Here is a 57671-nt window from a genome sequence, read left to right as displayed (position 1 = left end):
TCAAAACGAGCCCATTTTACAAACTCTTGCAATTCTTGATAATCTTCTTCTGTTTCACCAGGAAAACCTACCAATAGCGTTGTACGTATTGTTATACCTGGAACGCGCTCACGAATAGCCTTTATCAGGTCTATTGTTTCTTGCTTCGTAACATGACGATGCATACGTGAAAGAACATTATCACTAATATGTTGAAGCGCTATATCAAGATATTTGCAAACATTATCACGTTCACGAATCACATCAAGCAGATCCATAGGGAACTGATTTGGATAAGCATAATGCAAACGAATCCATTTGACACCTGGAATATCAGCCATTTTAGAAATCAACTCAGTAATGTGATGCTTACCATCAATATCAATTCCATAATAAGTCAATTCCTGAGCAATCACCTGAAACTCTTTAACACCTTGCTCAACCAAATTCTTGACTTCATCCAAAATTTCCTGCATAGGACGGCTCACATGCTTTCCTGTCATAATAGGAATAGCACAATATGCACAATGGCGATCACAACCTTCTGCAATCTTCAGATATGCATAATGATGAGGAGTTGTCAGATGACGCTTACCATCACAAGTTATGATATCTGATTTACCTAAATCCTGAAGCAGTAATTTATAATTAAACTTGCCATAAAACTTATCTACCTCTGGCAATTCAGCTTCCAATTCTTTCTGATAACGCTGTGACAGGCAACCCATAACAAATAGTTTCTTAAGTTTACCTTCATTTTTGCGCTCCACAAATTCTAGTATCGTATTAATGCTTTCCTCCTTGGCTGTCTCGATAAAACCACAAGTATTAATCACTGCGATCTCGCCCTGAGGATTCTTACTATCAGCTACACATTTATAGCCATTGGTTTCAAACAGTTTCATCAAAGTTTCACTGTCTACCAAATTTTTAGAGCATCCTAATGATACTACATCTATTTGATTCTTTTTCATAATGTTGTTACCTTCAAAAATTTTTGCTACTGAATAACTACAAACTCATCAAAAAGTAACAGAAATTCAAGAAGAATGTATACTTAATCCTTTTTAAACAATGAATCTACAAATTCTGTCTTATTGAAAAGTTGCATATCTTCCATACCTTCGCCAAGACCTATATATTTCACTGGAACTTTAAGTTGATCGCTGATACCAATAACAACACCACCCTTTGCAGTACCATCAAGTTTAGTAATAGCTAAACTGGTAATTTCAGTTACTTTAGAGAATTGCTTAGCTTGCTCAAAAGCATTTTGTCCCGTACTTCCATCAAGTACAAGCATAATTTCATCTGGAGCATCAGGAAGTACTTTTTTCATAACTTCCTTAACTTTTTTCAACTCATTCATTAGACCGATTTTGTTATGCAAACGTCCTGCTGTATCGATTAATACGACATCAGCTCCATTTGCCTTGGCACTCTGAAGAGTGTCAAATGCGACAGAAGCAGGATCAGAGCCTTGCTGCTGCTTAATTACAGGCACACCAACTCGCTCTCCCCAAATACATATTTGCTCTACAGCAGCAGCTCTAAAAGTATCTGCGGCACCGAGATAAACCTTCTTGCCTGCATTTTTAAACTGGTAAGCCAATTTTCCTATAGTTGTAGTTTTACCTACACCATTAACACCAACTACCAGAATAACATAAGGTTTATGGTCAGAAGGAAGATCCCAATTCGAATTATCATCAGAATTATTTTCAGCAAGCAGAGATGCGATTTCCTCACGAAGAATTTGGTTTAATTCTGAAGTCGAAACATACTTATCACGCTCAACACGTTTCTCAATGCGCTCGATAATTTTCACAGTGGTTTCAACACCCACATCAGAAGTAATCAGAATCTCTTCAAGATCATCCAATACATCATCATCTACTTTTGACTTACCTGCTACAACACGAGCAAGTTTACCAAAAACACTCTCTTTGGTCTTTTCAAGACCTTTATCAAGAGTCTCTTTCTTTTTCTTATTAAATAATCCGAATAAGCCCATAATTATATAATTTAATGCAAAGATAATAAAAAAAAGAGACATGACAGTTGACTGCCATGCAAAAAACTTACAAAACAACAAAAAAAGTCGCATTCTCTTTAAGAGAACACGACTTTCGGTATGATAATTAAATAAATTGCTTATTTAAAAAAGTCCTTAACATCCTCGTTACGAACCATCTGCTCATCAAATACATAAGCACCGGTCTTAGGACTCTTTACCATCTTGATAACCTTTGAATAAGCGCGACCATCCGTAGAACCTTCATGGAGGGTAGCGACCGCTTTCTTTGCCATATCTTAGATATATTTAAAAGATTTATTACTTAATCTCCTTGTGAAGAGTCATCTTCTTGAGGATAGGATTGTACTTCATGAGCTCAAGACGCTCAGGAGTATTTTTACGGTTCTTAGTCGTTACATAACGGCTTGTACCTGGCATACCAGAGTTCTTCATCTCAGTACACTCAAGGATAACCTGTACTCTATTACCTTTAGCTTTCTTTGCCATGATTATTATTCTCCTATAACTTTAATGTCCTTCCAATCGCAATAACCTTTAGCTACAGCGTTCTGAAGAGCAGCGTCAAGACCTACTTTATTAATAAGACGAAGACCAGCTGCGCTAATCTTCAAGCTAATCCAGCAGCCTTCTTCTACATAGTAGAATTTCTTGCTGAAGAGGTTAACGTCAAAGCTTCTCTTTGTACGGTGCTTTGAGTGAGACACATTGCAACCTAACTGTGCCTTCTTACCTGTAATTTGACAAATCTTAGACATTTCTATCTTTAATTTTCTAATTCGTTAATTGATACTTATTCCAAACAGAATGCAAAATTACAATCTTTTTCCGATTAAACAAAATAATCCTTAAAAGAATGTACACTTTTAAGGATTTTTTTGATTTTAAAGAGGCATTTTCTATTAAATCACTGATTATCTGATAATAATTTAGTCTTTACTTTTTCAGTCCATTACCAGACAATCGATAGATTTTTATAAGTTCAAATCCTGCTCTTTCAAGAATTCAAGCATCAACTGAAGTGCCTGATTGGTAGCAACCGCCAAATTGATATCGCGACCAAAATCTTCAGTCAGCTGAAATGTACGAATATCATCTTTACTTCCATAAGCAATCCAAATCGTACCAACAGGGATTTCTTTTGTACCACCAGCCGGACCTGCAATACCAGTTGAAGATATAGCAAAATCTACATTCAAAGCCTTAATTACACCCAAAACCATTTGCTTGGCCACTTCCTCACAAACAGCAGTTTGCTCTTCTATTACTTCATGACTAACCCCAAGGAGATTTTCTTTTACTTCATTAGTATAAGAAATAATACCACCCTTGAAGAAATCAGAAGCACCTGGAGTCGCTATAATTGCTTCTGCAATTCTACCCCCAGTACAACTTTCAGCAGTTGCTAAAGTCTTACCTTGTCCGTAGATTAAATCCTGAATACGCTTACTTAATATTTTGCTTTTAAATTCCATATTTTACTTTAATGTTACTTTAGAGAAAGCAGGTTTGTCGATACTACAGAAGTCCTTATCTTTATACTTAAAAGTGCCAACACATGCTATCATCGCTGCATTATCTGTTGTATAACTAAATTTTGGAATATATATTGTCCAACCATACCTTGCTGCATAATCATGGAATGCATTTCGAAGCCCAGTATTAGCAGAAACACCACCTGCAACACCTACATGCTTAATACCCGTCTGCTTAACTGCCAACTTCAACTTTTTCATTAGGATATCAACGATGGTATATTCTAAACTAGCAGCAAGATCCTCTTTATGATGTTCTACAAAATCAGGATCATCTTGAACCCATTTTTGCAAACTATACAGAAAAGAGGTTTTCAAGCCAGAGAAGCTATAATTAAGTTCCGGAATATGAGGCTCTGAGAATGTGAATGCTTTAGGATTACCCTTACGCGCCAATTTATCAATAATTGGACCACCAGGATAACCGAGCCCCATAACCTTAGAACATTTATCTATAGCTTCACCTGCAGCATCATCGATGGTTTGACCAAGTATCTCCATATCGTTATAGGCATTAACCTTAACAATTTGAGAATTACCACCGGAAACTAAAAGACACAAGAAAGGGAATGGAGGCATACTATTATCATCCTCACTAGACTTTATAAAATGTGCCATTACATGTCCCTGAAGATGATTTACATCTATCAACGGTATCTCGAGCGAACGTGCAAACCCTTTAGCAAAACTTACACCCACAAGCAAAGAGCCCATCAAACCAGGACCACGGGTAAAAGCTACACCACTAAGTTGTTCTTTAGTAATACCAGCTCGCTTTAATGCCTGATCAACAACAGGTACAACATTTTGCTGATGAGCGCGCGATGCTAATTCTGGCACTACTCCACCATAAGCACGATGTACTTCCTGAGAAGCTGTTATATTACTAAGAAGTACACCATTTTTCATAACAGCTGCAGAAGTATCATCGCAACTACTTTCCAATCCTAATATATATATATCTTGATTACCTTCCATAATTTATTCTGCAAGAATCTCCACACCATTCTCTGTCATCAGGAGTGTATGTTCCCATTGAGCAGATGGCTTTTCATCACCTGTGATAATTTCCCATCCGTATGGATCATCAGCATCGAGATACACTTTCCATGTTCCCATATTAATCATAGGTTCTATGGTAAAGGTCATACCAGGTACAAGCAGCATACCCTCACCTCTATGACCAAAATGACATACTTCTGGTTCCTCATGCATAGCCAAACCTACACCATGCCCACAAAGATCACGTACCACACCATAATGATGTTTTTCTGCATATTTTTGAATAGCATGACCTATATCTCCCACAAAACCATAAGGCTTAGCAGCAGCCATACCAATTTCAAGACATTCCTTAGTAACACGTACTAATTCTTCCTTTTCTGGAGTAGTTTTACCACCGATAATAAACATACGACTGGCATCACCATAGAAGCCATCTTTATCAATCGTAATATCAACATTTACAATATCACCTGGCTCAAGTACATCCTCCTCTTTAGGAATACCATGACATACAACTTCATTGATACTTGTACAAACAGCTTTAGGGAAACCCTCATAGTTTAAGCAAGTTGGATTACAGTTATTGTCCTTACAGAATTTAACCACGATATCATCAATATCCTGTGTATTTTTGCACTCAGCTATCTTAGCTGCAACAGCATCAAGGCACTGCGTGGTAAGCTTACCTGCCATACGAATGCCTTCAATCTGTTCTGCAGTTCTAATCATATCACGAGTTGGAACCAGCTTACCTTTATTTTCCCAGTACATCACCTTTTTATCAAGTTCCGTAGGCTCTTGACCTGGAAGGCAATGCCATCTTTTCTTTTTTCCAAACATTATATTATCGTTTTAATTTAACATGCAAAGTTAACATAAACCAATATACCAACCAAATATATTCGTTTATAAATTGTTAATCACACGTATTATCAATTACTCCTTCAAATAATCATATATCTTTTCAGTCCAATCTTCACCATTTTTCGGGCAATAAGTAAAAATTCCCATTTCGCTTGCTGCAGCCACATTACGAGGCCCATCATCTAAAAACAGTGTTTCTGATGGTATAATCTTTTCTGTTCGAAGAACATGCATAAAAAAGACATCTGATGGCTTCATCATTTTGCATTCATAACTACGATACATAGCATCGAAGTAATCTGAAATAGAACCACCGTTCCCATCAAAATCAGTTTCAGCCCATTGCTGCATGAAGGCATTTGTATTAGATAGCAAAATGAGACGATACCCCTCTGCCTTAAGTTTCTTAAGCATATCTAGATTACGCTGTGGCACCTCTAAACGATAGCCTAACCATGCCCACTGACATTCTTCCCACGTTAAGGACTTACCTACTTCCTTGCTTAATATTTGCCTGAACTCCTCATCAGTGATCTTACCTTCTTCAAGATCACCGATATATCCACTCTGGGTATAAGAATTCAACATACGATTCGCATTTTTTAAGCCCAATGCCGTAAAACGCTTTACAGCTTCTTCTGGGTCTATCGGCATCACCACACCACCTAGATCAAATAAAATATTTTTTATCATAACCTCGTTATTCTGTACGATTCTATTTTTCTCCAAATAAATCTAACTTATTTTTGCGTGCATCATCAAGAGATACTAACTTCTCTTGCTCTACAAAATAACCTTCACGCAACTTCTCATACTGTTCATCTAATTGTTTATGATAATTAACTTTCTCACTATCATTCAATAATTTACTTGCAATAATTGGATTTTGAGAAGCATCTTTCATCCAAATAACAGGCCCTCCATAAACAGGAGCTATCTTTAAAGCTACATGAAGTTCACTGGTAGTAGCACCACCTATCATAATCGGAATTTCCAACCCTGCATCACGCATAGCCCTGGCCACATTAACCATTTCTTCAAGAGAAGGGGTAATCAAGCCACTAAGTCCAACGAGATCAACCTTTTCTTCGATAGCTTTCTTAACGATTTGTTCTGGCGGTACCATGACACCCATATCGATAACTTCATAATTATTACACCCCATTACAACAGCTACAATATTTTTTCCAATATCATGAACATCACCTTTAACTGTAGCTAGAATTATTTTACCAGCAGAAGTCTGCCCCTGTGACTTTTCTGCTTCTATAGCTGGTTGAAGTATAGATACAGCTTGTTTCATTGTACGAGCTGTTTTAACAACTTGGGGAAGAAACATTTTACCTTCACCAAAGAGTTCGCCGACCTTATTCATACCTGCCATTAGTGGACCTTCTATAATATTCACAGCATGCGGATATAGACTAAGCGCCTCTTTCAAATCTTCTTCCAGATAATCTCCTATACCTTTACGAAGTGCATAAGCCAATCTGTCGCTAAGCGATTCTTTTCGCCAAGCATCCTCTTTCTTCTGGACTACAGGAGCATTTCCATTCTTTGCAGCTTCCTTGGCAGCATCCATTTGGGCTTTAATCTTATCTGCCAATTCTATTAAATCCTCCGCAGCACCTTTTCTACGATTTAGCACTACATCTTCTATAACCTTTAAGTGTTCCTGAGGAATATCTTCGTAAGTTATTCTCGTAGAAGGATTTACAATTCCAAAATCCATACCCTGACGAATAGCATGATAAAGGAATACAGCATGCATTGCTTCACGAATATAATTGATACCACGAAAAGAAAAGCTCAAATTACTTACACCACCACTTATATGTGCACCTGGCAAATTTTTCTTTATCCATCCTGTGGCATTAATAAAATCTAAGGCATAATTATCATGCTCCTCCATACCAGTTGCAATGGAGAGCACGTTAGGGTCAAATATGATATCCAATGGATTCATACCTACCTTTTCTGTTAATAATTTATAAGCTCGCTCTGCTATTTCTATACGACGCTCATACGAAGTCGCTTGTCCTTTTTCATCAAAGCACATGACTACAACAGCTGCTCCATACCGTTTTATATCTCGTGCATGAGAAAGAAATTCCTCCTCTCCATTTTTCAAAGAAATAGAGTTAACTATGCTTTTACCCTGCACACACTTCAAACCAGCTAGAATAACATCCCATTTGCTGGAATCAATCATTACAGGAACTTTAGCAATTTCTGGTTCAGAAGCAATGAGATTTAAAAATTTCACCATTTCTTCTTTGGCATCAAGCAGAGCATCATCCATATTAACATCGATGACAAGAGCACCATCTTCTACTTGTTTACGTGCTATTGATGTGGCTTCTTCGTAATTTTTCTCTTTGATAAGTCTAAGAAATTTACGACTGCCAGCCACATTACAACGTTCACCCACATTAACAAACTGAACTTCCGGAGTAACATTCAAGAGTTCCAGACCTGATAACCACATGGTCCTTGGTGCGGCTACTGGCATGTGAGGTTTTTTATCTTGTACAAATGGCTGATAAGCCTCAATAAACTTTTCTGTAGTACCACAACAACCACCAATAATATTCACCAATCCTTCAGAGACCATCTCACCCATTTTCGGAGCCATACTTTCAGCACTTTCATCATAGAGCCCCATCGCATTTGGTAAACCTGCATTTGGATGACATGAAATATAATAAGGTGCTTTAGCAGCCAATTCTTGAATAAACGGTTTCATCTGATCGGCTCCAAAACCACAATTCAGTCCAACAGAAAATATGGGATAGTTATCAATACTGGCAAGGAATGCATCAAGCGTTTGTCCACTAAGCGTTCGACCTGCTAAATCACTCACAGTAGCACTTACCATTATCGGCAAAGAAACATTATAGCGTTGCATGGTCTGCACACAAGCATCAATAGCAACTTTAGCATTGAGAGAATCAAATATGGTTTCAACCAATAAGGCATCGACTCCACCATCTATCAAGCCTTCTATCTGTTCACTGTAGGCTTCAAACAATTGATCATAGGTAATTTCACGTGCAGAAGGATCACTTACATCAGGACTCATAGAACACGTCTTGTTGGTCGGACCTATATCACCACACACAAAACGCGGTTTATCTTCTGTACTAAAAGCATCGGCACATTTTCTTGCAATTTGAGCTCCACGTAAAGCCATTTCACGACCATATTTCTCCAAGCTGTAGTCAGCTTGAGAAATACACTGAGAAGAAAAAGTATTTGTAGATATTAAATCTGCACCTGCTTCTAAATAGCGATTATGAATATCTGCAATTACATCAGGACATGTCAAGTTAAGCATATCGTTGTTACCTTTCATCTGTCCTTTTATATCTTGGAAAAGGTGTCCTCTGAAATCTTCTTCAGTTAAGTGATAATTCTGAATCATGGTACCCATAGCGCCATCAAGCACTAACACCCTTTCCTTAACAACATCCTCTAATCGCTTCATCTTTATATTGTTAACCTATTGTATTGTTTTTGTGATTGCTTTTATTCGCTTAGAAATGCTTTATAGCACGATCCATCTCTCTTCTATCCTGCTTTTCACGTAAAGTCTGCCGTTTATCATATTCCTTCTTACCTCTTGCCAAAGCAATATCAAGTTTGGCACGACCATGATCATCTATAAAAAGTAAAGTAGGAACAATTGTATTACCAGGAGTTTTTACGGCTTCTTCTAATTTATGAATTTCACGTTTATTCAGTAAAAGCTTTCTATCTCTACGAGCAGAATGATTACTAAATGAACCATAAAAATAGGGAGCTATATATGAGTTCTTCACCCATATTTCACCTTGATAAATATCACAAAAAGTATCTACCAATGATGCTTTTCCGTCACGTATAGATTTGATTTCTGTACCAGTCAATACAATACCAGCTGTAAAAGTATCAACGAAAAAGTAATCAAACGATGCCTTTTTATTCTTAATTTGAATAGGACTCTTACGTCTTACTTCTTGATCTTCTTTCTTCATTGTCTATTTCTCTATTGTAGCGAAATTATCGATATGTTCATCTATATAATGAGCCACATCGTAAGTCCACTCTTCTTCATTTTCCACAAAGCAATCGTCATAATCATCAAACTCTGGAACATTTTCATAAAGAGCCATAAATTCTTCATCAGAATATTCTGCTTCAAGATATTTTTTATGCACATTATAACTTTTATGTGCCTTGCGGAGCAAACTACATAAATCTATTATTCCCCACTCTCGAAAAGCCTTGTCGGTTGGGTTTATGAAGATAAAGCCACCATAACCATTATGAATAAGTTGTACAAAACCACCATCCATAACTTCTTCATGCAAAATATCCCAAGCCAATAGGGTTATCTGGTCTGAATTAAGCAGAGCCATCGTTTCTGCTGTCAACTCTCCACCGATAGCATTTTTTATACCATCAATAAACACCTGGATAAATTCATCCATACCCAGCTCTGCTGCTTTCTGCAATACGGAATCTTTGACTTTAACTTCTACCATAATTGTATATTTTGAATGCAAAGATAATGATTTTTGTTGAATAATAGCTTATTCTTTTCACCGAATTATAAGCAAATAACGAACTTTTTATGTATCTTTGTCATGATTTTACCAAATCAGAATTGCATGAATCATACTTTATACAGCTTTCTTATTTTAACCTTAACGGCATCGCCTCTTTCTGTATTGGCTCAACGTCATAAAATTTACAGCCCTAATATTGCAACATTACAGGCTGTAGCTGATGACAAGTGGCAGAATATGCCACTTATACAACTGGGCACGAATCAAGTGATGAATTTTGCTTTCGATGATCTTACCCATGAATATCATCGTTACATGTATCGTATAGAACATTGCGAAGCCGATTGGACAACCTCAAATGAGATTTTTACAAGCGACTATATTGATGGCTTTACAGAAGATAACCTCATTAGTAACGCAGAAGAATCGCTCAATACAAATATCATGTATACCCATTATAGTTTTCAAATTCCAAATAGTTCTTGCCAAATCAAAATCAGCGGAAACTATAAAGTTACCGTTTACGATGAAAATGAAAACAAGACTCCTATACTATCCTTTTGCTTTATGGTCTACGAATCAAAAATGGGAGTAGATATGGATGTAACTTCTCGTACCGATCATGATATTAACGGATGCCATCAACAAGTTAACATAGAAGTAAACTTTAACAACTTGCGTGTTAACGATCCAACAACACAAATTAAGACTATAATTTTACAAAATGGCAGATGGGATAATGCTGTATATAATCCTATTCCTCAATATATTATGAATGATGGGTTAAAGTGGAGTCATAACAATGCACTAATATTTAATGGTGGCAACGAATATCGAAAATTTGAAATACTCGATGTTAACCATACTACAATGGGTATAGAAGATATCGGTTGGGATGGCAAAAACTACAATGCCTATCTTTGGACTGACGAAGCTCGTCCTAGTTACGTATATGACGAAACAGCTAATGGAGCTTTTTATATTCGCAATAGTGATAATAATAACAATGATATCCAAAGCGATTACATCTTAACGCATTTCAAACTAAAATCTCCCAAAATTAATGGAGAGGTATATCTCAATGGCACTTGGACACGAAATGAGTTTTCTCCTGAATACAAACTAGAATACAATGAGACCAACAAAATGTATGAAGGAAAAGTAATGCTTAAACAGGGGTATTATAGCTATCAATACCTTGTACTAAAACCTGATGGAACCACAGACATAGTACCTTCTGAAGGAAATTTCTACCAGACACGTAACAATTATCAGGCCTTAATATACTTTAAAGGTGTTTCAGACCGCACAGACCGACTCGTAGGACACCAAGAAGTACAAATTAAATGATATACTCAAAAAAGCCGAGGCATTATAAAATGCCCCGGCTTTAACAAATATTTAAAGTTTTTTTTAAAGCTCAAACTTATAACCTAAAGTAATCTGGAATACACTGTTTTTATTAGTTGCACCTTTCCAAACCTTGGTAAGACCAATGTTATAACGAGCATCTAATTGCCAGTTTGCATATTCATAAGAAGCACCAACAGGAATTGAAAAATCAAATTTTCTTACATCCATATCTTCATCAGAGAGCTTAAAACCAGGCTGTACACCAGTTTTTAGCGCAAATCCCTTTACAACATAGAAATTTGCCAAAATTGGAACATTCAAATAAGCTAAATTCCATTTTTTAGCCCCTTGACCAGAATACAATACTGCTGCAGATAATGATACAGGACTCCAAGCCTGATACTCTAATTCTACACCACCTACAAATCCGACTTTTGTATCAAATCCGCCCTTTGTAACTTTAGCTACATTGATACCAACTTTAGGTTGGATATTCCAAGTACCTTCTTCGTGCTGAGCACTTGCACTGAGACTAAGTGCTGCCATTACAATTGCTAAAAATAATTTTTTCATAATAGAAGAATTTTTGTTACGAATATATTTAACACTATCTTTCATAAAGAAATTAAATCTTTATCTTCTTAATGCTACAAACATATAAAAAATATAAATTACTCCCAATTATTTCCGCTTTTTTTGTCCTAAAATTAACAATTATTAAATAAATCTTAATAAAATACAAGCAAAAACTCACATTTATTATTCTAAACATTATTGATTACCCTTTGTTTTGTCAAATACTAAAGTCTACTATCAAAACTTATAGTTAAATTTGCATATCAAAACCAATAATTAAAAACATTAATTAATAACCTACACACAATGAGAAAGATTTTCCTATTTTTACCAATAGTCATGTTCTGTCTGTGTATGCAAGCTAATAATGGAATACACCAAGTCATTAATTTAAACTTTGGCTGGCAATTTCATCATGGCAAAGCAGACAGCAAACATCTAAATGCTATTTCTGACTGGCGCACCATTGATGTACCACACGATTTTCTTATCGAACAGCCTTGGGTTGCTCCCGATCAAAACGAAAAAGCCAACAACAACGATCCAGCAGCAAATCGTAAAAGTCGTCTTTCTTCACGAGGATTCAAAGAAATGGGGCAAGGTTGGTATCGCAAAACATATATTCCAGAAGTTTCACTGCGTGGCAAACGTATCGTCCTTGATTTTGAAGGCATCATGTATGTGGGTGATGTATTTTTAAACGGAGAGCGCATCGGTGGAACAGACTATGGATATTTAGGTTTTGATATCGATATTTCTAAAAAATTAAAATATGGACAGCCTAACGAAATTGCTGTTTGCGCAAGCACAATGGGACCTGACGATAGTAGATGGTACACAGGCGCAGGACTATTTCGTGATGTTCGTTTGCTCATTACGGACAACGATCTCTATTTTTCCCGTCATCCACTCTATATCACGACACAAAACAACAAACAAATCAATGTTCAGGCAGAAGTAGCCAACTTTACGAAACAGGACGATGTAAATCTTGAAATCGTTATCCTAGATGCAAAAGGACAAGTTGTTGCAAAATCACGTAAAGATTACAAATTTAATCGTCGTATGCGCACCAATGAACTTAAACTTGACTCTTTCCAAGTTGTTCAGCCTCATCTTTGGAGTTGCGAAGATCCTTATCTATATACCATGCAGGTCTCTTTATATAATAAAGAGGGACAGTTAAAAGATGTAGTGAAGCAGCGTTTTGGTATTCGTACTATCGAGATAGGTCCAGACTTTGGTCTTAGAGTCAATGGTAAAAAGGTCCTCCTCAAAGGTAATGCAAACCACCACACCTTAGGTGCCCTCGGTGCAGCAGCCTACCCTCGTGCCATCGAGAAACGTCTACAAATGCTCAAAAGTTTTGGATTTAACCATATTCGTACCTCACATAATCCATACAGTACTTCGTTCCTCGATAAATGTGACGAAATGGGTATACTCGTTGTCGATGAAATTTACGACAAATGGCTCAAACAATATACAGGTGGCCGCAAAGACTGGGAATCAACTTGGCCACACGACCTGCCTGAATGGATTAAACGCGATCGCAATCACCCTTCTGTTATCATGTGGAGCCTCGGCAACGAATTACAAACATACGCATCTCTGCCATTCGGAGATTGGGGAGTTACACCATATCGTATGATGTTACCAGTACTTAAACGGTATGATAATACCCGTAAAGTTACTGTTGCCATGCATCCAAGAGGCCGTAACTGGGATACAGACTCTCTACCTTGTGACCTGGCTATGATTACCGATGTGCAAGCCTATAATTATCGCTACATGTACTTTCCTGGCGATGGAAAACGATTCCCATGGATGACCTTCTATCAAAGTGAAGCAAACAATACGATGATGGGACCTAACTTCTTTGCAATGAACCTTGACAAAGTTATGGGACTGGCATATTGGGGTATGATAGACTACTTGGGCGAATCTATGGGATGGCCTGCTAAAGGATGGACACAAGGTGCCTTTGACTTGTCTTTACAGCCTAAACCAAAGGCATATCTGCTTAAAAGTATGTTCTTGCCAGATACACCTGTAGTACAGATTGGTATCGTTGATAAAGCTGCTAATAGCACTGAATGGAATGGCATTACATTCAAAAATGACGAAATGACTGACCACTGGAATAGAACACTCGGTGAAAAATATAATGTAAATGTATACACCAATGCAGAAAAAGTAGTTCTTATGGTTAATGGTAAGAAAGTTGGTGAACAGTTTAATACAAAGGATCCTAATGGTCGCAACCGATTGCTTTTCAAAGATGTAAACTATGAACCGGGCTATATTGAAGCTATTGCCTATATTAATAATAATGTGGTTGCTCGACAAAAGATTGAGACCACAGGTGAAGCTAAAAAACTTAAACTTATTGCTGATATTGAAAATTGGAAAGCTGATGGTCAAGATCTACAGCACATTCGCATACAGGCTGTAGACAGTAAAGGTCGCCGAGTGTATGCTGCTAATAATGATCTCATGTTTAAAGTTGAAGGAGATGCACGTATTATTGCTGTCGACAATGGTAACTTATACTCTAATGAATTGCATGTAGCAAATCACCGTCACCTCTATAATGGTAGTGCTCTTGTTATTCTTCGTGCCGGTAAAACACCATCTAAAATTACACTTACTGTAACTTCTAAAGACTTCAAGACTCAGAAGATTACTCTCAAGACTTTGTAAACATATACCAATATAATTATAAGGCGTAATTCTGATCCGGATTGCGCCTTATATACAAAAAAAATATGTAACTTTGTCACGAAATAACAACATGACAAAGAAAATAAATACATATAGTATTCTTACCCTTTTGGTTGCAGTAATTTCCTTACGATTACTGCCAGGAGGTGGAACATGGTATAATCAACAACTATATCCTTCTATAGCAAAACTACTTAGTATTATATCTTCAATTGTTCCATTTTGTATATCAGACTTTTTCTATATCCTCGGCATACTTGGCTTATTAACTTATCCAGTAATAGGTATACGAAGATATAAACAAACTTGGCAACAGATTGGTATTTGTGAATTAAAGATGATAGCAATACTATATATTTGGTTTAACATCGGTTGGGGTATCAACTACATGGCACCAGATTTCTATAGTCGCACAAATATAAAACCTGCTCCATACGATACGGTTTTACTCAAAAATTTTGCCAAGTGCTATCTAAAAAAATTGAATGAGACTTATTGTAATCCACATCAACTCGATGAAAAAATAGTCAGTAAAGAAATAGTAAGGGCTTATAATCAATTAGGTATCCAAGCCGGTATCCATAAGCCTTTCAACACTCATCCTCAAAGCAAACCAATGCTATTAACCCCTTTATATTCTAAAGTAGGTGTACTTGGATCTATGGGGCCCTTCTTTGGAGAATTTACTCTTAATAAGAATTTGCTTCCTATCGAATACGCTGACTGCTGGGCACATGAATATGCCCATTTTCTTGGTATAGCTCGAGAAAACGAAGCAACATTTTATGCGTATGAAGCTTGCACAGCTAGCAACAACAAACAAATACGCTTCAGTGGCTATCTTTCTATATTACCATATGTTATTCGCGCACTATATGCTGAAGATGAGAATGCTGGCAAAATCTTTGTAGCTCAAATTCGACCAGAAATTAAACTTCTTTATGAACAACGACGAACATACTGGAAAAACAAATATAGCCATTTTTTAGGCGATGCACAATCTTTTTTACTAGACCATTATCTTAAATCAAACCAAATCAAGAGTGGCATCCATAACTACTCTGAAGTTTTAGGCCTCCTCATCAGTTGGGAAAATCGTCACCCCCTTAAATATAGCAAAAGCCACCCTCCTATATTGCATATACAAGATTATATTCACGAACCAAATAAAGTACATAAATTATAAAATCTGTATTAACCCACTAAATCATGCCCCTATTATGGTACAAAGAATCTATAATAGTTATAACCGACTTTAAAGTTTAAGTAGACACCAAAGACGATTTGGCAACAAACTCCAAAAAAAAGTAATCAAACGCCATTTCCAATCAATGACTACGATACGACGTTGGTGTATAATTGCATGAACGATCGTTTTGGCAACACGTTCCGGTTTTAGCATCAAAGGATAATGAAAATCACCATTGAGAAGGTCTGTATCAACAAATCCGGGACGGATATCTGTAAATGAAATAGCAAGATTTCGCGATTGAGCTTGTTGCTCTAAAGCCTGCATGTAAACATTCTGAAAAGCCTTTGTTGCAGAATAACTCGGAGCCGGCCCCAAACCTTTAGTTCCAGCAATAGAAGAAATGCAAGCTATATGGCCCTTGCCCTGAATAGCAAAATGCCGATATGCCTCTCCTACCATACGCGTAAAACCCAATGCATTAGTTTGAACTGTATTTAACTCAATATCAGGGAATAAATTTCGATTTTGCTTTCCTATTCCTGATACATGAAAATAGAGATCTATACCACCCATTTTATGAATCAAATTACTTAACTTCTGATCAGCATCGCTCATAGTTACATCTATTTGCTCCACGTAACTGGCCTTCAAATCCATCAATCGATCCACTCGCCGCGCCGCAACACCAACAATCCACCCCTTAGCTATTAGTAACTTAGCGACCTCGTATCCAATTCCACTACTTGCTCCAACAATAATTGCTTTCATTATCCGTAAATTATAAAAAGTACCGAATGGAATAATTCCATAGCCAAAATATAAATAAGAAATAGTGATGCTAATTGATGTATACCAACCAGCAATGACTCGACGACTTTTGTGGGACTATTAAAACGACCACTCATTACAGCAAAACTCTCAGAAAACAAGATAATCATAAATGTAGCTATCGGAATAATACTTCCTGAAAAACTACTTGGAAACAGATTTCCTGTGACACTTAATAAAATAGCGTGGGGAAACATTGTTAACATGAGTAAGACTAACAGACAAACACCAAACTCGACAATAACAAGATTCATACCTAGGCGCTGCCTATATACATGAGAATCATATTGTAATATGCGACTCGATGTTAAAGCTCCATATGCCAAAATACATAAAATAAGCCAAACTAGAATTGGACTTGTTAAATTATGAATAAAAGATCCGAAAAACCATCTTATACCTTCACTACTCAAAAGAGAATGAAAATTCTGCTCAGGAGCAGCAGCAGTAATAATCCAAGAAAGCAAAAAAACGGCAATTTGGGCTATCCCAAGAGCCAAAGTAATTGCCGTATATATGCGAACAAACCGCTTATTCATCATCAGGCAACAGGTTATCTACATCAAGGATACGCAATTCTAATGCTCTAACAGCCAAACGAGTTGCATTAATACCAACTTTACCATTACCATCTGGGAATAACTTCTGCACAAGTTCATTTTGTCTTTTTTCTAGACTTTTAACGCCAAAAGGCATACCACGCAAATTCGTTATCTGTTCCTTAGTATAACCCAAAGCTAAATGACGTAGAAAACGTTCATCGTATTCATCAATCTCATAGTTTACTAAAGCTTCCTGATGCATAATTTCATTATTGACACTCTTACAGAAACGATCAACTATCTTTTCAAGTATAGGTTGATTAAACACAAGTTTCTTGCCTCCCATACAACTCGAGACGTCACCACGAGTAAGCAGTTCACCACTCTTCAAAATGATACCATCGCAACCTGCATCCAAAACATCTACCCAAAGCTTCTCATTAAGGATTTCTCCAGTAAAGATTAACACCTTAATTTGAGGGTATTTTTCTTTTGTCTGACGACATATTTCTACACCAACAGTTGTGCTTCCACCTAAGCCTAAATCTAATAATATTAAATCAGGTAATTGCTGATTAAGCAATTTCCAGTAAGCCACTTCATTTTCGGCTGTTCCTATAATTTCGGCTTCTGGTATATCCATTTTAAATATACCCAGTGTACCTTTTAGTTCTAAAGGTACATCTTCAACGATAATGACCTTAAAATTTTCCATCTTTATCTTTGGCTTTAGTTATTACTATATCAATTACTACATTATGATTATCCAAATGAGCTTGTATACCACAACCTCTTGAATTGGTTACTTCACCTATATCCCGAATAATCTGGCGACAAATCATCAACTGAATATTTTCTGTCATAGGTGTAAAAAGATTACGGCACTGTTCTTCTGTTAACAACACATCTGACCATAAGACACGATAAACCACATAATCTCGGTCTGTTTTTGCTACGCTAACATGGAGTGATTTTTGCTTACCCGCCTTTTTGAGAATATCAAAGAGATAATGCAGCATATCCGGATCACCCAGAACCGTTGCACCATAAATTGACACAGGCTGACATCTCATAGTTATCGCATGAATCTGACGCATAGCTTGAGCACTCAGAAGCACATAAAGTTCTTTGTAATAATCTACTAACTCACGAATTCCACTCAGATTTCGCTTATCGACATCTATCAACTGCATTATTCGCGATGGATAATACATCGTTTCATGTTTCAACGAACTAAGACAGTTATCAAGTATACTATTGCTCACATGCAATTTCGCATTTTCAAATTCTACACGATGTACTTCATCTGAGGCAAGTTCAAGATTAGTACGATATTTATCATCCAGTTGAATACTTTCTTTAAGAGCCTTTTCTATCTGTTTTACGACATGAACCAAGGTTGCACTTTGCCCTATACGATTATGGGAAGGATTAAAATGTTTCTGCCACAATTGCTTAATACGTAAGAGTTTCTTCTTGTCTGAATCTTCACTAAGCAAGATATCGTTCATCAGATTAACCCGTTCTAAATAAAAGCGATAATAAAGGAAATGGCGATAATACAACAGATAATATGCGGGTAAAATTGCTAAAAGCAATAGTACAAGGAGAATGATTGCCACCATCTTATTATTCTCTGAAATCTGCATGCGTTTCACATAGGTACGCAAAGTATTATCGGATGAACGAAGACGAAACAACTGCGTATATACATTATTATTGTAACGATAGATATCCCAATGATGCAGTGCCAATGCCGCAACTGCAGACTCATTTCGAATATCAAGAATTATAGCATAACTGGTCTTTAATTTCTCGTTATACCATTTTATTTCTGCTGGAATAACAGTTGTCTCCGTGGCTGTCATGACATCTTTACCACGAGGATATATTGTGTAGTAATATTGATTAATCAAATAACGGGCAGAATCTGCATACCTAAGAGTTTGTTCATATGTTCCACGCTTATTAGACTCATAACATTTGTCAGCATAAACATTAGCCTTAAGCAAATATGGATGCGTTATAGGATAAGGATCTTCCGGAATCTTTGACAAATTTGCATGTACTTCAACAGCAAAGGACGAAATAAAAAGTGCGAGAACAAAACGAACCACACCTTTGGGAAGACGAAATGAGAATCGACTTCCTTTACCAAGTTCACTTTCTGCCGAAATAGTACACACCGAGAAGAGTTGGCTTACTTTTTTATATTTCTCTATAATTCCTTTGCAGTTCATCAAGCCAAAACCATGTGACTTATATTGTAGTCCTGTACGTTTTTCGTCCTTTATTGGTTTGTGATCAAACACATGTTCCACTTGATCATGAGTCATACCACAACCTGTATCTGAAATGCTGATTTCTACATAATCATTACCTTCTATCGCCTCAATGCTTACCTTACCGCCTTGAGAAGTAAATTTGCATGAATTATCAGCCAATGTATTAATCATAAAAAGAGTAAGAGTCTTATCAGCTTTCACTACGGCATTGGTAGGTTTAACATTCAGAGTAACTTCCTTAGTATTAAACTTCATCTGCCCCTTATTGATGATATCGAAAAGAGTCTGCAATGAAAAACTCTCAATATGAAGGCTCAACCGGCCTTGACGCAATTGTATCCACTGCGTTAAAATATTATTATAGCGGTTAATTGTATCAAGTAATTCTGAAATATATTGATAACGTAGCTCTTTTACATCATCACTCTCTTCATTTTTAGATAGACGCTCTACCTCATGAATCATACGATCGATAAACGGTAAGACACTGTTTACTAAAGAAATTTTGGCACGCTGCTCTATGTTTTGTTTTTTACTATCTAAAAGATGAAGCTGACTGATGGCATAATTTTCTTGAATTTCTTCATATTTCTCCTTTAGTTCCTCTACACATACATCATTTTTGGCTTTCCACTCACGAAGAGGTGATAAAAGACTATCCAAAGAGGTAGCAGCAAGCTTAGATTGGCGCATCTTGTCAAAAATAGCAAGCAAACCTACTAAGAATACAATCATAATCACAACTCCGATAATCATAATATTAAGCCAAACTACCGAACTTTTAAGTTTCTCAGCTCGTGCCTCTAATTGACGATCTTGTCGAGTCTGCTCCTGTAAATCAAGATAAATATTACGATTACGATCGCTGTTTGGTTTATCATCAATAGCAGAATATACAACACTCAACTGTTCCCGGATAGATGCAACCAAATCTGGGGCCTTAAAAATTGCACTATTTCGTGAAAGTGCATTCTCTAAACAAAGAATAGACGAACGATTATCTCCTATCGACCAATAACAACTAGCTAAAGTACGATAAGCTCCCGAAATCTGGTAAACATCGCCAAAGGATCTAAATATTTTTAAAGACCGTTTTGCAAGATTAACTGGTAAAAGATCATAAGACACGTCCTGAACATTAAGATACTTTATTGACTGCAAATTATTTTTAATCAGGAACTTACGATCATTAACATCAAGTAAATGTTCACTTAGTGATTGTAAGGAATTGGCTCTCCAAAATGGATATCGATCACCTGCCATAGCATAACACAACAACAAATATTCAAATTCCTTTTGAATTATAGTTTGATGCGATGTTCCCTCAATGGCATCACCAGCACCCATATTATATAAATAACTAAGATACTGAGCTGTGTCTTTTGCTATATCATCAGGATTAATCTTTTTAAGTTCTGCAATAAAAGGTCTATGTTGACCAACATAATAATAATAAGTTGCTGCTACAATATGAAACTCAGACTTAGCATACCTAAAACGAAATTTCTGACGAGCTGTTAGTAAATCAATCTCCTCCTGAATGCGTGACATTCTTTCTAAAGCTCTCTCCTGATATACATAGAAATCTTTGTTATGAGACTGACGCTGGCACAAACGCATATTTAGAATATCAGAAATCAGGAGTTCAACCTGATTATCGGCAGAAGACGCCTCAAGAAGCAGTTTGGAAGCATTAGCGTAACGCATACGAGCAATGCTTACAAAAGCCATATTATTCAGAGCCTCAGCCTTACCATCATCATACCCCTCATCGAGTGACATCATATAGGCACGATAAGCTATCGAACGCGCAGAATCAAGATTAAGATAATGATATGCATAAGAAATACTATTCAACTTGTCGATTTCATTCTTATGCTTAGGCGAACAAGCTGAAATTAAAAAAGAAAGCGCCATCATCAAAATGATGACAGCGCTCTTAATATTATAATTAAGCGCGAGCTTTTGCGATATAACCAAGAGCCTCAACACACTTATCTGTAATTGCTTTCCAGTTTTGAGATTTAACAACATCACCAGGGAAGAGTTTAGAACCCATACCTACGCACATTACACCAGCCTTAATCCACTCTGTAAGGTTTGCCTCTGTAGGTTCAACTGCACCAGTAACCATAATGTTGCTCCAACGCAATGGACCAAGCACATTCTTAACAAATGAAGGACCACCTACATTACCAGCAGGGAACACCTTAGTTACATCACAACCAGCAGCCTGTGCATTACTCATCTCAGATACAGAGCCACAACCTGGAGAATAAGGTACCAAGCGACGGTTACATACTGGAGCAACTTCTGGGTTGAAGTTTGGACCAACGATGAAGTTTGCACCCAACTGAATGTAAAGAGCTGCAGTAGGAGCATCAATTACTGTACCTGCACCAAGAATCATCTCTGGACATTCTTTGTCTGCCCATTTTACCAACTCACCGAAAATTTCGTGAGCAAAGTCACCACGGTTAGTAAACTCGAATACACGAACACCGCCTTCGTAGCAAGCTTTGATTACATTTTTACAAACATCGATATCCTTGTTGAAGAATACAGGAACCATACCTGTTTCCTTCATAGCAGTCATCACCTGGATCTTACTAAATTTAGCCATAATATTCTTTAAAAGATGCCAAGTCGCCCGAAAGCGACCTGGCTTTATTATAATGTTTTATTATTATTTAATTATAACAAATTAACGCTGTACGCGACCATTTGCATTACCACCAGCAAGGCTCTCTACCTCATCAGCATTTACAAGGTTGAAGTCACCTGGAATTGTGTGCTTCAATGCAGAAGCAGCAACAGCAAACTCAAGAGCTTCACCCTGAGTTTCCTTAGTCAACAAGCCATGAATCAAGCCACCAGCAAAAGAGTCACCACCACCAACACGGTCGATAATAGGATTGATATCATAGTGCTTGCTCTCGTAGAACTCCTTACCATTGTAGATCAAAGCTTTCCAGCCATTGTAAGTTGCAGAGTAAGACTCACGAAGAGTTGAAACTACATACTTGAAGCCAAACTCCTTAGCCATCTGCTCGAAGATCTTGTGATAACCAGCAGCATCAGTCTTACCACCTTCAACGTCTGCATCTGGTGTAAAGCCTAAGCAAAGAGCAGCATCTTCCTCGTTACCGATACATACATCTACGTACTGCATCAAAGGACGCATAACAGAGATAGCCTTCTCTGATGTCCAAAGCTTCTTACGGAAGTTAAGGTCAACTGATACTGTCACACCATGACGATGAGCAGCCTCACAAGCCAACTTTGTCAACTCAGCAGCCTTGTCACTAATAGCAGGTGTAATACCACTCCAGTGGAACCAAGAAGCACCTTCCATGATTGCATCGAAATCGAAATCAGATGGATCAGCCTCTGCGATTGAACTATGAGCACGGTCATAGATAACCTTAGAAGGACGCATAGAAGCACCTGTCTCTGCGTAGTACAAACCTACACGCTCACCACCACGAGCAATAAAATCTGTATGAACACCATAACGACGAAGAGCGTTAACAGCAATCTGACCAATCTCGTGTTTAGGAAGTTTAGATACGAAATATGCATCATGACCATAGTTTGAAACACTAACAGCTACGTTAGCCTCACCACCACCAGGGATAATACGGAAAGAATCACTCTGAATGAAACGATCATTACCTTCTGGAGAAAGACGGAGCATGATCTCACCTAATGTTACAATTTTTGCCATTTCTTAATTTTTTTAATATAGTTTGTTTGTAATCAAATTCCTTTTTGTTTTGTTTTACCGGACAAAAATACTGATTATTTTGCAAATTAAGAAATAAAATCTCAAAAAAATAGTTTGAAGGGCAAAATAAAGGGTTGTGCAAACACACAAATCAAGTTTTTTTGTTATATTTGTACCGAAATTAAAATTATGTGTACGAACACACAGGTATAGAAACATAGCAAAACTATTTATAAAAGGAAAATCTCTATGGCATCCAAAATTCGAATTAAAGATATTGCAGAAAGAGCCGGCGTTTCTGTTGGTACAGTAGACCGTGTACTGCACAATCGACCAAATGTTTCAAAATCTGCTCTTGAAAAAGTAAGTAAAGCTCTTCAGGAGATGAACTATCAACCAAATATGTATGCTAGTGCTTTAGCATACAATAAATCATATACCTTTTATATTTTAATGCCAAAACACGAATCAGAAGCATATTGGGAAGAAATCGAAGAGGGTGCCAAAAAAGCGGAAGAAACGAGACGAGACTTCCATATTGATATCGAAATCAGATATTATGAGCGTTTCGATCAAAAATCTTTCGAGACCCAATCGCAGGAAGTACTGAATAATAATCCTGAGGGTGTGGTCGTCGTACCATCTGCTTTAGCATCAACTAAGAAATTCACAGATCAGCTACATGAGCAAAATATTCCTTTTGTAATGCTTGACTCATATATGCCTGACTTAAAACCATTAGCATTTTATGGACAAGATTCTTTCAGTAGTGGATATTTTGCTGCGAAAATGCTAATGCTAATTGCTAGTCAAGAGGAAGAGATTATGCTCATGAAGCAGACTAAAGATGGTGTGGTTATGAGTAAACAACAGGACAACCGTGAAGTGGGTTTTCGTCATTACATGCATGACCACTTTCCAAATATAAAAATCATCGATTTGGATTTACCACTTGATGGCACCAAAAAGAGTTATGCACAGATATTAGAGCATTTCTTCACAGATCATCCACATATTCATCATTGTATAACATTGTCGTCTAAAGCACACTTAGTTGGTGAATTTCTTTTAAGAACCAATCGCCGTGATATTCAAATTATGGGATATGACATGGTTGCCAAGAACGCTCAATGTCTTCGTGAAGGAAGCATATCATTCTTAATAGCCCAACACGCATATATGCAAGGATATTCTTGCATAGATACTCTATTTAAGGCAATCGTACTGAAGAAAAAAATTACTCCTGTTAATTATATGCCAATTGAGCTGCTCTGCAAAGAAAATGTAGATTTTTATCGCAGAACTCAACTTTAATTAAAAAAATAAGAAATAATACATATTAATAAATAACATTTTAAGAACAAGATCTACAATGAAACAATCATCTTTTATCAAGATTAACCCAGCAGACAGTGTTGTGGTTTGTCTACGTCCTTTTACTAAAGGTGAAGAGATTGAGGTCGATGGTAAAACCATTACTCTGTTACAAGACACTCCAGCAGGACACAAAGTTCTGATTAATGATGCCTCAGAAGGTACAGATATCATTAAGTATGGTTACCCTATCGGCCATGCAAAAAAGGATTTAAAACAAGGAGAATGGGTTAACGAGAATAATTTGAAAACTAATTTGGCAGGAACTTTGGAATATACATACAATCCTGTTAAAGAAGAGCTCAATATTGCACTCGAAAATCGTACATTTAAAGGTTATGTGCGAAAAAATGGTGAAGTCGGTACTCGTAACGAAATTTGGGTAGTCCCAACTGTTGGCTGTGTTAATGGCATCGCAGAAAGAATCGTTAAAAAACTTCAGGAAGAAACAAAAAGTGAAGGCATCGATGCAATCTTTGCATGGCATCATAATTATGGTTGTTCACAATTGGGTGACGATCATGAAAATACCCGCAAGATACTACGTGACATTTGTTTACACCCTAACGCTGGTGGTGTATTGGTATTATCTTTGGGTTGTGAAAACAATCAGCCAGAAGACTTTATGGCTACACTTGGAGACTACGACAAGGACAGAGTTAAACTTGTTGTAACTCAACGAGTTGAAGGTGATGAAGTAGAGGAATGCATGAACGTATTACGCGATCTCTATGCAAAGGCTAAGGAAGATAAACGTGAAGATGTACCAGTAAGTAAGCTACGTGTAGGGTTGAAATGTGGAGGTTCTGATGGCTTCTCTGGCATCACAGCAAATCCATTGGTTGGAGAACTTTCAGACTGGATTGTAGCTCAAGGCGGTACATCAATCTTAACAGAAGTACCAGAAATGTTTGGTGCAGAAACTATCTTAATGAATAGATGTAAGACCCCAGAACTGTTTGAGAAGACCGTTAGCCTAATCAACAATTTCAAAGAATATTTCCTATCACATGGCGAACCTGTAGGTGAAAATCCTTCTCCAGGTAATAAAGCTGGTGGTATTTCTACTTTGGAAGACAAGGCTCTAGGCTGTACTCAGAAGTGTGGTCGCGCTCCTGTAAGTGGTGTGCTAGAATATGCAGAACGCCTTCAAACTACAGGTTTGAATCTACTTTCAGCTCCAGGAAATGACCTCGTTGCTTCTACAGCTTTGGCATCATCAGGCTGTCAGATCGTCTTGTTCACAACTGGTCGTGGTACTCCATTCGGCACTTTCGTACCAACAATGAAGATTTCTACAAACAGCAATCTATATAATCGCAAACCAAATTGGATAGATTTCAACGCTGGCGCACTTGTAGAAGGCACAGAAATGAAAGATCTCGTAAAACAGTTTATTGATAAAGTCATCGCTATTGCCAGTGGAGAACTAGCACGCAACGAAATTAATGGTTATCGTGAAATTTCCATTTTCAAAAATGGTGTAACACTGTAAACCATCTAATATTACTAGATACATGAGCAATAAAAAAGGTTTGTTGGCACTTTCACCTCTCATTATATTGATAGGGTTCATAATTATCTTCACAATGTACTCAACAGAGCACTATGGCGAAGAAAACAACTTATCACTGATTGTAGCATTTATGATATCAAGTATCTATGCTGTCATTATTTCAGGTGGTATTCCTCTGTATAAACGTATCGATATGTATAGCAAGGGGGCAGGTGCCAGCAATCTTATGCTCATGTTATGGATATATGTTTTAGCAGGAGCATTTGCAGCTTCAGCTAAAGGTATGGGAGCAATTGATGCAACCGTAAATTTAACTTTATGCATATTACCAGCAAACCTTATTCTGCCAGGATTATTCTTAGCAGCCTGTTTTATATCTTTATCTATTGGCACTAGCGTTGGAACTATTGTTGCACTTGTGCCTATAGCAGCAGGACTGGCCAATTCTACAGGGAGTAATCTTGGACTAATGACAGCTGTCATTGTAGGCGGTGCCTATTTTGGCGATAATTTGTCTTTTATTTCAGATACAACTGTTGTCGCTACCCAAACACAAGGTTGTAAAATGAATGACAAATTTAAAGCCAATTTTCAAATCGTAGCTCCAGCAGCTATAATTGTACTTGTTATCTATACAATACTCGGTTCTGATATAAAATTGCCAGCCAATATACCTGATATAGAATATATCAAAGTCCTACCCTATCTAGCGGTCTTAGTTACAGCTATTCTAGGAATGAACGTCATGGCTGTATTGACATTAGGAACGATTCTTTGTGGTATAATTGGAATCACTTATAATTTTTTTGATGCCTCTCAAGCCTATAATACCTTTGGCTGGTTTATTTCCATGAGTAACGGGGTTATCGACATGGGAGAACTTATTATCATTGCCATGATGGCAGGTGGAATGTTAGAAATTATAAGGACAAACGGAGGAATTGACTATATTATTGAGAATATCACCAAACATGTTAACAGCAAGCGAGGAGCCGAATTATCTATTGCAACCTTAGTTTCTCTAGTCAACGTCTGCACAGCCAACAATACAATTGCAATTCTAACCGTAGGAAATATTTCTAAAAAAATCGGTGACCAATATGGAGTGGATAATCGTAAAGCGGCAAGTATTCTTGATACTTTTTCATGTTTTATACAAGGTATCATCCCTTACAGTGTACAAATGCTTATAGCAGCAGGACTGGCCAACGTTAGTCCATTACATATTTTACCATACCTGTATTATCCATTTGCGATAGGCTTTTTTGGCTTAGGAGCTATACTATTAAGATATCCTAAAAAATTGAGTTAACTTTATGATGAACTTTATTCAAAGAAACATCTTCATTCAACTTCGGGCAAATAAATTCCATACTAACGAACACATGGAAGACATGACAAATTATAAGAAGCAAAAAATAGCCAATATAATGAAAAATATGGAAGATCTGCCTGAAGGAGAAGTTCGTTTGAGCAATCCTATACTCAATAAAAGGCTTAATAAAGTTATGGACGATGAACGCCATGCTATAGATACTTCTATCGAAAGTCTAGACCTTTTACGTATCATCATAGCCAACATCGATAGTATAATGAACCATTGTATATCAATCAAAGGGATCATTAAATTAGGTAATTATTTAAGGACTAAAGGCGACAAAGTTGATTTTGTAAAAATCGACACATGGCTATCAAAACTACACATCCAGCGTATTGCTCAATTTCAAGGAAGTATTCTTATACAACTGTTCAACTTTGAAATCGATGAAATACCATTTGTACGAAGAATAGAAAAGAAAGCAGAAAAATTAACATTGCAAAGTTTGAATATGAATCTTCAAGATTTACAGGAAGACTGGCATTTTAAGCAAAGTAGTACTGGATTTGTTCAAAATAATAATAAGGTATTACGACGAAATCTTAATCATAGCCTACATTATTTTAACTATGCACCTATTGAAACTATCAGCCATTTCTTTTTAAAATTTGCACATAGCCTCTCAGAAATCGAAGAATAGAAATATTGAAAAGATGTAAAATAATAACTATAGCTTACACGCATATAGTTTCTTTTTAGTATCTTTGCAATCATGAATCGAATTCTATTAATTATATTAAACATATTCTTCTCTTTCAGTATGCAAGCGCAAGTACAATGCGAAGATACTTGCAGTCACATACATGGTATAGATTTAAGCCATTATCAAGGTAACGTGTTTTGGGAAACCATTGGCAATAATTCAAAAATGGCCTATGTATACCTTAAGGCGACAGAAGGAGGTAATAATATAGACAGTAAATATAAAACAAATATTGATCTAGCTCATCAATATGGATTAAAGGTTGGTTCATACCACTTTTATAGACCCAAAATAGAACAAGAAAAGCAATTAACTAATTTCATGGCTCAATGTCGTCCTGGTGATCAAGACTTATTGCCGATGATAGATATCGAAACAAAAAGTGGATTACCGACTCAGGAATTTAGAGATAGCTTATTTAAATTTTTGACACTTGTAGAAAAAGCATATCATCAAAAGCCTCTTTTATATACAGGTACAAATTTTTATAACAACTATTTACTTGGCACCTTAGACGGATACAAAGTCATGATTGCACAATATAATAATCGCCCACCAAAACTGGCGGACAATTTTGAATATATTATGTGGCAATATACTGGTAAAGGTCGGCTTAATGGCATTAATGGTTATGTAGATAAAAGCCGATTTATGGGAAAACATCGTTTAAGAGAAATAAGATTTAGACATAGATAAAACATTTAAATATCATGGCAATTATTAAATGTCCTGAGTGTGGTCACCAAATTAGTGACAAAGCTCCAATATGCCCGAGTTGTGGCGTTGAAATTTCAGGTAAAGTCATTAAGTGCACTAATTGTGGAGAAATATACTTTAATGACGAAGAATGCTGTCCTAACTGTCATCAACCATCTGTTCGCTATCGTACAACAGAAAATATGACAAATCCACAAGAGACGTTGCGTTCTGCTGTACCTCCTATCATTCCACAAAACGTACAGACAAAATCTGAAACCGTAAGACAAAACTCTCCATCATCACACGGTGGTAATACCTCGGATATTTCAACCCCACCTATTCCACCTACAAACAGTCAATTTGAGCAGAAAAAAAATAATAACAATAAATATATTTGGATTTCTATTGTTATTGCATTGATAGTATGTGCAACATGCTTCTATTTCTATAGTAATGCAAAAGATAATCAAGAGCAGGAAGACTATGAATATGCGATGCAAAGTACTGATCCTGCTGTACTTCAAAGCTATCTCGATAAATATAAAGATGCAGACCAAGCTCATATTGACTCTATTCAAAGCCATCTGGAAATACTTAAACATAAAGATGACGATTGGAATAATGCTGTTATAAGTGGTAGTCGTTCTGCATTAGAAGATTATATTCGAAATAATCCAGACTCTCCTCACAAACAAGAAGCTTTAAACAAGATTGACTCTTTAGATTGGATTTCAGCATCCAATGAAAATACGATTGACGCTTATCAACAATATCTGTCAAATCATGTTGACGGCATACATATCGATGAAGCTAATGAAGCCATGAAGAAAATAAAATCTAAAGAAGTGCAATCTGATGAGAAACAAATGATAAGCGGACTATTTCGCAAGTTCTTCCAAAGTGTGAATTCACGCAACGAACTTGGATTGACTGCTACCGTTGAAGAGGTAATGACATCATTCCTTGGCAAACACATGGCTACAAAAAGTGATGTTGCATCTTTCATAGATAAGATTTACAAAGATGACATTACAAACATGAATTTTAAAATCAATAATGATTATAAGATTAAGAAAAAAGAAGTAGGCGAAGACGAATTCGAATATCAAGTAGAATTTACTGCAGAACAAAGTATAGAACGTACGAATCCTGAATTACCTACAAACAATCATTTCAGAATTAACGCAAAAGTTTCTCCTGACGGAAAAATTTCAGAAATGAACATGGTAAAAATCATCAAATAATCAATTTTGATCTCAATAAAAAAAAGCTATCTTGTAATAGATAGCTTTTTTTTATTGATTCTGCATTTGGCGAAGCAAATCTTTCTGTCGTTCTGTCAGATTGGTTGGCAATTTTACATTATAAGTAATAATCAAATCGCCAAATGTACCATCTCCCCTATCATAACCTTTGCCACGGACCCGAACTTTAGCACCAGGTTGAGTTTCAGGCTTTACTTTTAGCTTAATTTTCTGTCCATTACTCAATTGAATAACAACCTCACCACCAAGCATAGCTGTATAAAGATCGATACTAACCTTGGCTTCCATTTCTCCAGAATTTTGTCTAGCTCTGCCGTTAAAGCCACCGCCAAAGCCTGCAGAACGGAAAGAAGAACCACGGCCACCACCGCCAAAAAGATCTTGGAAAAAGCTAGAAAAACCACCGCCTCCTCCAAAGGAATTGAAATCAAAACCTTCAAAAGGATTGCCACCAGCATTTCCTCCGCCAAATCCGCCGAAGCCTCCAGCATTTTCATAAGCTTCTGCGTTATTCCATTGCTCACCATATTTATCATACTTAGCTCGCTTTTCAGGCTTTGAAAGAACCTCATAAGCCTCATTTAAAGCCTGAAACTTAGCTTTGGCCTTAGGATCATCTGGATGAAGATCTGGATGAAATTGCTTTGCCCTTTTGACATACGCTCTACGAATATCCTTTTGAGGGATATCCTTCTTTACACCTAGAATTTTGTAGTAATCGATAAATGCCATAATTCTTATATTTTATTTTTATGAAATAAACAGCAAATAGTGTGCCTATATTACTAAAAATTAGTATTTTTGCAAAATAATTAAAATATGTATAATGAAAAAAATTCTATCAGCATGCCTGTTAGCATGTTGCTTATTTCAGCCTGTGACAGCAAAAACAAAAAAAATTACTCTACGCGTAATTGAAACAACCGATGTTCATGGTTCGTTTTTTCCTTATGACTTCATTACACGTAAGCCTCTTTCTGGTACATTAGCAAGAGTAAGTAACTATGTAAAAAATGTCAGAAAGCAACTTGGTGATAATGTTATTCTATTAGAGAATGGTGACATTCTGCAAGGACAACCAACTTGTTATTATTACAATTATATCAATACTAATACAACAAACGTTGCTTCGGACTTAGTGAATTATATGAAATATGATGCACAAGGTATTGGTAATCACGATGTAGAAACAGGTCATGCTTGCTATGACAAATGGATCAAAGAACTAAACTGCCCAGTTCTTGCTGCAAACATGATAGATAACAAAACTGGTAATCCATATGTCAAACCTTATGTTATTCTTGAGAAAGAAGGCGCCAAGATAGCAATTTTGGGATTAATTACTCCAGCTATTCCAAATTGGTTGACTGAAAATATTTGGAGTGGCATACACTTCGAAGACATGGAAACCTCTGCAAAAAAATGGATAAAAATTATCCAAGATAAAGAAAAGCCGGATGTTATTATCGGCTTGTTTCATAGCGGTGCAAAAGGAGGTATAATAACACCAGAATATAAGGAAGACGCATCTTTAGATGTTGCTATAAATGTTCCCGGCTTTGATTTGATTATGTTTGGACATGATCATACACGAAGTAATCAATTTGTAACTAATATCGAAGGAAAAAAAGTATTATGCATTGACCCAGCAAATAATGCCAAGAGCATTGCTGATGTCGAATTGGTCCTTACCATGGATCACAAAAAAATAAATGGCAAAAAACAGTGGATAAGAAAAGATCTTTCGATTAAAAACGTTTTAACAGATATAACCAAAGAGCCTTTGGACCAAGACTTTATGGAGCACTTCAGTAAACAAATTGAAGAGGTTAAAGGATACGTTAACCGAAAAATTGGTGAAATAACAAGCACCATAAGTACTCGAGAAGGTTTCTTTGGCAGCAGTGCGTTCACGGATTTAATCCTAAACTTGGAACTACAAATAACCAAAGCTGATATCGCTTTTAACGCACCAATTAATTTTGACTCACACATACAACAAGGCCCAATCTATGTAGGCGATATGTTTAATCTCTACAAATTCGAGAATCAACTCTATGTAATGCGCCTTACGGGTGAGGAAATCAGAAAGCACCTAGAAATGAGTTACGACCTATGGGTTAACACGATGAAAAGTCCAGAGGATCATTTATTGCTTCTTAGCGAAAGTACTAAAGGCGACCAGCAACGCTTAGGCTTCAAAAATTTCTCTTTTAACTTTGATAGTGCTGCAGGTATAGATTATGAAGTTGACGTAACCAAGCCAAATGGTCAAAAGGTTCATATTTTAAAAATGAGCAATGGACAGCCTTTTGATGAAAAGAAATGGTACAATGTTGCTATTAATAGTTATCGTGGAAATGGTGGTGGCGAGCTTCTAACTAAGGGCGCAGGGATTCCTCGCGATAGTTTAAAAAATAGAATTATCTGGCGCAGTGAACGTGACCAACGCTATTATCTTATGGAAGAAATAGAAAAAATAAAAGTACTTTACCCTAAAGCAAACAATAACTGGAAATTTGTGCCAGAAAAATGGGTAAAACCTGCTGCCAAACGAGATTATGACATTCTCTTTGGTGAAAGAAAAGAATAAACACAAACACATGAAACAATATTATTTTATTTTTTGCAAGTCAGATCTCCTGCTTGAGGTTCTTCCAGATGGCACCTATACGATTCCATACCACAGTGAATCACCTATCCAAACTAAAGCATGGACACATGTCATGAATATCTCTCCTATGGATGACGGAATTGAAGTAAAGACTTTCAAGATTAATAATCCGTCAGAAATCGAAGATATAACAAAGGGATATCTTCAAGAAGGACATTCCTTTGAGATGTGTCCACTAAGACAGAGCTATTACAAAATCTCAAAGGATTTATACAATAAAGCAGGAAAGTGCTTTGAATTGATATATTGGGATCAAAATTCACAATTCTGTGGAGTATGTGGTGCTCCTATGAAAATGCACACTGACATCAGTAAACGTTGCACCAACTGTGGAAAAGAAATATGGCCGTTACTAGGTACTGCTGTTATTGTTTTAATACACAAAGGTAACGAAGTTTTATTGGTTAGAGCAAAAAATTTTAGGTCCGATTTTTATGGACTAGTAGCAGGATTTGTTGAGACAGGTGAAACTCTTGAACATGCTGTTCACAGAGAAGTAATGGAGGAAACTGGCCTTAATATAGGAAACTTAAAATATTTTGGTAGCCAAGCATGGCCTTATCCATGCGGATTAATGGTTGGTTACAATGCTGATTATATTAGCGGAGATATTCATATTCAGAAGGAAGAATTAGCACGGGCAAGCTGGTTTACAAAAGATAATTTACCCAAAATTCCAGAAAAGTTGAGTATTGCAAGACAAATACTGGATGATTGGATTACAAACGGACCAGGACATTCTTCTGAAATAATTAAATAAGAAACAAAAGGCATAGCTAATTATAGAGCTATGCCTTTTTATATATAGTATTATTAGTAATATCATAAAATTATATATTTAAATCAGATCACGAACTAATATTGAGTCCCACTGTTTTATTTGTTTACTGTAAAGTTCAGCTATTTTTTTTATCATGAGATTATCGTGCGGTATTTTTGACTTCAAAACTAATTTAGTATCAGTATTCTCAGCCACGTTGTCTAAAGCATAAACCATCTTACCCATAGATAGCTGATCCGTTTCACATATAGATTCCCACACAATCTTATCTGTAGCTAAATCAACATATTGTTGCAAAAGCCCTGCCCGTCTTAAATTATCAAGAACATCCAACACTATTCGTATGGGCAATTGTATCCTATGGGTAATTTCGATTGCAGATAAAGCTTTATTCTCATTACGCTTTGCCTGGCTAATATGAGCTAGTATTAATCCAGAAATTATCATCAAATCATAATGGCATATTTCAGATGTTTTCAAAAAATAAGCATAATAATCATCATTCTGATTAGCATAACACAACTCACCAAAAAAAAGAATAATATACCATGAAGCTAGCATCCATATCATAAATAAAGGAATAACAGCAAATGAACCATATATAGCATTATAACTAGTTAGAAAAATTTGACCATGTATATAAAAATATTGCAATGCTAACATAAACGCAGATGCGAACATACTTGGAATTATTGTACAACTCAACTTCACATGGGTATTTGGAACATACATATTAACTCCTATAAAAACAGCTGTCAGTAGCAACCACGGTGAAACCACGCGAATCAGAAAACGAAATATACCATCGAGTAGTAAGAAATCAGGAATACGATCTAACACACCAAAGACTAGAACACTAGTACTAGATAGTATAATCAAGATGACTGGTATCAAAAAAATCATCGCTGTATAATCTATTATTAAACGTCCCACTGAACGTTGACGATCAACATGCCATATTATATCAAAAACCATCTCTATATTTCGAATAAGAGATAATATACTATATAGCATAACTAATATTCCAAGACCTATCAAAATTCCTGTTTGAGCTTGATTAAGGTAAGAATCTGCCATTGTAAACAGCTCATCTGCCACTTGAGGTTGAGACTTAAATACCTGTCTTAGAATGTTGTCAACATACATAGAAAGGCCAAAAGCTCTCCCTACTGCAAAAAACATGGCCAATATTGGTACAAGCGCCAATATCGTACTAAAAGATAATTGCGTGGCATAATCCATATGGCCTCTAAGAAAAAAATATCGACATGATACTAATATTTTTCGTGATATTGATTTGCCCCACTGCTGAATTTTAGAGGATCCATTATTTTCCCAAATATCAACTTTTGAAAACTTCCATATTTTGTCTAATAGTCTCATTGGCGCTTAAATTCTTAATAAACACAAATATAGTAATTTTTAAAATAAATGCGTACCTTTGTGCTCAATAAATTATCAAATAGAACAAGCATATATCTCAATAATTATGAATTCAAAAAATAAAATAGTTATCCTTATATTATGGTATACAATATCTACCCTATCATCATATGCACAAACCAAAGATACAATTACACTAGAATCCTTCTTTCAAAACGAAAAAAACACAATAGAAAAACACAGAATACTATGCAAAGAAAAATATAACGATTATATTGCAACTACTACAGAAAAAGTATTAAATGACTTATTGGCCTATAAATTGCCAAATAAAACATCAGAGGGCATTACCAAATACTACCAAAATATATGTGCAAGCAATCTTAAAATAGAAGATATTAAACAACCTATCACAAAACAAATAAATGAACTCATAAAAGAGATTATCACAGAACGAAAAAAGTATATACTATATGTTACAAGAATATTTACGCCAACAAATATCATGCAGCAAGTATAAAATTCATCATAAAAAGAAAAACCGTAGATTGCCCCATCGATTTATTTATGAAAATCATTAACCACCCGATACCTATAGACTGGTCAAGTTTAGGCTTTAACCTATCATCATTATCTAAACCAGGAACAGGACAATTATTACTTAATCAAAAAGAATTAATATCTGCTCAACAAATAGCAAAAAACGAAGATTCAAAGTTTATTGGACCAATAATTAATCAAATAGCTTTATCTACTTCAACAAACATCAAAAATTCGTTATATTACACTACAGATCAAGTATTTGACGATGTAGAAAAAATAATCATTAAATATGAGCCAAACTTTTCGAAATATATTCATGAGGCAAATTAGAAAACCAGATTACTTCAATTTTACAAAAAAGGTTTAATAAATTATGTTTTTTCTCAAAAATATAGTTTTTTGAGAAAATTATCAGATAAAAAAGAGCGTAGATAAAAAAAATATATTATATTTGCAAAAGTTATGAGGATGTTGATTCTTCATAATTTACATAATAAGGATATAATAGATGTTTGATGCGAATATAAATTTAAGAGCGAATTTATTTCTCAATTGTTAATTAATGACACATGTTAAAGGTGCTTTGGGTAAAACTGGAGCACCCTTTTTTTATAAAAAAATTGTCCCTAATTTCATTTTGTGAAATTAGGGACAATTTAATATTACACTTGTTAAAAACTATCATCGAATACGATCTGCAGCTTTAACCAAAGCCTCATCAGCCTCAATGCTCTTCTTTGCCATAACAGTTAATATAACAGCTATCAAGGGTAAGCATGAAGCAAATGCCATATGATATTCCCCTTTTAAATCACCAATAAGCCCTTGAGTAAATGAAATAAAATATACATACCATACTAAGATTAAGATATTACTTCCGATACATAATTTTATTTGCAGCGTACGATTATTGAAAAGGAAAATATTAACAAGATCAACGATTGCAGATAGCGTCAATATCAAACACAAGGGCCAAGAAACAAATTCCAAATTACCATTTAAATCCTTTACACCCAAATTAAAGAGTCTTCCCCCTAAGCCCAAAGAATCAGACTCTAAAGTAGCAATTGGGAAAAAAAGACAAACAACTATTGCAACAATAGCGAAAAATAAAAAAAGTGTTTGTTTGCGCTGAATCATAATCTATTATGCTTCGTTTACTTTTTCCTTGCTTGGATCACGAAAATAAACATTACCCTCAATAAACTCCTGTGTTGCCAACAATGTTGGTTTAGGCAATTTTTCGTAGTAACGAGAAATTTCAATCTGCTCACGATTTTCAAAAACTTCCTCGAGACTATCATTATAAGAAGCAAATTCTGCTAATTTCTTATTCAAGTCTTGTTTGATTTCAGCAGCAATCTGATTACTACGCTTAGCGATAATAGCAACACTCTCGTAGAGATTATCAGTTTCTTTCCAGAGAGTTGTAATGTCTCGTGTTACGGTTGATACCGGTGCTTTTGATTTTTTATAATCCATATTTATACGTTGAATTTAAATTTCTTAATTTAATGACATCTCTTTATGAGAGGATATATACTCTTTACATTTTTCAATATATGATTCAGCTGTTTTTCTCTCCTTCGAATCAGGATATTCATTGATAAAGCCGTAGCATTCATCCTCTGCATCTTGGAAACGCTCATATTTTCTCTCATCTACACTCATTTTAGCAAGTTCAAACTTACTTTTCATAATAAGTGTGGCAAACTCTTCACGATTATCACTATATGGATAATCCTTTAAAGCATTTTGAGAAGTAATAACACATGCTTCATAATTGTTACCACCATTTGTACAATTACCAAAATAGGAGCCTAAATTATAATAGAGACGAGCATTATAAAGCTCTTTCAAAACTAGCTTATCTTGTAATTCAAATAGACGTTTCTGAGCAGTTGGCTTCATTTTACCGTCTGGATAAACATCTAAATATTCTTGAAAAGCTGATATAGCTGCTATCGTACCACTTTGATCAAGCCTAGGCTCAGGAGTACTCATAAATAAACTCTGTCCTACATAATACTCTGCCATCTCCGAATATGTGCCATGAGGATAAGAAGAAAAATACTTCTTAAAATATTCTGAAGCTGTCTCATAATCTTTCAAACAATATTCAGACATAGCCAACATATAAAGACTTTCTTGGGCATTCTCAGTACCCTTCTCTAATGTTACCAATTCTTGCAATAGAGCTACAGCCTTACTGTATTTGCCATTTGCAAACATTTCCTTGGCATATTCATATTTATAATGAAAATCATCAGACTTATATACCTGATTAAATTCTCGGGCACAACTTGAAAACAAGAGTACCAATGCTATTGCTGATAGAAATACTTTCTTCATTATATTTTTTGCACTTTTGAGATGCAAAAATACAATCTTTTTACCGATTTACAAAGTAAAAAATGTTTTTTTTGGCAAATTATTAATCTTTATAACTCATATTAATTGATAAATTCGTAATTTTGCAAAATATGAACTTTAATTTAACATCAAATTACAAACCTACTGGCGATCAGCCACAAGCAATTAAGCAACTAGTGGAAGGGATCGAACAAGGAGTACCCGCACAAGTTCTTCTAGGCGTAACAGGCTCTGGTAAAACTTTTACCATGGCTAATGTAATAGCTAAAGTAAATAAGCCGACTTTAATCTTGAGTCATAATAAGACCCTAGCAGCTCAATTATACCAAGAAATGAAAGGCTTTTTTCCTCATAATGCCGTTGAATATTATGTTAGCTATTATGACTATTATCAACCTGAAGCTTACCTACCTACATCAGATACTTATATAGAAAAGGACTTAGCTATAAACGAGGATATTGACAAGCTAAGACTTGGTGCTGTATCAGCCTTATTATCAGGGAGAAAAGATGTAATCGTTGTATCTTCTGTATCATGTATTTATGGTATGGGAGGCCCAGTGGCTATGCAGGAAAGTATAATCAAATTAAAAAAAGGACAAATCATTGATCGTAACGAATTCTTACGAAAGCTGGTTGACGATTTATATGTAAGAAACGACATAGAACTTCATCGTGGTAATTTTAGAGTAAAAGGAGAAACTGTGGATATCGCTATGGCTTATTCTGATAATATTCTTCGAGTAAGTTGGTGGGACGATGAAATTGATTCTATAGAAGAAGTTGACTCTGTATCGTTTCACAGAATTGAGAGTTTTGAACAATACGAAATATATCCAGCCAATTTATTTATTACCACTAAAGAGCAAACAGAACATGGTATTCGCATGATTCAAGATGACTTGGTCAAACAAGTTGACTATTTCAATGAAATCGGGGACCATATAAAGGCACAGCGAATCAAAGAACGTGTAGAATACGATATTGAAATGATTAAAGAACTTGGGCATTGTTCGGGTATTGAGAATTATTCCCGATATTTCGATGGTAGACAAGCTGGAGACCGTCCGTATTGCCTTTTAGATTTTTTCCCAAAAGATTATCTGCTTATAGTAGACGAAAGCCATGTCAGCATTCCACAGATTGGAGCCATGTATGGCGGTGATCGTGCCAGAAAACAAAACTTAGTAGAATATGGATTCCGACTTCCTGCAGCATTTGATAACCGCCCATTAAAATTTGAAGAATTCCATGAGTTACTGAACCAGGCAATATATGTATCAGCCACACCTGCTAACTATGAATTAGAAGAATCTGAAGGTATTGTCGTCGAACAATTAATTAGACCAACAGGTCTCCTTGACCCTGAAATTGAAGTAAGACCTAGTGAAAATCAGATAGACGATCTCATGGATGAAATTCTCACGCGTATTCACCGAAACGAACGTGTACTAATAACAACGCTTACGAAAAGAATGGCCGAAGAATTAACAGAGTATCTTTTAAATCACAATGTAAAATCCGCATACATTCATAGTGATGTTGCTACTCTAGACCGAATTAAGATCATGAACGATTTAAGAGCAGGAACTTACGATGTATTAGTTGGAGTAAATCTTTTACGAGAAGGATTGGATTTACCAGAAGTCTCTTTAGTCGCTATACTCGACGCTGACAAAGAAGGTTTTTTAAGAAGTCATAGAAGTTTAACTCAGACTGCAGGTAGAGCTGCTCGAAATATACATGGTAAAGTAATCATGTATGCAGACAATATTACCGAAAGTATGCAAAAAACTATAGACGAGACTGCAAGAAGACGAATGATACAGATGAAATATAATGAAGAACATGGTATCACTCCTCAACAGATTGTCAAAGAAATCAAGAACGAACTAGCATCTGTTAGCAACGAAAACGAACCCGCTAGAACTCGCAATATGGATAAAACAAACAATGTTTATCATGAGTCTGAAGTTGGTACATTTGCAGCTGACCCAATTGTATTAAATATGACTAAAGAGCAACTTGAAAAGAGTATAGCTAACACTACACGACTTATGAAAATGGCCGCAAAAGACCTTGATTTCATGCAAGCTGCTCAATACAGAGACGAAATCGTAAAATTACAGGAAATGTTAGACAAAAAATAGTATAAATGTTTTTTAAGACTATAGTTTTGGACAAATTCAAATAAAATATGTATCTTTGCGATAGAATATATACAAAAATAATTTATAAAATGAGGAATTTTTTAATCAGTACATTTTTTCTTTTGCCTCTGACGTGTCAAGCACAGACGGTACTAACCCCTGAGCAGAAACTTGAACAAGCCCAAAAGCAACTTGAAGAGGCCCAAAAAGCATTAAAAGAGGCCCAAAAAGCAAAAGAAGATGCTGAAAGAAATGCATCTGAGAAATCAAGCAATAGAAATCAAGGCTGGACCATCCCAACTACTCCTCAGAAAAAAACTATAAAAGAAAAAACTAGTAATGACCATATTGATGATTCTAAATATTTAGAAGGAGCTATCACTTATTCAGAAAAAGGTGATATCGTTTTCAAGCTCAAATTAGATCATATCAACATGAGTCAAGACGATATCTATACAAAAATATTAGAATATCTAACAGATCTCACCTCTGATAGCAATCAGTTACAAGGAAGCCGTGTCGCTCTTGTTAATCAAGAAAAAAGTACAATTGTTGCTACCGTAAGAGAATATTTAATATTTTCAAATACATTTATATCTATAGATCGTACTGAGTTCTACTATACAATTATTGCAAAATGTAAGGATAATCAGTTAGACCTATCCATAAGTCGCATAAGTTATAATTATGACCAAGGCAGAGCTACAGGCTTTAAAGAACCTGCTGAAAATGTAATTTCAGACAAATATGCACTTAACAAAAAGCACACTAAATTATCAAGAATTTATGGAAAATTTCGTCGAAAAACAATCGACAGAAAAGATGAGATATTTAAAAATATTAAAGATCTTCTCATAAAATAAAAACAATTAAAAATGAGCCAAGAAGAAGAACAAAAAAAGACAATTAAATCAACAGATAATGAGGAATTAAGAGCTAAGTTTCATCATGCTCCTTTGCATGTGGAAAAACCTCGTGATCAGTACTTCAAGATAAGAAACCTGCTCAATATTATATTTATGCTATTAGCTGCAATCGGATTAATTATCATGTATGCTACAGACATGTATCAGACAGGTGTAATAATCGTGCTTTCAGCAGTTGCAGTCAAGATTATCGAAGTAGGTTTACGTATGTTTAAAAGATAATGAAAAGTTTATTTTCTATATTACTTTCAGTTTGTGCCATAACACCAGTTATGGCACAAACCAATTTAGATGAGGATATAAATAATCCTTATTATTCTACAATGAATCCAAGTAAGTCTTCAGACTCTATTATGTCAAAAGGACATAATAAAAAAATACCTGAAGGTATACGCGTTTGGACCATAGACGAACGTTTTGGTGATCAAAGATCAGCAGAAGTTGACACGTCATCCTATATGTACATGAATACTGTTTTTACAACAGGACTCAGAGGAGAATATAATACAACAGGAAACTTAGGCGCACCAAGAATCAACAGAATATTTATTGACCGTCCTGAAAATAGCCAATTTATATTTACGGATCCTTATGACTATTTTGTGAAACCCGTTGGTACTTTCCATTTTACAAATACATACTCTCCTATTACCAACGTTACGCTTAACGAATGTGGCGATCGTACAAATGGTGAAGATGATTTTAAGGCTATTTTCGCAGTTAATGCTGGCAAAAAACTTGGTTTAGGCTTTAGATTTGACTATAAATACGGAAGAGGATATTATGATTCCCAAAGTACTTCACACTTTGGGTATACTTTCTGGTCTTCTTATTTAGGAGATCGCTATCAAGCTCATTTCTTGGTTAGTCTAAATCACCAAAAAGTAACAGAAAATGGTGGTATAACCAATGATGCTTACGTAACTCACCCTGAAAGCCAATCTACTACTTACACTTCTGATGAAATACCTACCGTATTATCACAAAACTGGAACAGAAACGACAATCAACACATATTCTTTACTCACCGCTATAACGTAGGCTTTAACCGGAAGGTTAAAATGACAGAAGATGAAATCAAAGCAAAAAAATTTGCCATAGCTTCTAAAAAGGAAAACGAAGGTCAAAAAGCAAAAGAGGAAGCACTCAAAAAAGCCAAAAAAGAAGGAAAAAATATTTCAAGAGAAGACTTGGAACACCAAAAGAAATTTACAGGAAGACCTGATGATGCAAAAATCATGGGCGATGAGGCTTTGGTAAACACGAAAGGAAGCGTTGATAGTGGAAGAGTTTCTCTGAACAGTAAAGCCGCAGCAGACAGCCTTATCACTGAACAAAAAAAGGTTGCAGAGGATACTAGTTGGTTAAAAAACGAATATGTACCTGTTACAAGTTTCATCCATACAGTAAAATTTGATAACTTTAAAAGAATATATCAGGCATACAGCACCCCTGCTGATTACTATAATAATACCTATGACTATACTGGTGCATTAGCAGGAGATTCTATCGAGGACCTAACAAAGCATTACGAAATTAAAAATACTTTTGCTATAGCAATGCTCGAAGGTTTTAATAAATGGGTAAAATCAGGTCTCAAATTATTTGCCAACTATGACTATCGTCATTATGAGCTTCCTGATTCTACCGCTTCTGGTATTTCAAAATACAATGAGGGAACTCTAAATATAGGAGGACAGCTAAGTAAAACTCAAGGAACCTTGTTCCATTATAATGTTACTGCAGAAATTGGAGTAGCAGGACAAGATGCTGGTCAAATACAAATAGATGGTCACGGAGATCTCAATTTCAAATTATTCGGAGACACAGTTCGCTTGGCAGCTAACGCATTCTTTCACAGATTGAATCCAAGCTTTTATTATCGCAATTATCATTCACGCCATTTTTGGTGGAGCGAAAATGATAACGATTTTAAACAAATGATTCATAGCCGTATAGAAGGTATCTTTAGCTATGACAAAACCCGAACTCAGCTCCGAGTAGGATTTGACCAACTTACCAACTACTATTATTTCAGTCAGAGTTATAATATTACAGATAGCTATTTAAGAACAGGAGTTACTGTAACACCTATGCAAACAACCTCTACAATTGGCTTGCTAACTTTACAACTCAACCAGCGACTGACTTATGGTATTTTAAATTGGGACAATGTATTAACATTCCAACAATCAACAGACCAAGACATACTTCCTGTTCCTAGTTTCAATATATATTCTAATATATATTTGAAATTTAAGATTGCTAAAGTACTAAAATGTGACTTTGGTGCTGATGTCAGATATTTTACAAAATATTATGCACCAGACTATAGTCCTGCATTGGGAAGCTACGCTATTCAAGGCAACAAAGATAATCGAGTAAAAGTTGGTAATTATCCTGTTGTAAATGTATACTTTAACTTCTTCTTGAAACATGCACGCTTTTTTGTAATGATGAGTCATGTAAATATAGGAGGATCAAAAGAGTACTTCTTTACACCTCACTATCCACTTAATGAACAAATTCTTCGTTTTGGTGTAAGTTGGAATTTCTTTAATTAAAATTCACAATGTCTACAGTAAAAATAAATTCTATTAAAGCATGGATACTAGCAGCTCGCCCCAAGACTTTAACAGGCGCAGCTGTACCCGTAATGATTGGAACTGCCTTTGCATGGAAAAATTGCGGGGCAGAAATGTTTCAAATGATTCCCGCAATCTTATGCTTTTTATTTGCATTTGTTATGCAGATAGATGCTAACTTTATAAATGATTATTTTGATTGTCTAAAAGGTAATGATGATAGTTCTACGCGACTAGGGCCAAAGAGAGCTTGCTCTGAAGGATGGATAACTTTAAAAGCTATGCGATGGGGACTAATGATTACTACCCTATTAGCATGCTTAATAGGACTACCACTCATATATTTTGGAGGGATAGAAATGATTATAATTGGCATAATCTGTGTATTATTCTGCTTTCTATATACCACCAAACTAAGTTATATCGGATTGGGAGATTTACTAGTTTTAGTATTCTTTGGAATCATACCTGTATGCCTCACCTACTATGTAATAGTCCCAAAAGATATGCAGTACATACCATGGACTGTCTTTTTGACTTCACTTGGATGTGGCTTGGTTATAGACACGCTTTTATGCATAAATAATTTCAGAGATAGAAACAATGACAAAAAAGATGGAAAAATAACACTCATCGTTAGACTTGGAGAAAACAGAGGATATAAATTATATCAAACCGTAGGATTCATCGGAGTCATCTTAACCATGATTGCTATATTAATTGAAGGAATGGAAATCGATAAAAATCAAGAAACAATTCTTGCCCTAACAGCTTTTATACCCTATACTATTCTACTTGACAATGCTTCAAAAAAGATGAAGTATATTTGGAAAGGTAAAGAATTAAACCTCGTATTGGGTATGACAGCCCGCAATATGTTTATTTATGGTTTAACCACGGTTCTAAGCATTTTAATTATCCAATATGTATAAAAATATAATGCTTAGAGAAAACATTCAATAAAATAAAAGAAGAAAATGAGGCAAAATGTAAGTTTGGATCTCATGGAATTTATTGAGACAGAAATACTTCCACGATATAATGCTTTTGGAGAAAGTCATGGCCTACGACATGTAACACGTGTCATGAGAAACTCTATAGAATTAGCTAAATGCACAGGTGCTGATATAGACATGGTATATACTATAGCAGCATACCATGACCTGGGCATGAGTGGACCTAGGGCTATACATCATATTACAAGTGGTAAAATATTACTTGCTGATGCTAGATTAAAAAAATGGTTTAGTATAGACCAAATCAACATCATGAAAGAAGCAGTAGAAGATCATCGCGCATCAGCAAGTAGGCAACCAAGGAGCATATATGGTAGAATCGTAGCTGAAGCAGACAGAGACTTAGAACCTAACGAAGTCTTCACACGAGCTATTCAATACGGCTTAGAAAATTATCCAAACAAAAATAAAGATGAACAGTGGGAAAGATTTCGACATCACATGAAAGAAAAATATTCGAGTTCAGGCTATATTAAACTATGGATTGAACACAGCCCAAACGAAAAAAAGCTGCGAGAAATACAAAACATCATTGAAGAAGAAAATAGACTTAAAGCTATATTCAACGAAATCTACGACACTTTAAAACAAAAATAAAGTTTAAATTATTTGCTTGATAAAAAGAAAAGACTTATCTTTGCAATAGAAAGGAGAAAGGTATGGGTCGTGTCGATTCGATTGGGATACTCATCAAATAATATGTGAAACCGAGAAGACATCCTTTGCCAATGGCGGGCCACATAAACCGCATTTGCGACTAAGCTGTAAAGCCTGTGGATTACAAAGACGGGGAGCTCTCAAATCTTTTTAAGATTGGAGTTTCATCACATCATCGAACGACCCTTTTATATTGAAGGCAGGATTTCATTGAAATTCTGCCTTCACTTTTAAGAATTAATAATCAAAAGAAATAATCAATTATGTTCTCAGGAATAGTTGAAGAAATGGCTACAGTAGTAGCCGTACAAAAAGAACAAGAGAATATTCATTTCACTTTGAAATGTTCTTTTGTAGACCAACTCACCATTGATCAAAGCATTGCACATAATGGTGTTTGTCTAACAGTAGTCGACCTAAAAGATGGAACTTATACGGTTACAGCTATGAAAGAAACTTTAGAACGAAGCAATTTAGGAAAACTTCAAGTTGGCGACAAAGTAAATGTTGAACGATCTATGATTATGAATGGCCGATTAGATGGACATATTGTCCAAGGTCATGTAGACCAAACTGCCAAATGCATCAAATTAGAAGACGCTGGTGGTTCGACCTATTTCACATTTGAATATCCTTTCGATAAAAAAATGGCAGAAAGAGGTTACTTTACAGTAGATAAAGGATCGATAACAGTAAATGGTGTTTCACTCACTGTCGTGAATCCTACAGAAAATACATTTACTGTTGCCATTATACCTTATACACGTGAAAATACGAATTTTTGCAATATCCATGAAGGTAGCATAGTTAATATAGAATTTGATATTCTGGGAAAATATATTGCTAGATTACAAAGTTTGAAATAATTAAAGGTTTACTCTAAAGATTAGTTAAATTCTACTTTTTAGAGTAAACCTTTTTTGATTAACCACATCAAAAAAGTCAGAATTATAATTTAATATAAAAAGCCAATGAATAAATACTGGACAAAGGGTATTTTAGCTCTTTCAATGATGGCTATGCCGATAATGACAAATGCCAAGCAGTGGACACTTCAAGAATGTATTAACTACGCACTGCAGAACAATATTACAATTCAGAAAAATCATCTTCTGAAATTGAAAGCAAATGAGGACGTACTTGAATCAAAAGCTGCCTTATTACCTTCTCTATCAGCTTCAACTTCCCAAAATGTAAATTATACGCCATGGGTTGAATCTGGTGCAGTCAGTAGCGATGGGTATTCTCGCTCTTCTGTTGATAAAGTTTCTTATAACGGTACATATAGTGTTAATGCAAACTGGACTATTTGGAATGGAAATCGAAACAAAAATACCATCAAATTAAATCAACTTGCTTCAGAAAAAGCATCTATTGACTCTGTTACTACCGCTTTAAGCATTCAAGAACAGATTGTGCAATATTATATCCAAATACTCTATTCTAAAGAGGCTATTAAAGTAAATGAGCAAAGTTTAGAAATGAGTAAGGAGAACTTGAGTCGTGGGCAAGAAATGCTAAAAGTTGGTAAAATGAGTAAGGCTGATGTTGCTCAATTAGAAGCACAAGTTGCTCAAGATCAATATAATGTAGTTAGTTCACAAAGTAATGTAGCAAACTATAAACGTCAACTGAAACAACTACTACAAATCACTAATGATGAAGATTTTGATATCGCTGTAACCGAACAGACTAATGAAATGGCATTAAGCTCAGTTCCTTCACTGAATAGCGTATATGCTGCTGCTCTTGAAACAAGACCTGAAATCAAAAGCTATCAAAACGCTATAGACCAAAGCGATATCTCTATAAAAATGGCTAAAGCACAGAATTTGCCAACAATTAGCGCCAACGCTGGTTTAAGCACATCTTCCACAAGCCTGAGCTCTACAAATATAGGGAGTCAACTGAAAACAAACTTTGCATTAGGTGGTGGTTTAACTGTTAGTATCCCAATTTTTGATAATCGCTCAAAAAAGACAGCTACTAATAAGGCTATTATTAATAAACAGCAAAGTATACTTGATCTAAAAGACAAACAAACAGAGCTTTACTCAACTATTGAAAATTATTGGATACAAGCTACAAGTAATCAAAATCAATACAAAGCTGCAAGCATAAGTACTAACAGTGCCCTTGAAAGTTATAAACTCTTAAGTGAACAATTTAAGTTAGGTCTGAAAAATATTGTTGAACTTAGAACAGGAAAAAACAACCTTCTTACAGCTCAACAGAATGAATTACAAAGTAAATACCTGACTATTCTAAACATCAATATGCTCAACTTCTATAAAAATGGTTCTTTAGACAAATAAATACAGAGAACATCTATTATATCATAATAATGTTAAAAGGGCAAAATAGATAAAACAACAATATTTATATTAGAACAAATAAAAATCTAGACTTATATGAAAAGAATGAGTAAAATTTGGTATATAGTTATTGCTTTAATAGCAATCGCTATAGGGATATGGTTTTTCTCTAACAAAAAAGAGGAACAACATGTAGATTTCATAACAGAGAAAGTAGCTCCACGTACTCTTGAAAGTACTGTTACTGCTACAGGTACTATCGAACCAGTGACAAGTGTTACTGTCGGTACACAGGTTTCTGGTATTATCGACAAGCTATATGTTGATTATAATAGTATAGTAAAAAAAGGACAAGTAATTGCCGAGCTTGATAAAACTAACCTTAACAGTCAATTAAACACAGCCAAGGCAAACTTAGCTAGTGCACAAAGTAAATTAGCATACGAACTTGCTAATTATAATCGCTATCACACTCTTTACAAAAAGGGACTTGTCAGTGCAGATGACTATGAAAATGCTCTACTTGCTTATAATCAAGCTAAAGCTACACTTAAAACATCTAAAGAAAGCGTCGCACAAGCCCAAACTAATCTTAGTTATGCTACAATTACATCTCCTGTCGATGGTATTGTCCTGAGTAAGAGTGTAGAAGAAGGCCAAACTGTTGCAGCAAGTTTCAGTACCCCAGAACTCTTCACCATTGCACAAGATCTTACCAAAATGCGTGTTATTGCTAATGTTGATGAAGCTGACATTGGTAATGTTAAACAGGGTGACAAAGTAAAATTCACTGTTGATGCTTTCCCTGATGATACTTTTCATGGTTCTGTAACCCAAGTTCGCCAGGAGGCTACAACGACAAATAATGTTGTTACCTATGAAGTTGTAATCTCTGCTGAGAATAATGACTTAAAACTCAAACCTGGTTTAACCGCTAACGTAACCATTTCTACTTCTGAAAAAGTGGGTGTTCTCAGTGTACCAAACAAGGCTCTTCGTTATACTCCTACCAAAGAAACAGTAGGCAATAAAAAAATAATTGATGTAAATGCCAAAAATAAAGTATGGGTCGTTGAAGGCAACACTATCAAAGCATACAAAGTCAACATAGGTGAAACAGACGGTACACACACTCAGATTATAAGTGGTATTTCACAGGGTAAGAATGTTATAACAAATGCACAAGCAGTAACTTCTTCTGAAGAGGAAAGCAGTCAGGAAAGCAGTCCATTCACACCTGGTCCACGTAAGAAAAACAACAAAAAATAATCATTTTTACAGTATATCATATGACTGAAGAAAAAAAAGACAAGAAAATTGTCATCGAACTTGACAACGTCAAGCGAGAATTCCAAGTCGGAGGGGAAACTGTTCATGCCTTACGTGGTGTAAGCTTTAAAATATTCGAGGGTGAATTTGTCACAATTATGGGAAAATCAGGTTCTGGAAAATCAACACTCCTCAATCAGCTTGGATGCCTCGATACCCCTACCAGCGGCGAGTATTATTTGGATGGTGTCAGCGTTCGTACAATGTCTAAGTCACAAAGAGCATTACTACGTAACCGCAAAATCGGCTTTATATTCCAGAACTATAATCTGTTGCCTAAAACAACAAGTGTAGAAAATGTAGAACTTCCTTTGATGTATAATGGCAATGTTAGTGCCAAAGAACGTCGTGAAAAAGCTATTCAATCTCTCGAAGCAGTTGGCTTAGGAAGCAGACTTTACCATAAGAGTAACCAGATGTCCGGTGGTCAAATGCAACGTGTCGCTATAGCCCGTGCCCTAGTTAATGATCCAGCTGTGATTCTTGCTGATGAGGCAACAGGAAATTTGGATACAAGAACTAGTTTTGAAATTCTAGTTCTATTCCAAAAACTTCATGCAGCTGGGCATACCATTATCTTTGTCACACATAATCCGGACATTGCCAATTACTCAAGCAGAAACATCGAACTACGTGATGGACAAATCATTAGCGATGAAATCAATAATAATATTCTGAGTGCTGCAGAAGGGCTAGCAGCCTTGCCAGCCAACACAGATGAATAATTCAAGCCTATGAATTTTACAAATTTATTTAAAATAGCCTTACGAGCAATTTTTGCCAGCAAAATGCGATCATTTCTGACGGCATTAGGCATAATTATAGGTATAGCATCTGTAATAACGATGCTCGCTATTGGTCAAGGTACAAAAAAAAGTATACAAGCCAACATTTCATCAATGGGCTCTAACATGATCATGATTACACCAGGAGCAGACGTTCGAGGAGGTGTAAGACAAGACGCGTCTTCAATGGAAACATTAAAACTAACAGACTATGAAGCTATAAAAGAGCAATGTGACTATATCTCTGCTATAAGCCCTACTGTTAGTAAGAGTGGACAATTTATCTATGGTAATGAAAACACTCCATCATCCATGTATGGCGTTAATCAAGATTATCTTACCATTCGACAGTTGAGTATTAGTGATGGGGAAATGTTTACTGAAACCGATATCAAAACAAGTGCTAAAGTCTGCATATTAGGACAGACAGTAGTAGACAATCTATTTCCAAATGGTTCCGACCCTGTCGGGAAAATAGTAAGGTTTGGCAGTATCCCGTTCCGCGTTGTTGGTGTTTTAAAGAAAAAAGGATACAACAGTATGGGAATGGACCAAGATGATTTGGTACTGGCACCCTACACTACTGTTATGAAACGTATATTGGCCCAAACATATTTGGGGGGTATTAACTGTTCTGCCATCACGGAAGACGTTTCATCTAAAGCACAAGAACAAATATCAGAAATTCTCCGTAAGAATCATAAACTAAAAGATGCAACAGAAAATTCAGAAGCTGATTCTGACGATTTCACAATCAGAAGTCAAGAAGAAATTGCAAGTATGATGAATTCTACATCATCTATGTTAACTTACCTATTGGCTGCTGTTGCAGGCATATCTCTAATAGTTGGTGGAATCGGAATTATGAATATCATGTATGTCAGTGTGACCGAAAGGACACGTGAAATTGGCCTTCGCATGAGTGTTGGTGCAAGAGGCTTAGACATTTTGAATCAATTCCTCATAGAAGCAATAATGCTTAGTGTAACAGGTGGCATAATTGGTGTTGTATTAGGTATTGGAGCATCATTTGCCGTAAAATCAATACTCCATTGGCCTATTGTCATCGAATCATGGACCATTGTTATGAGTTTCGCTGTATGTACATTTACAGGCGTATTTTTCGGTTGGTATCCTGCCAAAAAGGCAGCTCAATTAGATCCTATTGAAGCTATTCGTTATGAATAACAGTATAAACATATACTAACAAATAAAGGTGGTCAATAATGACCACCTTTATTTGTTAAAATATTTCTTCAGGGCTATTAACAAATACAGAGCCTCCATGGCGCACTAGAAAATCTTTATCTCTAAATCCCCACAAGACACTAATACAAGGCATTCCACTATTTTTAGCAGTCATTATATCAACATCACTATCTCCTATATATACCGCATTATCAGCTGTAACCCCCAATTGCTTTAACGCTTCTTTCACCGTATCAGGTGCAGGTTTCTTTTTTATATTTTCGCGCTCACCAATTGCAACCTGAACTGTATCTGAAAAGAAATGATGGCATAGTTCTTGAGTTGCTGTATAAAATTTATTACTAACTACAGCTATATTTTTATGGTTAGAATGCAGTCTATCCAACAACTCTAAGATACCAGGATAAGGTCCTGTATGGTCTAAATTATGATGCAAATAATGCTGGCGAAAAGTATTATATGTTTCGTCAAATTTGGGATTATTAAGTCCCTGAGGAATAGCACGTTCCATTAACTTCTTTACACCATTACCAACAAACATTCTAACCTCATTTAGAGTACGTTCGGGCATATTATTTTCATGCAAAGCATAATTACAGCTCAACATTAAATCTTCAAGAGAATCCAACAGGGTTCCATCCAAATCAAAAATGTAAGTAGAAAATTCCTTCATCTTTTTACCATTAGTCTTTACAAAAGTACCATAAACCGTCCATTCTACCAAGATTTTAAATAATTTTAAACCTATCCACACATTTTTCTTTATAAATGATTGAGTTAATCGATTAATTCGTATCTTTGCAAAGTTTTAAAACAGAAAAATAAAAAATGAAACCATCAACTTGTAAAAAGTACATCATAGGAGCAAGTGTGTGCCTATTGGTGATTCTAGGTTTAGTTTATTTCTATTTCTTTGCTGGTATGTCCTCAAAGAAAGGAACAAGTTATATCTACATTGATCAGGATGATAATATAGATTCTGTCTACGCTAAGTTAGATACTATAGCTACCAGCAGATCTATGCATGCCTTCAAGACACTTGTACGCCACAGTAAATATGCAGACCATATTCGTACGGGCCGATATGCTATAAAAAACGACATGGGAGCATTTATTACTTTTAGACATTTAAAAAACGGCATGCAGGACCCAGTAAGTCTAACCATTCCTTCTGTTCGGACTAAAGGAGATTTGGCTGCTGCTGTAGCCAAAAAGACCATCATCGACGAGGAAGAATTGTACGACTCACTAGCAGATGAATCTTTCTGCGAAAAATACGGATATGACACTGCTACTATCGTTTGCTTATTTATCCCAAATACCTATGAAATTTATTGGAATGCGTCTATTTCTAAATTCATGGATCTCATGAAAAAAGAAAGCAAAAAATTTTGGGATTTTAACCGAACAGAAAAAGCAAAAGCCATGCAACTCACACCAAATGAAGTAATAACCCTTGCAAGCATCGTTGACGAAGAAACTGCTAATGATGCGGAAAAGCCAATGGTTGCAGGAATGTATTATAACAGACTTAAACTGAGAAATGCAGAATATCCTAATGGAATGCCACTACAAGCAGACCCTACTATTAAATTTGCATGGAAGAGATTTGAACTTAAGCGTATTTACAACAACCTTTTGTCCATCAATAGCCCATATAATACTTACAAAAATACGGGACTACCACCTGGACCTATTCGAATACCTACAGTAGCAGGTATAGATGCAGTACTTAACCACATTAAACACGATTATTTGTACATGTGTGCCAAAGAAGATTTCAGTGGTACTCATAACTTTGCAAAAACATATCAAGAGCATCTTAAAAATGCCGAAAAATATTCTAAAGCATTAAATGAAAGAGGTATTAAATAATACCTCTTTTTTTTATTTCATGAAATATTCGAAAAAGGAAAATGTTATAAAACATACAATCAACATTTGGAAGTATAAAAATATTTCATTATCTTTGCAATGTTATCCTAAATACAATCTTTTTACCTTAAAGAAAACTAATACCTATTGAGATGAATGCCTCCCACTGCGAAGTGAGAGGCATTTCGCTTTTTTTTAAAGAACTCTTTGATTATTCATAGGAAAATTAGTATCTTTGCATAAAATTATCTATACGACTATGGCAGTTAAAGAAAAAGAAAATACTGAAGAGAAAAGTATTAGTTTTGTTGAGCAGCTAATCGAAGAAGATTTGGCAGCAGGTAAAAATGGTGGTAGAATTCAGACACGCTTTCCTCCTGAACCAAACGGATATCTTCATATTGGCCATGCCAAAGCCATTTGCATGGATTTTGGTGTAGCAGAAAAATATAACGGAGTATGTAATCTGCGCTTTGACGACACCAATCCTAGCAAAGAAAACAATGAGTATGTAGAAAATATTCTACATGATATTTCATGGTTGGGTTTTAAATGGGGTAATATTTACTATGCTTCAGACTACTTTGAAAAGTTGTGGGATTTTGCTATTTGGATGATTGAAAATAACCACGCCTATGTTGATGAGCAATCTGCTGAAGAAATAGCAAAACAGAAAGGAACTCCAACCACTCCAGGTACTGATAGTCCATATCGTAATCGACCAATAGAAGAAAGCTTGCAGCTTTTCAAACAGATGAATACACCTGAGGCTAAAGAAGGCAGCATGGTTCTTCGTGCTAAATTAGACATGGCAAACCCAAACATGCATTTCCGCGATCCAATCATGTACCGCATTATTCACACACCCCATCATCGTACTGGTACAAAATGGAATTGCTATCCAATGTATGACTTTGCACATGGACAGAGCGATTATTTCGAAGGTGTAACCCACTCTATCTGCACATTAGAGTTTGTTCCTCATCGTCCTCTCTATAACTTGTTTATTGATTTCCTAAAAGAAAAAGACGGCTCTGCAGACGTTTTAGATGATAATCGTCCTCGTCAGATTGAATTTAATCGCTTAAATCTTACTTACAATGTAATGAGCAAACGCAAATTACACACTTTAGTAGATGAAAAGTTTGTTAGCGGATGGGACGATCCACGAATGCCAACACTTTGCGGTATGCGCCGTAGAGGTTATAGCCCAGAAAGTATTCGTAACTTTATCGACTCAATCGGCTATACTAAGTTTGATGCTCTTAATGACATGGCCCTATTAGAAGCTGCTGTTCGTGAAGATCTTAACAAAAAAGCAACACGTGTAAGCGCTGTACTAGACCCTGTCAAACTGGTAATCACAAACTATCCAGAAGATCAGACTGAAGACATGGATGCTATCGATAATCCTGAAGATGAGAATTCTACAACCCACAAAATTACATTCAGTAAGAATCTGTGGATTGAAAGAGCAGACTTCATGGAAGATGCACCTAAGAAATTTTTCCGTATGACCCCAGGTAAAGAGGTCCGTCTAAAAAATGCCTATATCGTCATGTGTACAGGCTGTACTAAAGATGAAAATGGAAATATAATAGAGATTCAGGCAGAATATGATCCTGAGAGCAAGAGCGGAATGTCTGGAGCAAACAGAAAAGTAAAAGGTACATTACATTGGGTATCAGCAGATCACTGTAAACCTGCAGAAGTACGTGAATATGATCGTCTTTTTAGTGTTGAAAATCCATCTGCTGATGAAAGAGATTTCCATGAATTGCTCAATCAGAATAGTCTTAAGATCAATAAAAACTGTTTTGTTGAAGATTATGCTGCAACCAAGAAGGCTGGAGAATATCTACAATTCCAAAGAACGGGTTATTTCATGGCAGACTTAGATTCCACACCTGAGCATCTTATCTTTAATAAGACTGTAGGTCTCAAAGATACTTGGGCTAAGCAAAATAATAAATAAATAATTAAGCAAGAAGAAGTATTGAGTAATAAAATCTTCGAAAGCAAAGAATTTCGTCATAACCTCCAAATGTATGAAGAAGCTTGTAACACAGGCAACTCCATCTATTTGGAGGCTGATGATTTAATTGATATAGCTGAGTACTATCAGAGTAAAGGGGAGTATAAAAAAGCAATAGCTGCAGCCGACTATGCTATCTCGATATTTCCGGGAGCAACTAGTCCCCTACTTTTTCGATCACGAATGAGTTTGATATATGAAAAAAATAGCCAAAAGGCTAATGAATGGGCTGACAAAATTGAAGATAAAACAGATTTAGATTATTATTACCTCAAAGCAGAAATTCTGATAGCAGATAATCACGAAAAATTAGCCGACAAATATCTTGAAGAAATATTTGAAAATATATCTCAAGACGAGCATGATGAGTTTTGTCTTGATATAGCCAATTTATATATAGATTACAATCTGTATAAATATGCTAAGAAATGGATGAATTGTGCTAATAAAAAAAATTATACCCTGTATCAAGAAATAGATGCACAAATTGCATCAAGCGAAGGAAATTATGTAAAAAGTAAAAAAATCTACAATAAGATTTTGGATAAAGACCCGTACAACAATATATATTGGAATAAACTGGCTACGGTACAATATTTATCGAATGAAATAGATGATTCTATAGTTAGCTGTGAATATGCTATAGCTATTGATCCTAACGATTTTGAAGCTTATTTTAATAAAGCTAATGCACTATTCTACTTACATAAATACGAAGAGGCACTGAAAAATTACAAAAAGGTTGCAGAACTTAATCCTAATGACGAAACTGGTGAGATGTTTCAAGGTATAACTCTGTCAAGCATGTCTAAATTCGAAGAGTCAATTTCTCATCTTGAAAAAGCAGAAAAGCTACTTGATAAGTCATCACCCAATAGAATAGAAATATTAAAACAGTTAGCTTATAACTACGATCAAGTTGGCAACACAGAATTATCGTATAAGTATATCAAGAAAGCTTTAAATATAGATCCAACTAATCCTGACTTACTCGTTCTTGAAGGGCACATGGATTTGGAAAATGGAAAAGTAGACGAAGCAAAATCTGTATTTGAAAAAGCAATAAATATGTCAATTAATTCTGAAGAAGTAATGCTACACATAGCCCTGTCATTTTATGATAACGGTTATACCAATGCTTCATATAAACTTCTGAATACACTTGTACATATTCACCAATCTCATGAATCTACTCCTAGTTATGTATGGAAAGAAATTTGGATCTATTTGGCCCTTTGTGCATTGACTTTACATGATCATGATAGAATACCTGACTTTCTAGTCAAAGCTGTGGAAAAAGATCCAGAAAAGTCAAAAACCATCTTGGGACCATTCTTTCCAGAAAAACTAAAACCTGAGGACTATTTAGAATACTATAAAAGTCACATAACGCAGTATTAATCAGTAATAATAATTATAAAATGGGAGGAATACTTCAAACATTACTTAGTAACTTAAACTATGGTACTATTTTTTTACTAATGCTATTAGAAAGTACCGTTATACCTGTACCTTCAGAGTTTGTTGTAACACCAGCATCCTATCATGCAGCTGGTGGAAATTTAAATTTTTGGCTAGTAATTCTTTTCGCTACCATCGGAGCAGACTGTGGTGCAACCATCAATTATATAGCAGGTTATTATCTAGGTAGACCTGTCATCTATCGTTTTGCTAACAGTAAATGGGGAAAAGCATGCATGTTGAATCAGAAAAAGGTAGAAAAAAGCGAAAAATATTTTGATGACCACGGTATGGTTGCAACAATATCAGGTCGACTTGTACCAGGAATACGCCATCTTATATCTATTCCAGCAGGATTAGCCAAAATGACATTCTGGAAATTTTTATTATATACAACTATAGGTGCTGGTGTTTGGAATATAATTTTAGCAGTATTAGGCTTGTGGCTACATTCTTTCGTACCAGAAGAACAACTAGAGAATAAAATTTCAGAATATGGCGAATATATCAAATTTACAATTATGGCTATCGTAGCTATTGCATTGATATATTTTCTAATAAAATGGTATATTAATCGACAAAAAAGTCAAATTAACTAAATAAAAAAACAGGAATTCTCTTCTTGAGAATTCCTGTTTTTTTATTTAATAATTTTATTTAGTAATAACCTTATTCAGTTCTTCTTTCCATTCTGCATAAGCATTTAAATATGCATCACGATTAGATTCATCTGGCTCTATAACTGCCAATTTCTTAAGAGAGCTGAAAGCTTCATCATGATCCTTATAAATACCAGCACCCATACCAGCACCTTTAGCAGCACCGACACTACCATCTGTTTCATAAAGATTAATAGTAGCGCCACTTACACTAGCTAAAGTATTGCGGAAAAGAGGACTTAGGAACATATTAGCCTTACCTGCGTGTATCTTATGAATATCCATACCCATCTTTTCCATGACCTCAATACCATAACAAAAACTAAATACGATTCCTTCCTGGGCCGCTCTAATAATATGAGATCGATTATGCTTATTGAAATTAATTCCACGAATAGAACAACCAACATTTTTGTTTTCTAGTACACGTTCAGCACCATTACCAAATGGAATAATTTTAACCCCATCACTGCCAATAGGCGCTTCTGATGCAACGTCATTCATCGCAGCATAGCTTAAATCAGGAGCAACATTACGATGTATCCAGGCATTAAGAATACCAGTACCATTAATACAAAGAAGGACACCTAAACGATTTAAATCTTCAGTATAATTAGCGTGTGCGAAAGTATTAACACGACTCTTTGAGTCATAGTTCACATCACCCAGCACACCATACACGACACCACTTGTTCCAGCAGTTGAAGCAATTTCACCCGGATTGAAAACATTAAGACTGACAGCATTATTAGGTTGATCACCTGCACGATATGAAATAGGTGTAC

The 57671-nt window shown here is 35.7% G+C and carries 54 protein-coding genes (2 of these 54 only partly in view); 28 read left to right on the top strand and 26 right to left on the bottom strand.

Features of this window, described 5'->3' with window-relative positions; all coding sequences use genetic code 11:
• The 12 genes from rimO to L6471_RS08515 all read right to left on the bottom strand — a co-directional run.
• Positions 1–953 carry the 5' portion of a 30S ribosomal protein S12 methylthiotransferase RimO gene (gene rimO, locus L6471_RS08570; protein ID WP_006282861.1) on the bottom strand. 361 nt of this gene lie to the left of the window's left edge, so 953 of the gene's 1314 nt are visible here — the first part of the coding sequence; it begins with the start codon at positions 951–953; its stop codon lies beyond the left edge, outside the window.
• A gap of 83 nt (positions 954–1036) precedes the next feature.
• Entirely contained in the window at positions 1037–1993 is a 957-nt protein-coding gene (ftsY, locus tag L6471_RS08565) for a signal recognition particle-docking protein FtsY (RefSeq protein WP_006282862.1), read from the bottom strand.
• 140 nt (positions 1994–2133) lie between these two features.
• Positions 2134–2289, bottom strand: a complete 156-nt coding sequence (locus tag L6471_RS08560) for a DUF4295 domain-containing protein (RefSeq protein ID WP_006282863.1) — start codon at positions 2287–2289, stop codon at positions 2134–2136.
• Positions 2290–2314: 25 nt separating this feature from the next.
• The gene (rpmG, locus tag L6471_RS08555) at positions 2315–2503 is read right to left on the bottom strand and encodes a 50S ribosomal protein L33 (protein WP_006282864.1); all 189 of its coding nucleotides are present in this window, start codon (positions 2501–2503) and stop codon (positions 2315–2317) included.
• Positions 2504–2508: 5 nt separating this feature from the next.
• A complete protein-coding gene (rpmB, locus tag L6471_RS08550; protein WP_006282865.1) occupies positions 2509–2772 on the bottom strand; it encodes a 50S ribosomal protein L28 in 264 nt (87 codons plus the stop codon).
• A gap of 216 nt (positions 2773–2988) precedes the next feature.
• Positions 2989–3489, bottom strand: coding sequence for a CinA family protein (locus tag L6471_RS08545; protein WP_006282866.1), 501 nt, complete (start codon positions 3487–3489; stop codon positions 2989–2991).
• 3 nt (positions 3490–3492) lie between these two features.
• Complete coding sequence (tsaD, locus tag L6471_RS08540; RefSeq protein ID WP_006282867.1) at positions 3493–4527, bottom strand: tRNA (adenosine(37)-N6)-threonylcarbamoyltransferase complex transferase subunit TsaD; 1035 nt, start codon at positions 4525–4527, stop codon at positions 3493–3495.
• A gap of 3 nt (positions 4528–4530) precedes the next feature.
• Positions 4531–5394 (bottom strand): type I methionyl aminopeptidase, encoded by an 864-nt coding sequence (map, locus tag L6471_RS08535; RefSeq protein WP_006282868.1) that lies wholly within the window; start codon positions 5392–5394, stop codon positions 4531–4533.
• Positions 5395–5490: 96 nt separating this feature from the next.
• Positions 5491–6111 carry an HAD family hydrolase gene (locus L6471_RS08530; protein WP_237797689.1) on the bottom strand — a complete coding sequence of 207 codons (621 nt, stop codon included), beginning with the start codon at positions 6109–6111 and terminating at the stop codon, positions 5491–5493.
• Between the two features lie 22 nt (positions 6112–6133).
• A complete protein-coding gene (metH, locus tag L6471_RS08525; protein WP_051214653.1) occupies positions 6134–8905 on the bottom strand; it encodes a methionine synthase in 2772 nt (923 codons plus the stop codon).
• Between the two features lie 49 nt (positions 8906–8954).
• Positions 8955–9434 carry an SsrA-binding protein SmpB gene (gene smpB / locus L6471_RS08520; RefSeq protein ID WP_006282441.1) on the bottom strand — a complete coding sequence of 160 codons (480 nt, stop codon included), beginning with the start codon at positions 9432–9434 and terminating at the stop codon, positions 8955–8957.
• Positions 9435–9437: 3 nt separating this feature from the next.
• Complete coding sequence (locus L6471_RS08515; RefSeq protein WP_237797688.1) at positions 9438–9944, bottom strand: DMP19 family protein; 507 nt, start codon at positions 9942–9944, stop codon at positions 9438–9440.
• Between the two features lie 126 nt (positions 9945–10070).
• Here L6471_RS08515 and L6471_RS08510 point away from each other — a divergent pair, with 126 nt between their 5' ends.
• Positions 10071–11318: a type IX secretion system plug protein gene (locus tag L6471_RS08510; RefSeq protein WP_237797687.1), complete on the top strand. Its 1248-nt coding sequence runs from the start codon at positions 10071–10073 to the stop codon at positions 11316–11318.
• A gap of 63 nt (positions 11319–11381) precedes the next feature.
• Here L6471_RS08510 and L6471_RS08505 read toward each other — a convergent pair whose 3' ends face one another.
• Positions 11382–11894 carry a porin family protein gene (locus L6471_RS08505; RefSeq protein WP_027453529.1) on the bottom strand — a complete coding sequence of 171 codons (513 nt, stop codon included), beginning with the start codon at positions 11892–11894 and terminating at the stop codon, positions 11382–11384.
• Positions 11895–12203: 309 nt separating this feature from the next.
• On the opposite strand from L6471_RS08505, the gene L6471_RS08500 reads away from it, so the two are divergent.
• Together L6471_RS08500 and L6471_RS08495 are read left to right on the top strand one after the other, a co-directional pair.
• The gene (locus L6471_RS08500; RefSeq protein WP_074549295.1) at positions 12204–14600 is read left to right on the top strand and encodes a glycoside hydrolase family 2 TIM barrel-domain containing protein; all 2397 of its coding nucleotides are present in this window, start codon (positions 12204–12206) and stop codon (positions 14598–14600) included.
• A gap of 91 nt (positions 14601–14691) precedes the next feature.
• The gene (locus tag L6471_RS08495) at positions 14692–15807 is read left to right on the top strand and encodes a DUF3810 domain-containing protein (protein WP_237797686.1); all 1116 of its coding nucleotides are present in this window, start codon (positions 14692–14694) and stop codon (positions 15805–15807) included.
• Between the two features lie 69 nt (positions 15808–15876).
• Here the strand turns inward: L6471_RS08495 and L6471_RS08490 are convergent, their stop codons facing one another.
• The 6 genes from L6471_RS08490 to L6471_RS08465 form a co-directional block, all read right to left on the bottom strand.
• Positions 15877–16581, bottom strand: a complete 705-nt coding sequence (locus tag L6471_RS08490; protein ID WP_404830167.1) for an SDR family NAD(P)-dependent oxidoreductase — start codon at positions 16579–16581, stop codon at positions 15877–15879.
• Positions 16581–17183, bottom strand: coding sequence for a hypothetical protein (locus L6471_RS08485; protein ID WP_027453533.1), 603 nt, complete (start codon positions 17181–17183; stop codon positions 16581–16583). The genes L6471_RS08490 and L6471_RS08485 overlap by 1 nt, the downstream gene beginning before the upstream one ends.
• Positions 17173–17898 carry a DUF5932 domain-containing protein gene (locus tag L6471_RS08480; RefSeq protein ID WP_006282449.1) on the bottom strand — a complete coding sequence of 242 codons (726 nt, stop codon included), beginning with the start codon at positions 17896–17898 and terminating at the stop codon, positions 17173–17175. The genes L6471_RS08485 and L6471_RS08480 overlap by 11 nt, the downstream gene beginning before the upstream one ends.
• The gene (locus tag L6471_RS08475) at positions 17885–21388 is read right to left on the bottom strand and encodes a sensor histidine kinase (protein ID WP_006282450.1); all 3504 of its coding nucleotides are present in this window, start codon (positions 21386–21388) and stop codon (positions 17885–17887) included. The genes L6471_RS08480 and L6471_RS08475 overlap by 14 nt, the downstream gene beginning before the upstream one ends.
• A gap of 31 nt (positions 21389–21419) precedes the next feature.
• Positions 21420–22091, bottom strand: a complete 672-nt coding sequence (locus L6471_RS08470) for a bifunctional 4-hydroxy-2-oxoglutarate aldolase/2-dehydro-3-deoxy-phosphogluconate aldolase (protein ID WP_006282451.1) — start codon at positions 22089–22091, stop codon at positions 21420–21422.
• Positions 22092–22172: 81 nt separating this feature from the next.
• Positions 22173–23195: a sugar kinase gene (locus tag L6471_RS08465; protein WP_006282452.1), complete on the bottom strand. Its 1023-nt coding sequence runs from the start codon at positions 23193–23195 to the stop codon at positions 22173–22175.
• 249 nt (positions 23196–23444) lie between these two features.
• Between L6471_RS08465 and L6471_RS08460 the strand changes: the two genes are divergently transcribed.
• The 6 genes from L6471_RS08460 (at position 23445) to L6471_RS08435 (ending at position 30109) form a co-directional block, all read left to right on the top strand.
• On the top strand, positions 23445–24509 hold the full coding sequence (locus tag L6471_RS08460) for a LacI family DNA-binding transcriptional regulator (RefSeq protein ID WP_006282453.1): 1065 nt from the start codon (positions 23445–23447) through the stop codon (positions 24507–24509).
• Between the two features lie 58 nt (positions 24510–24567).
• On the top strand, positions 24568–26064 hold the full coding sequence (locus L6471_RS08455) for a UxaA family hydrolase (protein ID WP_237797685.1): 1497 nt from the start codon (positions 24568–24570) through the stop codon (positions 26062–26064).
• Positions 26065–26086: 22 nt separating this feature from the next.
• Positions 26087–27397 (top strand): Na+/H+ antiporter NhaC family protein, encoded by a 1311-nt coding sequence (locus L6471_RS08450; RefSeq protein WP_237797684.1) that lies wholly within the window; start codon positions 26087–26089, stop codon positions 27395–27397.
• A 7-nt stretch (positions 27398–27404) separates the two neighbouring features.
• The gene (locus L6471_RS08445; protein ID WP_027453536.1) at positions 27405–28103 is read left to right on the top strand and encodes a hypothetical protein; all 699 of its coding nucleotides are present in this window, start codon (positions 27405–27407) and stop codon (positions 28101–28103) included.
• Between the two features lie 72 nt (positions 28104–28175).
• Positions 28176–28862: a glycoside hydrolase family 25 protein gene (locus L6471_RS08440; protein ID WP_006282457.1), complete on the top strand. Its 687-nt coding sequence runs from the start codon at positions 28176–28178 to the stop codon at positions 28860–28862.
• Between the two features lie 14 nt (positions 28863–28876).
• Positions 28877–30109, top strand: a complete 1233-nt coding sequence (locus tag L6471_RS08435) for a zinc-ribbon domain-containing protein (protein ID WP_027453538.1) — start codon at positions 28877–28879, stop codon at positions 30107–30109.
• Between the two features lie 51 nt (positions 30110–30160).
• On the opposite strand, the gene L6471_RS08430 is transcribed toward L6471_RS08435, so the two are convergent.
• The gene (locus tag L6471_RS08430; RefSeq protein WP_237797683.1) at positions 30161–30862 is read right to left on the bottom strand and encodes a DnaJ domain-containing protein; all 702 of its coding nucleotides are present in this window, start codon (positions 30860–30862) and stop codon (positions 30161–30163) included.
• A gap of 94 nt (positions 30863–30956) precedes the next feature.
• On the opposite strand from L6471_RS08430, the gene L6471_RS08425 reads away from it, so the two are divergent.
• The gene (locus L6471_RS08425) at positions 30957–32723 is read left to right on the top strand and encodes a bifunctional metallophosphatase/5'-nucleotidase (protein ID WP_237797682.1); all 1767 of its coding nucleotides are present in this window, start codon (positions 30957–30959) and stop codon (positions 32721–32723) included.
• Positions 32724–32733: 10 nt separating this feature from the next.
• A complete protein-coding gene (gene nudC / locus L6471_RS08420) occupies positions 32734–33564 on the top strand; it encodes an NAD(+) diphosphatase (protein ID WP_006282461.1) in 831 nt (276 codons plus the stop codon).
• 78 nt (positions 33565–33642) lie between these two features.
• Here nudC and L6471_RS08415 read toward each other — a convergent pair whose 3' ends face one another.
• Entirely contained in the window at positions 33643–34968 is a 1326-nt protein-coding gene (locus L6471_RS08415) for a YihY/virulence factor BrkB family protein (RefSeq protein ID WP_006282462.1), read from the bottom strand.
• Positions 34969–35074: 106 nt separating this feature from the next.
• Here L6471_RS08415 and L6471_RS08410 point away from each other — a divergent pair, with 106 nt between their 5' ends.
• Both L6471_RS08410 and L6471_RS08405 read left to right on the top strand, forming a co-directional pair.
• Positions 35075–35488, top strand: a complete 414-nt coding sequence (locus L6471_RS08410; protein ID WP_237797681.1) for a hypothetical protein — start codon at positions 35075–35077, stop codon at positions 35486–35488.
• Between the two features lie 47 nt (positions 35489–35535).
• Positions 35536–35841, top strand: coding sequence for a hypothetical protein (locus L6471_RS08405; protein ID WP_237797680.1), 306 nt, complete (start codon positions 35536–35538; stop codon positions 35839–35841).
• 351 nt (positions 35842–36192) lie between these two features.
• On the opposite strand, the gene L6471_RS08400 is transcribed toward L6471_RS08405, so the two are convergent.
• The 3 genes from L6471_RS08400 to L6471_RS08390 are packed head-to-tail and all read right to left on the bottom strand — an operon-like array spanning position 36193 to position 37863.
• Entirely contained in the window at positions 36193–36651 is a 459-nt protein-coding gene (locus L6471_RS08400; protein ID WP_006283003.1) for a DUF4293 domain-containing protein, read from the bottom strand.
• Positions 36652–36657: 6 nt separating this feature from the next.
• On the bottom strand, positions 36658–36993 hold the full coding sequence (locus L6471_RS08395; protein WP_006283004.1) for a DNA-directed RNA polymerase subunit omega: 336 nt from the start codon (positions 36991–36993) through the stop codon (positions 36658–36660).
• A gap of 24 nt (positions 36994–37017) precedes the next feature.
• Complete coding sequence (locus L6471_RS08390; RefSeq protein WP_006283005.1) at positions 37018–37863, bottom strand: outer membrane protein assembly factor BamD; 846 nt, start codon at positions 37861–37863, stop codon at positions 37018–37020.
• A gap of 131 nt (positions 37864–37994) precedes the next feature.
• On the opposite strand from L6471_RS08390, the gene uvrB reads away from it, so the two are divergent.
• From uvrB to L6471_RS08335, 11 genes are all read left to right on the top strand, one after another.
• Positions 37995–40034, top strand: coding sequence for an excinuclease ABC subunit UvrB (gene uvrB / locus L6471_RS08385; RefSeq protein ID WP_237797679.1), 2040 nt, complete (start codon positions 37995–37997; stop codon positions 40032–40034).
• Positions 40035–40123: 89 nt separating this feature from the next.
• Positions 40124–40897, top strand: a complete 774-nt coding sequence (locus L6471_RS08380; protein WP_027453545.1) for a DUF4468 domain-containing protein — start codon at positions 40124–40126, stop codon at positions 40895–40897.
• 12 nt (positions 40898–40909) lie between these two features.
• Positions 40910–41182, top strand: a complete 273-nt coding sequence (locus L6471_RS08375) for a hypothetical protein (protein ID WP_006283008.1) — start codon at positions 40910–40912, stop codon at positions 41180–41182.
• A complete protein-coding gene (locus L6471_RS08370; RefSeq protein WP_074803077.1) occupies positions 41182–43524 on the top strand; it encodes a putative porin in 2343 nt (780 codons plus the stop codon). The genes L6471_RS08375 and L6471_RS08370 overlap by 1 nt, the downstream gene beginning before the upstream one ends.
• Positions 43525–43532: 8 nt before the next feature.
• Entirely contained in the window at positions 43533–44477 is a 945-nt protein-coding gene (gene menA, locus L6471_RS08365; protein ID WP_237797678.1) for a 1,4-dihydroxy-2-naphthoate octaprenyltransferase, read from the top strand.
• 45 nt (positions 44478–44522) lie between these two features.
• Positions 44523–45158 carry an HD domain-containing protein gene (locus L6471_RS08360; RefSeq protein ID WP_027453548.1) on the top strand — a complete coding sequence of 212 codons (636 nt, stop codon included), beginning with the start codon at positions 44523–44525 and terminating at the stop codon, positions 45156–45158.
• A 323-nt stretch (positions 45159–45481) separates the two neighbouring features.
• Positions 45482–46084 (top strand): riboflavin synthase, encoded by a 603-nt coding sequence (locus L6471_RS08355; RefSeq protein ID WP_237797677.1) that lies wholly within the window; start codon positions 45482–45484, stop codon positions 46082–46084.
• A gap of 105 nt (positions 46085–46189) precedes the next feature.
• Positions 46190–47533 carry a TolC family protein gene (locus L6471_RS08350; RefSeq protein WP_074613655.1) on the top strand — a complete coding sequence of 448 codons (1344 nt, stop codon included), beginning with the start codon at positions 46190–46192 and terminating at the stop codon, positions 47531–47533.
• Between the two features lie 96 nt (positions 47534–47629).
• The gene (locus L6471_RS08345; RefSeq protein WP_237797676.1) at positions 47630–48802 is read left to right on the top strand and encodes an efflux RND transporter periplasmic adaptor subunit; all 1173 of its coding nucleotides are present in this window, start codon (positions 47630–47632) and stop codon (positions 48800–48802) included.
• Between the two features lie 20 nt (positions 48803–48822).
• Positions 48823–49587 (top strand): ABC transporter ATP-binding protein, encoded by a 765-nt coding sequence (locus tag L6471_RS08340; RefSeq protein ID WP_006283241.1) that lies wholly within the window; start codon positions 48823–48825, stop codon positions 49585–49587.
• Positions 49588–49596: 9 nt separating this feature from the next.
• Positions 49597–50835, top strand: coding sequence for an ABC transporter permease (locus L6471_RS08335; protein ID WP_074613653.1), 1239 nt, complete (start codon positions 49597–49599; stop codon positions 50833–50835).
• 55 nt (positions 50836–50890) lie between these two features.
• On the opposite strand, the gene L6471_RS08330 is transcribed toward L6471_RS08335, so the two are convergent.
• Complete coding sequence (locus tag L6471_RS08330; protein WP_237797675.1) at positions 50891–51529, bottom strand: HAD family hydrolase; 639 nt, start codon at positions 51527–51529, stop codon at positions 50891–50893.
• A gap of 155 nt (positions 51530–51684) precedes the next feature.
• On the opposite strand from L6471_RS08330, the gene mltG reads away from it, so the two are divergent.
• The 4 genes from mltG to L6471_RS08310 all read left to right on the top strand — a co-directional run bounded on the left by mltG (position 51685) and on the right by L6471_RS08310 (position 56826).
• Complete coding sequence (gene mltG, locus L6471_RS08325) at positions 51685–52731, top strand: endolytic transglycosylase MltG (protein WP_027453553.1); 1047 nt, start codon at positions 51685–51687, stop codon at positions 52729–52731.
• A 259-nt stretch (positions 52732–52990) separates the two neighbouring features.
• Complete coding sequence (locus tag L6471_RS08320) at positions 52991–54706, top strand: glutamine--tRNA ligase/YqeY domain fusion protein (protein WP_027453554.1); 1716 nt, start codon at positions 52991–52993, stop codon at positions 54704–54706.
• 21 nt (positions 54707–54727) lie between these two features.
• On the top strand, positions 54728–56167 hold the full coding sequence (locus L6471_RS08315) for a tetratricopeptide repeat protein (RefSeq protein WP_143031280.1): 1440 nt from the start codon (positions 54728–54730) through the stop codon (positions 56165–56167).
• Between the two features lie 20 nt (positions 56168–56187).
• Positions 56188–56826 carry a DedA family protein gene (locus L6471_RS08310; RefSeq protein ID WP_006281928.1) on the top strand — a complete coding sequence of 213 codons (639 nt, stop codon included), beginning with the start codon at positions 56188–56190 and terminating at the stop codon, positions 56824–56826.
• A 54-nt stretch (positions 56827–56880) separates the two neighbouring features.
• On the opposite strand, the gene L6471_RS08305 is transcribed toward L6471_RS08310, so the two are convergent.
• Positions 56881–57671, bottom strand: the 3' portion of a protein-coding gene (locus L6471_RS08305; protein ID WP_237797674.1) for a xylulokinase. 706 nt of this gene lie beyond the right edge of the window; 791 of the gene's 1497 nt are visible here — the last part of the coding sequence; its start codon lies beyond the right edge, outside the window — the gene reads right to left on this strand; the stop codon is at positions 56881–56883.

It is taken from the genome of Segatella bryantii (assembly GCF_022024215.1).
Classification (GTDB): domain Bacteria; phylum Bacteroidota; class Bacteroidia; order Bacteroidales; family Bacteroidaceae; genus Prevotella; species Prevotella bryantii.
This window is presented reverse-complemented; position numbering and strand designations above follow the sequence as displayed.

Excerpts from the sequence above, each read along its gene's own strand:
- L6471_RS08410 (WP_237797681.1), top strand. The coding sequence starts at position 35,075 with ATGAATTCAAAAAATAAAATAGTTATCCTTATATTATGGTATACAATA.
- L6471_RS08490 (WP_404830167.1), bottom strand. The coding sequence starts at position 16,581 with ATGAAAGCAATTATTGTTGGAGCAAGTAGTGGAATTGGATACGAGGTC.
- L6471_RS08370 (WP_074803077.1), top strand. The coding sequence starts at position 41,182 with ATGAAAAGTTTATTTTCTATATTACTTTCAGTTTGTGCCATAACACCA.
- L6471_RS08500 (WP_074549295.1), top strand. The coding sequence starts at position 12,204 with ATGAGAAAGATTTTCCTATTTTTACCAATAGTCATGTTCTGTCTGTGT.
- L6471_RS08360 (WP_027453548.1), top strand. The coding sequence starts at position 44,523 with ATGAGGCAAAATGTAAGTTTGGATCTCATGGAATTTATTGAGACAGAA.
- L6471_RS08505 (WP_027453529.1), bottom strand. The coding sequence starts at position 11,894 with ATGAAAAAATTATTTTTAGCAATTGTAATGGCAGCACTTAGTCTCAGT.
- L6471_RS08380 (WP_027453545.1), top strand. The coding sequence starts at position 40,124 with ATGAGGAATTTTTTAATCAGTACATTTTTTCTTTTGCCTCTGACGTGT.
- L6471_RS08390 (WP_006283005.1), bottom strand. The coding sequence starts at position 37,863 with ATGAAGAAAGTATTTCTATCAGCAATAGCATTGGTACTCTTGTTTTCA.
- L6471_RS08435 (WP_027453538.1), top strand. The coding sequence starts at position 28,877 with ATGGCAATTATTAAATGTCCTGAGTGTGGTCACCAAATTAGTGACAAA.
- ftsY (WP_006282862.1), bottom strand. The coding sequence starts at position 1,993 with ATGGGCTTATTCGGATTATTTAATAAGAAAAAGAAAGAGACTCTTGAT.
- L6471_RS08320 (WP_027453554.1), top strand. The coding sequence starts at position 52,991 with ATGGCAGTTAAAGAAAAAGAAAATACTGAAGAGAAAAGTATTAGTTTT.
- L6471_RS08560 (WP_006282863.1), bottom strand. The coding sequence starts at position 2,289 with ATGGCAAAGAAAGCGGTCGCTACCCTCCATGAAGGTTCTACGGATGGT.
- smpB (WP_006282441.1), bottom strand. The coding sequence starts at position 9,434 with ATGAAGAAAGAAGATCAAGAAGTAAGACGTAAGAGTCCTATTCAAATT.
- L6471_RS08465 (WP_006282452.1), bottom strand. The coding sequence starts at position 23,195 with ATGGCAAAAATTGTAACATTAGGTGAGATCATGCTCCGTCTTTCTCCA.
- L6471_RS08345 (WP_237797676.1), top strand. The coding sequence starts at position 47,630 with ATGAAAAGAATGAGTAAAATTTGGTATATAGTTATTGCTTTAATAGCA.
- menA (WP_237797678.1), top strand. The coding sequence starts at position 43,533 with ATGTCTACAGTAAAAATAAATTCTATTAAAGCATGGATACTAGCAGCT.
- L6471_RS08455 (WP_237797685.1), top strand. The coding sequence starts at position 24,568 with ATGAAACAATCATCTTTTATCAAGATTAACCCAGCAGACAGTGTTGTG.
- L6471_RS08400 (WP_006283003.1), bottom strand. The coding sequence starts at position 36,651 with ATGATTCAGCGCAAACAAACACTTTTTTTATTTTTCGCTATTGTTGCA.
- L6471_RS08340 (WP_006283241.1), top strand. The coding sequence starts at position 48,823 with ATGACTGAAGAAAAAAAAGACAAGAAAATTGTCATCGAACTTGACAAC.
- L6471_RS08335 (WP_074613653.1), top strand. The coding sequence starts at position 49,597 with ATGAATTTTACAAATTTATTTAAAATAGCCTTACGAGCAATTTTTGCC.
- metH (WP_051214653.1), bottom strand. The coding sequence starts at position 8,905 with ATGAAGCGATTAGAGGATGTTGTTAAGGAAAGGGTGTTAGTGCTTGAT.
- L6471_RS08430 (WP_237797683.1), bottom strand. The coding sequence starts at position 30,862 with ATGGCATTTATCGATTACTACAAAATTCTAGGTGTAAAGAAGGATATC.
- L6471_RS08480 (WP_006282449.1), bottom strand. The coding sequence starts at position 17,898 with ATGGAAAATTTTAAGGTCATTATCGTTGAAGATGTACCTTTAGAACTA.
- map (WP_006282868.1), bottom strand. The coding sequence starts at position 5,394 with ATGTTTGGAAAAAAGAAAAGATGGCATTGCCTTCCAGGTCAAGAGCCT.
- L6471_RS08545 (WP_006282866.1), bottom strand. The coding sequence starts at position 3,489 with ATGGAATTTAAAAGCAAAATATTAAGTAAGCGTATTCAGGATTTAATC.
- L6471_RS08310 (WP_006281928.1), top strand. The coding sequence starts at position 56,188 with ATGGGAGGAATACTTCAAACATTACTTAGTAACTTAAACTATGGTACT.
- L6471_RS08445 (WP_027453536.1), top strand. The coding sequence starts at position 27,405 with ATGAACTTTATTCAAAGAAACATCTTCATTCAACTTCGGGCAAATAAA.
- L6471_RS08440 (WP_006282457.1), top strand. The coding sequence starts at position 28,176 with ATGAATCGAATTCTATTAATTATATTAAACATATTCTTCTCTTTCAGT.
- L6471_RS08495 (WP_237797686.1), top strand. The coding sequence starts at position 14,692 with ATGACAAAGAAAATAAATACATATAGTATTCTTACCCTTTTGGTTGCA.
- L6471_RS08375 (WP_006283008.1), top strand. The coding sequence starts at position 40,910 with ATGAGCCAAGAAGAAGAACAAAAAAAGACAATTAAATCAACAGATAAT.
- L6471_RS08415 (WP_006282462.1), bottom strand. The coding sequence starts at position 34,968 with ATGAGACTATTAGACAAAATATGGAAGTTTTCAAAAGTTGATATTTGG.
- mltG (WP_027453553.1), top strand. The coding sequence starts at position 51,685 with ATGAAACCATCAACTTGTAAAAAGTACATCATAGGAGCAAGTGTGTGC.
- L6471_RS08395 (WP_006283004.1), bottom strand. The coding sequence starts at position 36,993 with ATGGATTATAAAAAATCAAAAGCACCGGTATCAACCGTAACACGAGAC.
- L6471_RS08330 (WP_237797675.1), bottom strand. The coding sequence starts at position 51,529 with ATGAAGGAATTTTCTACTTACATTTTTGATTTGGATGGAACCCTGTTG.
- L6471_RS08350 (WP_074613655.1), top strand. The coding sequence starts at position 46,190 with ATGAATAAATACTGGACAAAGGGTATTTTAGCTCTTTCAATGATGGCT.
- L6471_RS08450 (WP_237797684.1), top strand. The coding sequence starts at position 26,087 with ATGAGCAATAAAAAAGGTTTGTTGGCACTTTCACCTCTCATTATATTG.
- L6471_RS08425 (WP_237797682.1), top strand. The coding sequence starts at position 30,957 with ATGAAAAAAATTCTATCAGCATGCCTGTTAGCATGTTGCTTATTTCAG.
- L6471_RS08485 (WP_027453533.1), bottom strand. The coding sequence starts at position 17,183 with ATGATGAATAAGCGGTTTGTTCGCATATATACGGCAATTACTTTGGCT.
- uvrB (WP_237797679.1), top strand. The coding sequence starts at position 37,995 with ATGAACTTTAATTTAACATCAAATTACAAACCTACTGGCGATCAGCCA.
- L6471_RS08405 (WP_237797680.1), top strand. The coding sequence starts at position 35,536 with ATGAAAATCATTAACCACCCGATACCTATAGACTGGTCAAGTTTAGGC.
- nudC (WP_006282461.1), top strand. The coding sequence starts at position 32,734 with ATGAAACAATATTATTTTATTTTTTGCAAGTCAGATCTCCTGCTTGAG.
- rpmB (WP_006282865.1), bottom strand. The coding sequence starts at position 2,772 with ATGTCTAAGATTTGTCAAATTACAGGTAAGAAGGCACAGTTAGGTTGC.
- L6471_RS08475 (WP_006282450.1), bottom strand. The coding sequence starts at position 21,388 with ATGATGGCGCTTTCTTTTTTAATTTCAGCTTGTTCGCCTAAGCATAAG.
- rpmG (WP_006282864.1), bottom strand. The coding sequence starts at position 2,503 with ATGGCAAAGAAAGCTAAAGGTAATAGAGTACAGGTTATCCTTGAGTGT.
- tsaD (WP_006282867.1), bottom strand. The coding sequence starts at position 4,527 with ATGGAAGGTAATCAAGATATATATATATTAGGATTGGAAAGTAGTTGC.
- L6471_RS08355 (WP_237797677.1), top strand. The coding sequence starts at position 45,482 with ATGTTCTCAGGAATAGTTGAAGAAATGGCTACAGTAGTAGCCGTACAA.
- L6471_RS08460 (WP_006282453.1), top strand. The coding sequence starts at position 23,445 with ATGGCATCCAAAATTCGAATTAAAGATATTGCAGAAAGAGCCGGCGTT.
- L6471_RS08515 (WP_237797688.1), bottom strand. The coding sequence starts at position 9,944 with ATGGTAGAAGTTAAAGTCAAAGATTCCGTATTGCAGAAAGCAGCAGAG.
- L6471_RS08510 (WP_237797687.1), top strand. The coding sequence starts at position 10,071 with ATGAATCATACTTTATACAGCTTTCTTATTTTAACCTTAACGGCATCG.
- L6471_RS08470 (WP_006282451.1), bottom strand. The coding sequence starts at position 22,091 with ATGGCTAAATTTAGTAAGATCCAGGTGATGACTGCTATGAAGGAAACA.
- L6471_RS08530 (WP_237797689.1), bottom strand. The coding sequence starts at position 6,111 with ATGATAAAAAATATTTTATTTGATCTAGGTGGTGTGGTGATGCCGATA.